The sequence below is a fragment of the Komagataeibacter sp. NFXK3 genome (assembly GCF_054182245.1).
This window is the reverse complement of record NZ_JAPIVJ010000004.1, coordinates 1-55,930: the sequence shown is the minus strand read 5'-3', so window position 1 is coordinate 55,930 and position 55,930 is coordinate 1. Positions and strand designations below refer to the sequence as shown.

General features: G+C 65.3%; 53 protein-coding genes (1 of these 53 cut by a window edge). 28 read left to right on the top strand and 25 right to left on the bottom strand.

The features are described from left to right. On the top strand, nt 1-250 hold the final stretch of the coding sequence (gene aspS / locus OQZ28_RS05855; RefSeq protein ID WP_130730130.1) for an aspartate--tRNA ligase. 1,547 nt of this gene lie to the left of the window's left edge; 250 of the gene's 1,797 nt are visible here — the last part of the coding sequence; the start codon falls outside the window, past its left edge; its stop codon occupies nt 248-250. Nucleotides 251-255: 5 nt separating this feature from the next. Then, nucleotides 256-1,146 (top strand): EipB family protein, encoded by an 891-nt coding sequence (locus tag OQZ28_RS05850; protein ID WP_458135460.1) that lies wholly within the window; start codon nt 256-258, stop codon nt 1,144-1,146. On the opposite strand, the gene OQZ28_RS05845 is transcribed toward OQZ28_RS05850, so the two are convergent. Together OQZ28_RS05845 and OQZ28_RS05840 are read right to left on the bottom strand one after the other, a co-directional pair. Continuing rightward, a complete protein-coding gene (locus OQZ28_RS05845; protein WP_458135459.1) occupies nt 1,121-1,906 on the bottom strand; it encodes an exodeoxyribonuclease III in 786 nt (261 codons plus the stop codon). The two genes, OQZ28_RS05850 and OQZ28_RS05845, sit on opposite strands and share 26 nt — an antisense overlap. Next, nucleotides 1,903-2,268, bottom strand: coding sequence for a HesB/IscA family protein (locus OQZ28_RS05840; protein ID WP_130730128.1), 366 nt, complete (start codon nt 2,266-2,268; stop codon nt 1,903-1,905). The genes OQZ28_RS05845 and OQZ28_RS05840 overlap by 4 nt, the downstream gene beginning before the upstream one ends. A 143-nt stretch (nt 2,269-2,411) precedes the next feature. Between OQZ28_RS05840 and OQZ28_RS05835 the strand changes: the two genes are divergently transcribed. The 8 genes from OQZ28_RS05835 (at nt 2,412) to serS (ending at nt 10,111) form a co-directional block, all read left to right on the top strand. Beyond that, nucleotides 2,412-2,930: a hypothetical protein gene (locus tag OQZ28_RS05835; RefSeq protein WP_458135458.1), complete on the top strand. Its 519-nt coding sequence runs from the start codon at nt 2,412-2,414 to the stop codon at nt 2,928-2,930. 111 nt (nt 2,931-3,041) lie between these two features. Next, nucleotides 3,042-4,847, top strand: coding sequence for an arginine--tRNA ligase (gene argS, locus OQZ28_RS05830; RefSeq protein WP_458135457.1), 1,806 nt, complete (start codon nt 3,042-3,044; stop codon nt 4,845-4,847). Beyond that, entirely contained in the window at nt 4,844-5,815 is a 972-nt protein-coding gene (locus OQZ28_RS05825) for an SPOR domain-containing protein (protein ID WP_130730125.1), read from the top strand. Before argS ends, OQZ28_RS05825 begins: the two co-directional genes overlap by 4 nt. Nucleotides 5,816-5,824: 9 nt before the next feature. Continuing rightward, nucleotides 5,825-6,685 (top strand): segregation and condensation protein A, encoded by an 861-nt coding sequence (locus OQZ28_RS05820; RefSeq protein ID WP_458135456.1) that lies wholly within the window; start codon nt 5,825-5,827, stop codon nt 6,683-6,685. After that, nucleotides 6,685-7,386, top strand: a complete 702-nt coding sequence (scpB, locus tag OQZ28_RS05815) for an SMC-Scp complex subunit ScpB (protein WP_458135455.1) — start codon at nt 6,685-6,687, stop codon at nt 7,384-7,386. The genes OQZ28_RS05820 and scpB overlap by 1 nt, the downstream gene beginning before the upstream one ends. A 79-nt stretch (nt 7,387-7,465) precedes the next feature. Beyond that, nucleotides 7,466-8,029, top strand: coding sequence for a Sec-independent protein translocase protein TatB (gene tatB / locus OQZ28_RS05810; protein ID WP_458135454.1), 564 nt, complete (start codon nt 7,466-7,468; stop codon nt 8,027-8,029). A 7-nt stretch (nt 8,030-8,036) separates the two neighbouring features. Beyond that, on the top strand, nt 8,037-8,846 hold the full coding sequence (gene tatC, locus OQZ28_RS05805) for a twin-arginine translocase subunit TatC (RefSeq protein WP_458135453.1): 810 nt from the start codon (nt 8,037-8,039) through the stop codon (nt 8,844-8,846). After that, complete coding sequence (gene serS / locus OQZ28_RS05800) at nt 8,846-10,111, top strand: serine--tRNA ligase (protein WP_130730123.1); 1,266 nt, start codon at nt 8,846-8,848, stop codon at nt 10,109-10,111. The genes tatC and serS overlap by 1 nt, the downstream gene beginning before the upstream one ends. A gap of 97 nt (nt 10,112-10,208) precedes the next feature. Here the strand turns inward: serS and OQZ28_RS05795 are convergent, their stop codons facing one another. Continuing rightward, nucleotides 10,209-12,677, bottom strand: coding sequence for a helicase-related protein (locus OQZ28_RS05795; RefSeq protein ID WP_458135452.1), 2,469 nt, complete (start codon nt 12,675-12,677; stop codon nt 10,209-10,211). A 293-nt stretch (nt 12,678-12,970) separates the two neighbouring features. Here OQZ28_RS05795 and OQZ28_RS05790 point away from each other — a divergent pair, with 293 nt between their 5' ends. Together OQZ28_RS05790 and gorA are read left to right on the top strand one after the other, a co-directional pair. Further along, nucleotides 12,971-13,849, top strand: a complete 879-nt coding sequence (locus OQZ28_RS05790; RefSeq protein WP_308720048.1) for a ferredoxin--NADP reductase — start codon at nt 12,971-12,973, stop codon at nt 13,847-13,849. 128 nt (nt 13,850-13,977) lie between these two features. Next, on the top strand, nt 13,978-15,378 hold the full coding sequence (gorA, locus tag OQZ28_RS05785; RefSeq protein ID WP_130730120.1) for a glutathione-disulfide reductase: 1,401 nt from the start codon (nt 13,978-13,980) through the stop codon (nt 15,376-15,378). Nucleotides 15,379-15,478: 100 nt separating this feature from the next. Here the strand turns inward: gorA and OQZ28_RS05780 are convergent, their stop codons facing one another. After that, nucleotides 15,479-15,823 carry a hypothetical protein gene (locus OQZ28_RS05780; protein WP_110566743.1) on the bottom strand — a complete coding sequence of 115 codons (345 nt, stop codon included), beginning with the start codon at nt 15,821-15,823 and terminating at the stop codon, nt 15,479-15,481. A gap of 309 nt (nt 15,824-16,132) precedes the next feature. On the opposite strand from OQZ28_RS05780, the gene OQZ28_RS05775 reads away from it, so the two are divergent. The 4 genes from OQZ28_RS05775 (at nt 16,133) to gltX (ending at nt 20,595) form a co-directional block, all read left to right on the top strand. Continuing rightward, nucleotides 16,133-17,536: a class II 3-deoxy-7-phosphoheptulonate synthase gene (locus tag OQZ28_RS05775; protein ID WP_130730119.1), complete on the top strand. Its 1,404-nt coding sequence runs from the start codon at nt 16,133-16,135 to the stop codon at nt 17,534-17,536. Nucleotides 17,537-17,565: 29 nt separating this feature from the next. Continuing rightward, the gene (locus OQZ28_RS05770; protein WP_458135451.1) at nt 17,566-18,735 is read left to right on the top strand and encodes a nicotinate phosphoribosyltransferase; all 1,170 of its coding nucleotides are present in this window, start codon (nt 17,566-17,568) and stop codon (nt 18,733-18,735) included. Between the two features lie 14 nt (nt 18,736-18,749). After that, entirely contained in the window at nt 18,750-19,115 is a 366-nt protein-coding gene (locus OQZ28_RS05765; protein ID WP_130730117.1) for a hypothetical protein, read from the top strand. Between the two features lie 142 nt (nt 19,116-19,257). Continuing rightward, on the top strand, nt 19,258-20,595 hold the full coding sequence (gltX, locus tag OQZ28_RS05760; protein WP_458135450.1) for a glutamate--tRNA ligase: 1,338 nt from the start codon (nt 19,258-19,260) through the stop codon (nt 20,593-20,595). Nucleotides 20,596-20,716: 121 nt separating this feature from the next. Here gltX and OQZ28_RS05755 read toward each other — a convergent pair whose 3' ends face one another. The 4 genes from OQZ28_RS05755 to rpsD form a co-directional block, all read right to left on the bottom strand. Continuing rightward, nucleotides 20,717-21,499, bottom strand: coding sequence for an RNA methyltransferase (locus OQZ28_RS05755; protein WP_207303389.1), 783 nt, complete (start codon nt 21,497-21,499; stop codon nt 20,717-20,719). Next, complete coding sequence (gene cysS, locus OQZ28_RS05750) at nt 21,496-22,863, bottom strand: cysteine--tRNA ligase (protein ID WP_130730114.1); 1,368 nt, start codon at nt 22,861-22,863, stop codon at nt 21,496-21,498. The genes OQZ28_RS05755 and cysS overlap by 4 nt, the downstream gene beginning before the upstream one ends. A 65-nt stretch (nt 22,864-22,928) precedes the next feature. Then, a complete protein-coding gene (locus tag OQZ28_RS05745; protein WP_078526555.1) occupies nt 22,929-24,491 on the bottom strand; it encodes a peptide chain release factor 3 in 1,563 nt (520 codons plus the stop codon). A gap of 118 nt (nt 24,492-24,609) precedes the next feature. Then, nucleotides 24,610-25,227 (bottom strand): 30S ribosomal protein S4, encoded by a 618-nt coding sequence (gene rpsD / locus OQZ28_RS05740; RefSeq protein ID WP_025437534.1) that lies wholly within the window; start codon nt 25,225-25,227, stop codon nt 24,610-24,612. Nucleotides 25,228-25,533: 306 nt separating this feature from the next. Here rpsD and OQZ28_RS05735 point away from each other — a divergent pair, with 306 nt between their 5' ends. After that, complete coding sequence (locus OQZ28_RS05735; protein ID WP_130730113.1) at nt 25,534-26,082, top strand: HdeD family acid-resistance protein; 549 nt, start codon at nt 25,534-25,536, stop codon at nt 26,080-26,082. Here OQZ28_RS05735 and OQZ28_RS05730 read toward each other — a convergent pair. After that, a complete protein-coding gene (locus OQZ28_RS05730) occupies nt 26,061-26,834 on the bottom strand; it encodes an NADPH-dependent F420 reductase (protein WP_458135449.1) in 774 nt (257 codons plus the stop codon). The two genes, OQZ28_RS05735 and OQZ28_RS05730, sit on opposite strands and share 22 nt — an antisense overlap. Nucleotides 26,835-26,956: 122 nt before the next feature. Between OQZ28_RS05730 and OQZ28_RS05725 the strand changes: the two genes are divergently transcribed. Then, on the top strand, nt 26,957-27,304 hold the full coding sequence (locus OQZ28_RS05725; RefSeq protein WP_458135448.1) for a hypothetical protein: 348 nt from the start codon (nt 26,957-26,959) through the stop codon (nt 27,302-27,304). 10 nt (nt 27,305-27,314) lie between these two features. Here OQZ28_RS05725 and OQZ28_RS05720 read toward each other — a convergent pair whose 3' ends face one another. From OQZ28_RS05720 to alaS, 3 genes are all read right to left on the bottom strand, one after another. Then, nucleotides 27,315-28,148: an endonuclease/exonuclease/phosphatase family protein gene (locus OQZ28_RS05720; RefSeq protein WP_458135571.1), complete on the bottom strand. Its 834-nt coding sequence runs from the start codon at nt 28,146-28,148 to the stop codon at nt 27,315-27,317. A gap of 40 nt (nt 28,149-28,188) precedes the next feature. Beyond that, the gene (locus tag OQZ28_RS05715) at nt 28,189-28,878 is read right to left on the bottom strand and encodes a carbonic anhydrase (RefSeq protein ID WP_130730110.1); all 690 of its coding nucleotides are present in this window, start codon (nt 28,876-28,878) and stop codon (nt 28,189-28,191) included. A 295-nt stretch (nt 28,879-29,173) separates the two neighbouring features. Further along, on the bottom strand, nt 29,174-31,825 hold the full coding sequence (alaS, locus tag OQZ28_RS05710; RefSeq protein ID WP_458135447.1) for an alanine--tRNA ligase: 2,652 nt from the start codon (nt 31,823-31,825) through the stop codon (nt 29,174-29,176). A 155-nt stretch (nt 31,826-31,980) separates the two neighbouring features. Between alaS and tenA the strand changes: the two genes are divergently transcribed. Then, nucleotides 31,981-32,685, top strand: coding sequence for a thiaminase II (gene tenA / locus OQZ28_RS05705; RefSeq protein WP_458135446.1), 705 nt, complete (start codon nt 31,981-31,983; stop codon nt 32,683-32,685). Here the strand turns inward: tenA and OQZ28_RS05700 are convergent. From OQZ28_RS05700 to aroB, 5 genes are all read right to left on the bottom strand, one after another. Next, the gene (locus OQZ28_RS05700) at nt 32,607-33,104 is read right to left on the bottom strand and encodes a GtrA family protein (RefSeq protein ID WP_458135445.1); all 498 of its coding nucleotides are present in this window, start codon (nt 33,102-33,104) and stop codon (nt 32,607-32,609) included. The two genes, tenA and OQZ28_RS05700, sit on opposite strands and share 79 nt — an antisense overlap. Before the next feature lie 174 nt (nt 33,105-33,278). Continuing rightward, nucleotides 33,279-34,394 carry an OmpA family protein gene (locus OQZ28_RS05695; protein ID WP_458135444.1) on the bottom strand — a complete coding sequence of 372 codons (1,116 nt, stop codon included), beginning with the start codon at nt 34,392-34,394 and terminating at the stop codon, nt 33,279-33,281. Nucleotides 34,395-34,756: 362 nt separating this feature from the next. Next, nucleotides 34,757-35,872, bottom strand: a complete 1,116-nt coding sequence (locus tag OQZ28_RS05690; RefSeq protein WP_458135443.1) for an OmpA family protein — start codon at nt 35,870-35,872, stop codon at nt 34,757-34,759. A gap of 404 nt (nt 35,873-36,276) precedes the next feature. Beyond that, nucleotides 36,277-37,497 (bottom strand): OmpA family protein, encoded by a 1,221-nt coding sequence (locus OQZ28_RS05685; protein ID WP_458135442.1) that lies wholly within the window; start codon nt 37,495-37,497, stop codon nt 36,277-36,279. A 287-nt stretch (nt 37,498-37,784) separates the two neighbouring features. Next, on the bottom strand, nt 37,785-39,518 hold the full coding sequence (gene aroB, locus OQZ28_RS05680) for a 3-dehydroquinate synthase (RefSeq protein ID WP_458135441.1): 1,734 nt from the start codon (nt 39,516-39,518) through the stop codon (nt 37,785-37,787). Nucleotides 39,519-39,633: 115 nt separating this feature from the next. Here aroB and OQZ28_RS05675 point away from each other — a divergent pair, with 115 nt between their 5' ends. The 3 genes from OQZ28_RS05675 (at nt 39,634) to OQZ28_RS05665 (ending at nt 41,985) form a co-directional block, all read left to right on the top strand. Continuing rightward, complete coding sequence (locus OQZ28_RS05675; RefSeq protein WP_130730104.1) at nt 39,634-39,837, top strand: hypothetical protein; 204 nt, start codon at nt 39,634-39,636, stop codon at nt 39,835-39,837. 16 nt (nt 39,838-39,853) lie between these two features. Further along, nucleotides 39,854-40,765, top strand: coding sequence for a tyrosine recombinase (locus tag OQZ28_RS05670; protein ID WP_458135440.1), 912 nt, complete (start codon nt 39,854-39,856; stop codon nt 40,763-40,765). Nucleotides 40,766-41,028: 263 nt separating this feature from the next. Beyond that, on the top strand, nt 41,029-41,985 hold the full coding sequence (locus OQZ28_RS05665; RefSeq protein ID WP_130730246.1) for an acetyl-CoA carboxylase carboxyltransferase subunit alpha: 957 nt from the start codon (nt 41,029-41,031) through the stop codon (nt 41,983-41,985). Nucleotides 41,986-42,093: 108 nt separating this feature from the next. Here OQZ28_RS05665 and OQZ28_RS05660 read toward each other — a convergent pair whose 3' ends face one another. Next, on the bottom strand, nt 42,094-42,852 hold the full coding sequence (locus tag OQZ28_RS05660; RefSeq protein WP_458135439.1) for a competence/damage-inducible protein A: 759 nt from the start codon (nt 42,850-42,852) through the stop codon (nt 42,094-42,096). Between the two features lie 82 nt (nt 42,853-42,934). Here OQZ28_RS05660 and OQZ28_RS05655 point away from each other — a divergent pair, with 82 nt between their 5' ends. Further along, the gene (locus OQZ28_RS05655; RefSeq protein ID WP_458135438.1) at nt 42,935-43,825 is read left to right on the top strand and encodes an SMP-30/gluconolactonase/LRE family protein; all 891 of its coding nucleotides are present in this window, start codon (nt 42,935-42,937) and stop codon (nt 43,823-43,825) included. 50 nt (nt 43,826-43,875) lie between these two features. Here the strand turns inward: OQZ28_RS05655 and OQZ28_RS05650 are convergent, their stop codons facing one another. From OQZ28_RS05650 to OQZ28_RS05640, 3 genes are all read right to left on the bottom strand, one after another. Beyond that, nucleotides 43,876-44,880 carry a GNAT family N-acetyltransferase gene (locus OQZ28_RS05650; protein ID WP_458135437.1) on the bottom strand — a complete coding sequence of 335 codons (1,005 nt, stop codon included), beginning with the start codon at nt 44,878-44,880 and terminating at the stop codon, nt 43,876-43,878. Next, entirely contained in the window at nt 44,877-45,998 is a 1,122-nt protein-coding gene (locus OQZ28_RS05645; protein WP_408884438.1) for a Rieske 2Fe-2S domain-containing protein, read from the bottom strand. The genes OQZ28_RS05650 and OQZ28_RS05645 overlap by 4 nt, the downstream gene beginning before the upstream one ends. Before the next feature lie 278 nt (nt 45,999-46,276). Beyond that, nucleotides 46,277-47,149, bottom strand: coding sequence for an ATP-binding protein (locus tag OQZ28_RS05640; RefSeq protein ID WP_458135570.1), 873 nt, complete (start codon nt 47,147-47,149; stop codon nt 46,277-46,279). Between the two features lie 171 nt (nt 47,150-47,320). On the opposite strand from OQZ28_RS05640, the gene yajC reads away from it, so the two are divergent. Next, complete coding sequence (gene yajC / locus OQZ28_RS05635) at nt 47,321-47,710, top strand: preprotein translocase subunit YajC (protein WP_130730099.1); 390 nt, start codon at nt 47,321-47,323, stop codon at nt 47,708-47,710. A 91-nt stretch (nt 47,711-47,801) separates the two neighbouring features. Continuing rightward, nucleotides 47,802-49,241, top strand: coding sequence for a sugar porter family MFS transporter (locus OQZ28_RS05630; RefSeq protein ID WP_458135436.1), 1,440 nt, complete (start codon nt 47,802-47,804; stop codon nt 49,239-49,241). Nucleotides 49,242-49,301: 60 nt separating this feature from the next. Here the strand turns inward: OQZ28_RS05630 and OQZ28_RS05625 are convergent, their stop codons facing one another. Continuing rightward, a complete protein-coding gene (locus OQZ28_RS05625) occupies nt 49,302-49,910 on the bottom strand; it encodes a superoxide dismutase (protein WP_110566925.1) in 609 nt (202 codons plus the stop codon). A gap of 129 nt (nt 49,911-50,039) precedes the next feature. Between OQZ28_RS05625 and OQZ28_RS05620 the strand changes: the two genes are divergently transcribed. Beyond that, nucleotides 50,040-50,897, top strand: a complete 858-nt coding sequence (locus tag OQZ28_RS05620; RefSeq protein WP_458135569.1) for a squalene/phytoene synthase family protein — start codon at nt 50,040-50,042, stop codon at nt 50,895-50,897. A gap of 68 nt (nt 50,898-50,965) precedes the next feature. Here the strand turns inward: OQZ28_RS05620 and OQZ28_RS05615 are convergent, their stop codons facing one another. Next, on the bottom strand, nt 50,966-51,841 hold the full coding sequence (locus OQZ28_RS05615; RefSeq protein ID WP_458135435.1) for an NAD(P)-dependent oxidoreductase: 876 nt from the start codon (nt 51,839-51,841) through the stop codon (nt 50,966-50,968). A 301-nt stretch (nt 51,842-52,142) separates the two neighbouring features. On the opposite strand from OQZ28_RS05615, the gene OQZ28_RS05610 reads away from it, so the two are divergent. Next, entirely contained in the window at nt 52,143-53,096 is a 954-nt protein-coding gene (locus OQZ28_RS05610; protein WP_458135434.1) for a bifunctional enoyl-CoA hydratase/phosphate acetyltransferase, read from the top strand. Here the strand turns inward: OQZ28_RS05610 and OQZ28_RS05605 are convergent. Next, entirely contained in the window at nt 53,084-53,383 is a 300-nt protein-coding gene (locus tag OQZ28_RS05605) for a hypothetical protein (protein ID WP_458135433.1), read from the bottom strand. The two genes, OQZ28_RS05610 and OQZ28_RS05605, sit on opposite strands and share 13 nt — an antisense overlap. Nucleotides 53,384-53,417: 34 nt before the next feature. Here OQZ28_RS05605 and OQZ28_RS05600 point away from each other — a divergent pair, with 34 nt between their 5' ends. Further along, entirely contained in the window at nt 53,418-54,911 is a 1,494-nt protein-coding gene (locus tag OQZ28_RS05600) for a malate:quinone oxidoreductase (RefSeq protein WP_130730095.1), read from the top strand. A 152-nt stretch (nt 54,912-55,063) separates the two neighbouring features. On the opposite strand, the gene OQZ28_RS05595 is transcribed toward OQZ28_RS05600, so the two are convergent. Next, complete coding sequence (locus OQZ28_RS05595) at nt 55,064-55,675, bottom strand: LabA-like NYN domain-containing protein (protein WP_061271569.1); 612 nt, start codon at nt 55,673-55,675, stop codon at nt 55,064-55,066. Between the last annotated feature and the right edge of the window lie 255 nt (nt 55,676-55,930).

Sequence of the window (55,930 nt, the reverse complement as noted above, 5' to 3'; positions counted from 1 at the left end):
CTTTGGCGGCATGCTCAACGCCTTCCGCTATGGCGCGCCGCCGCATGGTGGCTCGGCGCCGGGCGTGGACCGCATCGTGATGCTGCTGGCCGATGAGCCGAACATCCGCGAAGTCATCCTGTTCCCGCTCAACCAGCAGGGCGAGGACCTGATGATGGGCGCACCCGCCCCCGTCGAGCCGCAGCGGCTCAAGGAACTCTCGCTTGCCCTCGACCTGCCGCGCCCCAAGCCCGGCCAGAAGAAGGACTGAGCGCCATGCACGCCGTGATGGACCCCTCCCTCACGGCGCGCCGCATCAGGGTGCGGCGGGCGTTTCATCGCGGCATGATGGCGGGCATGGTGGCGGTGGGGCTGTGGCACGGCCAGGCGCTGGCCGCCCCGCCTGCGGGCATGGCCGCGCACCGGGCGGTGTATGACCTTGCGCTCTCCGCCGTGGGTAATGGCGATGTGGTGACGGCGGAGGGCAGGCTGACCTTCGTGCTGTCCGACATGTGCACGGCCTGGTCCACCCAGCAGCAGTTGCATGTGCGCACCGTGGGCCGGGGTGGTGATGAACATGACAGCGATTCCGATTACGCGGTGCTGGAGGACAAGGATGGCTCATCCCTCATCTTCCGCGCCGACCAGAGCGAAAACGGCCAGTCCAGCCCGCGCATAGCAGGCGAGGCCCATATGAGGCCCTCAGGCGGCAGGGTGCATTATACCGCGCCCAGCGTGCATGACGTGGCGCTGCCCGCGGGCACGCTGTTCCCCGTGGCGCACACCACCAGCGTGATTGCGGCAGGGCAGGCGGGCCGGACCGAAATCGCGCCGCCGCTGTTCGATGGCACGGTCGAGACCGGGGCGCTGAACACCTATGTGCTGCTGCTTGCGCGCGAGGCGCCGCCGGTGGCAACGCCTTTTGCAGCCCTCGCCCCCCTTGGGGCGCAGCGGGTGCATATCGCCTACTACAACCCCACCACGCGCGACATGGGGCCGATATTCGAGCAGGGCATGCGCTATTTCACCAACGGCGTGGCCGACCGGCTTGACCTTGATTTCGGGCAGTTCCGGCTGGCGGGCACGTTGCGCGAGTTCCGGCTGCTGCCGGTGCCCGACCACTGCCCGGCATCAGCCCCGCTCAGCCCGCAGCACCAGCCACTGTAACGGCCAGCGGCACGTGGTCCGATGGCTGGGCCTTGCCGCGTTCATCGCGCGCGGGCAGGGCGGTCAGCAGCCGTTCGGCCACGCGGGGCGAGAGCAGGGCATGGTCGATGCGCAGCCCGCTGTCACGCTGCCAGGCGGCGGCCTGGTAATCCCAGAACGTATAGAACCGCCCCGCCGGGTGTAGCGCGCGCAGCGCATCGGTCAGGCCCAGCCACAGCAGGCGGCGGAAGGCCGCACGGGTGGCCGGGCGCACCAGCGCATCATCCGGCGCGAGCGCGCCGGGCGCGCAGTCCTCATCGGTGGGGCAGACATTGTAGTCACCCAGCAGCACGAAGTCCTGCCCGGCCGCGAGCATGGCGTGGGCGTGCAGCGCAAGGGCCTCCATGAAGGCAAGCTTGGAATCGTAGCCCGCACTGCCGCCTGAATTGCCGTTGGGCAGGTACAGATTGCCAAAGATCAGCCCGCCTGCGCGAATTTCCACGTAGCGGGCCTGCGGCGGGTCGGTTTCCCAGCCGGGCAGGGCGGTGTGGGTGACCTCGTGGGGCAGGCGCGTGAGGATGGCCACGCCGTTATAGCTTTTCTGCCCCACCACGATGCTGTCATAGCCTGCCGCCCTGAACGCATCGGCGGGGAAGATCTCGGTGGCGCACTTGATCTCCTGCAGGGCCAGCACGTCGGGCTGCTCGCGGGCGAGGTAGTCAAGCACATGGTCGAGGCGCTGGCGGATGGAATTGACGTTCCAGGTAACGAATTTCATCATTCCACCGAGAAGCTGGTGCCACACCCGCACGAGGAGGCCGCATGCGGGTTGCGCACGGTGAAATGCGCGCCCATCAGGCTGTCATCAAAGTCGAGCACGGCACCGCTCAGCAGGTCCATGCTGGCAGGGTCAACGAGCACGCGGGCGGTGCCTGCGGCAATGACGATGTCATCGGGCCGGGTTTCAGGCTCGAGCGCGAATTTATACTGAAAGCCGTTGCAGCCCCCCGCCTCGACCGCAACCCGCAGCGCCGGTTCGCCCGTTGGGGTGGGGGGCTGTTCATCAAGGATCTCACGCAGGCGCTGTGCTGCCGAATCCGATACGCGGAACATCTCGGCCGGGGGGGAAGGGGGCGTGGACATCGGGTTTCACCATGATCTGTGCCCGCAGGCCGGGGCCACTTCATGTTGGCTGCGGGCTGCGGGCGGGTTATGGATGCACGGCGGTATGGTCTTTACCGTTTCATCCATGGCTTGGTCCTGATCCTATATGAGCACTGCACCCTATGCTGTCCAGACCGCTACGGCCCGTGGCAGGCTCCACCCCATGGCCGGTGCGCCCACCCGCCACCCCCGCGCATGATGCCGGCAATGCCGGCCCGTGCCTGCGCCACGAGGCGATCCGCCACGTCATCAACACGCTGGCCATGGACCTGATCGGTGCAGCGCGGCCCGACCTTGGCCGCATGGTGCCGTGCTGCGCCGATGGCATCCTCCATGCCGCCCGCCCCGTGGTGGCCAGCAGCCCGGCCATCCGCCACTTCCTGTATGCCCGGCCGTGCCGGCACTGGCGTGTCAACCGCATGGCGCGCAAGGCGCTGCTTAGGGTCGAATCGATCCTTGCCATCCCCGGCAGCGACATGACCCCGCTGCCCGATGCCACCAGCGCGCCTGCCCCTGCCCCCCGCGCGGGGGGTGATATGACTGGTGCGTGCCGGGTGGTGGCCGATTATAGTGCCGGGATGACCGATCGCTGCGCGATGGAGGCATATCGACGGTTGACGGACCTGTCCCCGCCGGGGTGAAACACGCGCAGCACGATCATCCGCCTGCCACCGCTCCTGCGCGATGCCGGCGGGCCATACCATGCCGGGCCACCGGGCCTGTTACCGTTATCTGTTGGGAAACCAAGCCGCATGTCAGACAGTCTGTTCGCCCGTTACCTCACCCATGTGCGCGATGCGCTGCGCACCATCATGCCCGACCTGCCCCCAGCAGCCCTTGAGCGCGTCGAGGTCACCCCCACCCGCGACCCCGCCCATGGCGACCTGGCCACCAATGCGGCGCTGGTCATCTCCAAGGCGGCCCGCCGCCGCCCTGCGGAGATTGCGGGTGAACTGGTCACGGCGCTGGCCTCCGTGCCCGGCATTGCGCAGGCCGAGGTGGCGGGCCCGGGCTTTGTCAACATGCGCCTTGCCCCCGCCGTGTGGCAGGCCGTGGCGCGTGACGTGCTGCGCACGGGCGAGGCCTACGGCACGAGCAGCGCGGGCCGGGGCGTGAAGGTGAATGTGGAATATGTCTCGGCCAACCCCACGGGGCCGATGCATGTGGGCCATTGCCGTGGCGCCGTGGTGGGTGACGTGCTGGCCAACCTGCTGGCCAAGGCGGGCTATGAAGTCACCAAGGAATATTACATCAACGATGCGGGCGCGCAGGTGATCGCGCTGGCCTGGGCCACGTACTGGCGCTACCTGCAGGCGCTGCACACCACCGTGACACAGGAGGAATTCGCAGCCGTGGTGCCCGGCGGCGCCATCCAGTACGGCGGCGACTATCTGGTGCCCGTGGGCGAGGCGCTGGCCCGTAAACATGGCGAAAGCCTCGCCGCTCCCGGCCTGAAGCCCGCCGACCCCGCCCTGTGGCTCGAGACCGTGAAGAAAGAGGCGGTCGATACCATGATGGGCATGATCCGCGAGGATCTGGCCGCCCTTGGCGTGCATCATGACGTGTTCACCAGCGAGGCGAAGATCCTGGCTGATGGCGAGACCGACCGCGCCATCAAAAAGCTTGAGGAAAAGGGCCTGATCTACGAAGGCGTGCTCGACCCCCCCAAGGGCAAGCTGCCCGATGACTGGGAAGCCCGCCCCCAGACCCTGTTCCGCTCGACCGAATTTGGCGATGATGTCGATCGCCCCCTGCGCAAGTCCGATGGCTCGAACACCTATTTCGCCAACGATATCGGCTACCATGCCGATAAGATCCGCCGGGGCGCTGACGTGCTGGTCGATGTATGGGGCGCGGATCATGGCGGCTACGTCACGCGCATGAAGGCTGCTGTTGCGGCGCTGGCCACCGATGGCCGCCCGGTGCTTGACGTGCTTTTGTGCCAGATCGTGCGCATCGTGCGCGATGGCCAGCCGGTGCGCATGTCCAAGCGCGCGGGCACGTTCGTGACCCTGCGCGACCTGATTGACGAGGTGGGGCGTGACGCGGTGCGCTTTACCATGCTCACCCGCAAGGCCGATGCGCAGATGGAATTCGACCTCGACCAGGTTGTGGCCCAGAGCCGCGACAACCCGGTGTTCTACGTGCAGTACGCCCATGCGCGCTGCTGCTCGGTGCTGCGGGCGGCGGCAGGCCTTGCCAATGCGGGCAAACTGCCCGGCGGCCTCACGCCTGCCGAACTTGCTACCGCCGACCTGTCGGGGCTGGGCTCGGATGCGGAACTGGCGCTTTTGCAGCGCATGGCGCAGTGGCCGCGCATGGTCGAGTCGGCCGCAAGCGCGCATGAGCCGCACCGCATTGCGTTCTATCTCAATGAACTGGCCTCCGATTTCCATGCATTGTGGAACCGGGGCAAGGATGACACGACCCTGCGCTTCGTGCAGGAAGATGACGTGGCCGCAACCCGTACGAAACTTGCCCTTGTCGAGGCGACGGCAACCGTGCTGCGTTCGGGCCTGAACGTGCTCGGCGTGCAGCCGGTCGAGGAGATGCGATGAGTCCTGACGATACGCCGCGTAATGGTGGTCCCGATGATCTTCGGAACAACCCCGCCGCACCCGATCCCTATGCCGAGCGCCCGACCGCGCGCGAGCGCATGGGCACGGATTCCAATCCCGACCTGAACGCGCGCGCGCCCATGGAGCCAGCCGATGACATCGGCCCGCGTGCCACGCCCCCCCGTGGCGGCAGGGGCGGCACCGATTTCAGGGCCCTGCTGGCGCGCTTTGCCGGCAGCAGCCTGCTGGGCGATGACCCGCTCACGCGCAAGCTGGTCTATGGCGCGGCGGGGCTTGGCGGCATTCTGGTCATCGCGATTGGCGGCTGGTCACTGTTTGGCCATCATGAAGGCGGCATCGCGGTGCTCGGCCCCCCGCCGGGGCCGGTGCGCGTCAAGCCCGCCGATCCGGGGGGCATGCAGATTCTGGGCGCGGGTGATGGCATGGCCGCCGATGGTGGCGTGATGCGTCTCTCGCCCCCGCCCGAGCAGCCCCAGCCCGATGCCATGGCCCGGCAGTATGCCCCGCCACCGGGTAGCGACAGCGCTGATGGCGGCAATGCTTCCCCGCCGCCTGCCACTGCCCCGGCTCCGGCTGAAACGCCCGCCCCGTCCGGCCCTGCCCCGCAGGAGCCCGCCCAGAAGCCCGCGGAACCGGCAAGGCAGGCCGAGGAATCGCCCGCCACCCTGCCGCCGCCGGTGCCGCGCGCGCTCAATGAGGGCAGTGGCGCCTACGGCGTGCAGCTGGCCGCCCTTGATTCGCAGGAGGCGGCACTCAAGAGCTGGAGCCAGCTGCTCAGCCGTTACCCCGGCGTGTTCGGTTCCTACCAGCCTGCCGTCATCAAGGCGGAGCGGGGCGGCAAGACGTTCTACCGCCTGCGCATCAAGGGGCTGAGCAAGGCGCAGGCCGCATCGGTGTGCGAGAAGGTCAAGGCCAAAAGCCTGCCGTGCGAACCGGTCCATTCCTGAGCGCATTCCATGACCCAGCCAGAGGAGGCAGGGTGGGCGGCTGGCACGCCCGCCCCCATGGCTGAAGGGCAGCCGACCTCGCCCATCGTGCATCTTGACGGGTTTGACGGGCCGATGGACCTGCTGCTTGAACTCGCCCGGGCGCAGAAGGTGGATCTGTGGCGCATTTCCATCCTGCAGCTTGTCGAGCAGTTCCTGGCGGTGGTCCGCGCCATTCCCGCCGTGCGGCTGGAGCAGGCGGCGGACTGGCTGGTCATGGCGGCATGGCTGGCATGGCTCAAGTCGCGCCTGCTGCTGCCCGAGGATGATGGCGCGGACACCGATGCCGAGGATGCGGCAGTCCTCCTGCACGAGCGCCTGCTCGAGCTTGAGCGCATGATGCAGCTTGGGCGGTGGCTTGGCGCGCGCGACCAGCTTGGCCATGAGGTGTTTGAACGCGGGCAGCCCGAAAGCCTCGTGGCCATCGACCGCTCGGGGCTGGCGGTGGATGTGCCGCAGCTCATGCGCGGTTACATGGCGGCCATGCGGCGGCGCGCGCGCAAGGCCACCTACCAGCCGCGCCCGCCACGGTTCTGGACCGTGCAGGACGCGCTGGCGCGGCTGCGGCGCATGCTGGGCACGCTCATGCCCGCGGGCTGGTGTGGGCTTGAGGCCTTCCTGCCCCCCGCCACGGCGGCGGACAGTGCCGGCCCCCAGGCCGAGACCGGCCGGAGGGCCGCCGTGGCGGGCACGCTGCTGGCCAGCCTGGAGATGGCGCGCAATGGCACGATCGAACTGCGGCAGGCGGAACAGTTTGGCCGCATCCTGCTGCGTGAGCGGATGGGGCAAGACCCCGCCGCCCCAATGCAACCTGAAGGGGAGAGGACCTGATGAACGACCCCGAGCAGCCTGACCTCATTGCGCCCGCGCCAGGGGCCATGGAAGACATTACGGTGCGGGACTTTTCGCTCCGCCTTGTCGAGGCGCTGATCTTCGCCCGGGCCGACCCGCTCAGTACCCGCGCCATTGCCGAGGTGCTCGGCGCGCAGGGCGGCATCCCGCATGATACCGCCGACCGCGATGCCTATGTGGCGGCAACGCTGGCCGCCCTTGGCGCGCAGTATGCCGGGCGCGGGGTGGAACTTGTGGAGGTGGCGGGGGGCTGGCAGTTCCGCACCGCTCCTGACCTTGCCCCGCGCCTGACCCGCGTCATGCCGCGCCCGCGCAGGCTGGCGCGCTCGACCATGGAAACGCTGGCCATCATCGCCTACCACCAGCCCTGCACGCGTGCCGAGATCGAGGACATTCGCGGCGTGAGCCTGAGCCAGCAGGTGCTCGACACCCTGCTCGAGGCCGAGCTCATCATGCCGCTGGGCCGCAAGGAAGTGCCGGGGCGGCCGATCCTGTGGGGCACGTCAAACGGCTTCCTGCGCCATTTTGGCCTCAAGGACCTGGGCGACCTGCCCCGGCGCGAGGAGCTGCTGGTGGATGTGCCCGATGCAGCTCCTGCGCCCGAACCGCCCGATGGCCTGCCCGTGACGGAGGGTAGGGATGATGCGCCGGATGAGGTTCCTGACGCGCCCGGGGCGTGATAGGTGTGCGGGGGCAGGATGATGGTGTACGGTCTTGCGCGGGCCGCAGGGAGCGGGCGCGGTAGGGAAGGAACGGCTGATGTTCGATTTCGCATGGTCTGAATTTGCCCTGATCGGGGTGGTGGGCCTGCTGCTGATCGGGCCGAAGGACATGCCCGTCGCCATCCGCACCGTAACCGGGCTGATCAAGAAGGCCCGCGGGCTAGCCACCGAGTTTCAGTCGCATGTGGATGAAATGGTGCGCGAGGCCGACCTGACCGAGGCCCGCGACCAGCTTGGCAAGCTCAAGCGCATGAACGTGCGCGACAAGATCATGAACGCGATTGACGGGGATGGCGCGCTGCGCCGCTCGCTTGATGATACGCATGAGGCCGCGCAGTCCGCTATGTCGGCAAGTGCGGCAATGCCTGCTGCATCGTCGCTGCCCGAGCAGGCCATCCCCTCGCGCCATTACATCCCCCCGCTTGTGGATGCCGGCCCTGCGGAGGTTGACGCACCCGATGCGCCCGATTTCCTGCCGCCGCGCACCGCCCGGCGCATCGCCGCCGAACTGCCGCGCCTTACCCCCCCCGCCTTCCTGCCGCCGGTGCGGGTCATTCATAATGGCCAGCGCGTTGGCGTGACCCATGCAGGGCAGGAATAGGAACACGATGGACGCCCAAGACGAAAACCCCAACCCGGACGCCATTGATGACCAGCCCATGCCGCTGCTCGAACACCTTGTTGAACTGCGGCGCAGGCTGCTGTGGTCGATGGTGTCGTTCGTGGCGTGCTTTGCGGTCTGCTACTACTATTCCGAGCAGATCTATTTCTTCCTCGCCAAGCCGCTTGGCGACATCATGCGCCAGAAGGGCGAGCAGCCGCACCTGATCTATACCGCGCTGTACGAGGCCTTCTTCACCTACATGAAGGTCGCCTTCTTTGGCGCGGCCTGCCTGTCGTTTCCCATGGTGGCGGTGCAGGCGTGGATCTTCATCGCACCCGGCCTGTACAAGAGCGAGAAGCGGGCTTTCGCGCCCTTCCTTGTCGCAACGCCCATCATGTTCGCGCTGGGGGCGGCGCTGGCCTACTACTTCATCTTCCCCGCCGCGTGGAAGTTCTTTCTGTCGTTCCAGACGGCGGACGGGCAGGACGGGCTGCAGATCGAACTCCAGGCCAAGGTGTCGGAATACCTGTCGCTGGTCATGAAGCTGATCCTGGCGTTCGGCATGGCGTTCGAGCTGCCGGTGGTGCTGACGCTGATGGCCCGCGTGGGGCTGGTCACATCAAAGGGACTGGCGAAGGTGCGGCGCTACGCCTATGTGGGCGCGTTCGTGGCCGCCGCCATCCTGACCCCGCCCGATGTCATTACCCAGACCGGCCTGGCCGTGCCGCTGATCGGGCTGTACGAAATTTCCATTTTCTGCGCCCGCCTTGTCGAGCCGCGCAGACCGCCTGAAGAAACCGAGGAGACCCCCTGATGCACGACCTGCGTGCCCTACGCGCCGACCCCGCAGGCTTTGATGCCGCCCTGAAACGGCGCGGGGCGCCCGCCGTGGCCGATGGCGTGCTGCTGCTGGACACGGAGCGCCGCGCCGCCGAGACCGAACTGCAGGAGCTTCAGGCCAGCCGCAAGAAGATCTCCAAGGAAATCGGGGGCCTGCGCAAATCCGGCGCGGATACCTCGGCGCTGGAAGAGCGCGTGGCCCACGGCAAGGCCCGGATGGAAGAACTCCAGACCCGCGTTGCCGAGCTCGATGGCCAGATCCGCGGCACGCTCGAGCGCCTGCCCAACCAGCTTGACGCCTCCGTGCCCGATGGGGCGGATGAAAGTGCCAACGTGGAAGTGCACCGCAACGGCGTGGTGCGCGAATTCAGCTTTACCCCGCGCGAGCATTTCGAGCTTGGCGAGGCGCTGGGCCTGATGGATTTCGAGACCGCCTCGCGCCTGTCGGGCGCGCGCTTCGTGGTGCTGCGCGGCGCACTGGCCCGCATGGAGCGTGCCCTTGGCCAGTTCATGCTCGACCTGCACACCACCGATAACGGCTATGAGGAAACCGCCGTGCCGGTGCTGGTCAATAACGAGGCCATGTACGGCACCGACAAGCTGCCCAAATTCGCGGACCAGTCCTTCCGCACCGAGGATGGCCGCTGGCTCATCCCCACCGCCGAGGTGCCGCTGACGGCCAGCGTCTCGGGCCAGATCCTGCCCGCCAATGTGCTGCCGCGTCGTCTGGTGGCCCTTTCCTCGTGCTTTCGCAGCGAGGCGGGGGCGGCGGGGCGCGATACGCGCGGCATGCTGCGCCAGCACCAGTTCCAGAAGGTGGAGATGGTCAGCATCACCACGCCCGAGGAGAGTGATGCCGAGCACGAGCGCATGACCCGGTGCGCGGAGATGGTGCTGGAGAAGCTGGGCATTCCCTATCGCCGCCTGCTGCTGTGCGCGGGTGACACAGGCTTTGGCGCGGCAAAAACTTTCGACCTCGAAGCCTGGCTGCCTGGCCAGAAGGCATGGCGCGAGATCTCGTCATGCTCCACCACGCGGGACTTCCAGGCCCGGCGCATGAATGCCCGCTATCGCGCGGCCGATGGCAAGCCTGCCTTCGTGCACACGCTCAACGGGTCCGGCCTTGCCGTGGGCCGCACCCTGATCGCGGTGATGGAAAACTACCAGAACGAGGATGGCAGCATCACCGTGCCGGAGGTGCTGCGACCCTATATGGGCGGAATTGAAGTCATCCGTTAAAAACAGGATAGAAGTTTCCGGGGGCCGCCTTTTTTCAAAAAGGCGGCGTTCTTCTGAAGCTTTTTGAAGAAAGCTTCACCAAAAACTTCTGTTCTGCTTACCGCCTCTTGCGGTGCGGGCGTTTGCCCTTGGGTGGCCCGCCATCGCGGTTGGCTCCCCTGCGGCCCGGTGGGTTGGCGCGGCTGTCGGGGCGGAAGGGGGAGGCGGACGTGGCCCGCGCGCGCACGCTCTGCTGGCGCAGCACGTCCTCGATCCAGTCATTGAGCCGTGCGGTGGTTTCCTCCGCGTCCTCGCGGTTGACGTAGGCCTCGGGGAAGCGCAGGGCCAGCCACCGCCATGCCACCAGCCGCTTGTGGCGCTTTTCGGCGCGTTCAAGTTCCGTGCGCTCGGCGCGTTCGGCAGGCGGCAGGCGGCCCGTGCCCGGTGGCGGCACGCTGTTGCCCGCGGCGTGGTCCGCCGCCCAGTGCACGAGGCGCTGGATGCCGTTGTCACGGTCATCAACCGGGCACATGGCATAGACCCAGCGCTGGGCCAGTGTCAGATCCGGCACGCCTTCGAGCGCTGTGGCGATGGCGAAGGCCTGCTCCATGTTGGCCAGCCGGTAATTGGGGTCATCGCGCCGCAGCACCGCACGGCGGATGCGCACCAGCACGCCGAACAGGCTGTCCGACCCGATCTCGGCAGCGACGGCCTGCACGATATCGGCATCAGGCTGCACCTGCGGGCGCATGTCCTCGATCGGCTGGGGGGGCGCTGCCAGCATGGCGTGGATGAAGGACGGGCTGCCCACGCCCTCCAGCACGGCCACGATTCCCTGCTCATGCTTGCCAAAGCGTCCGGCGCGGCCACCGATCTGCTTGACCTCCTGCGGGTTGAGGTCGCGGGTCTGGTTGCCGTCATATTTGCGCAGGGCTGCAAACACCACGCGGCGGATGGTCAGGTTGAGCCCCATGCCGATGGCGTCGGTCGCGATCAGGATATCGGCATCGCCATTATTGAAGCGCTGCGCCTCCGCCCGGCGCACCTCGGGGCTGAGCGCGCCATACACCACCGCCACCCGCTTGCCGTGGGCCAGCAGCAGGGCGCGCAGGTCGAGCACCTCGCGGCGCGAGAAGGCGATCAGCGCATCATGCTTCTGCAATTCAGGCAGGCTGACCGCGCGCTCGGCGGCGACCAGCGGGCTTTTGCGCTCAAGGCGGATTTCATCCACCGGGTCGCCGCACAGTTCGGCAATGCGCCGGACCATGGGGATGCAGTCCGGTGCGCCAAGAATGAACAGGTGCCGCGCGGGGGCGCCCATGATGGCCGCCGTCCACGCAGCGCCCCGGTCGGGGTCGGTGAGCATCTGGGCCTCGTCGATGATGGCGACATCGACAGGGTTGTTCAGCGGGCACATCTCCACGGTGGCGGCAAGATGGCGGCTGCCGGGCACGTCAATGCGTTCCTCGCCTGTGGCGAGCGAGGTCGGCACGCCGCGCGCGGTCAGCGACTCGCGAAACTCATGGGCCAGCAGCCGCAGTGGGGCCAGCGCCAGCCCGCTTTCGGCCCGCGCCAGCGCATCAAGCGCGGTGTGCGACTTGCCGCTATTGGTTGGCCCGGTCACCAGCGTGATGCGCCGGTTGAGCGCGCGCGCGGTGCGGAAGTGGGCTGCGTAGCGGTCAAGGGCAGCCACCTGCGCAATCACGGCATTGCCCACGCGCCTGTTGCCAAGGTCGGGGGCGAGGGGGGCGCGTTTATCGCTTTCCGGCCCTTCGCGCCGCCACTCAGGCAGGTTCTGGCGCAGGGCCATGAGTTCGGTGGGGTCGAACTCCCAGCGTTCCTGGCCGCCCGCCTGCGGCACGCGGCGGGCGACGGGCAGGCGGTTTTCCGCAATCCAGCGCAGGGCCTCGCGCTGCGAGCAGCGCAGCAGGCCGGGCACATCGCTGAAGGGCACGAGGCTCTTTTCCCAATCGCGCAGGCGCTGCACTTCCTCGCGCCGACGGGTCCGTGCGGTGTCTTCTATGCGGGCATCGCGGTCCTTGCGGCTGCTTTCCGCCGCATCGAGGCCTGCGGCAAAGGCGGCCGGGTCGGGCAGGGCGAACGCATCGGCCACGGCCAGGGCCAGGGTGTGCAGTTCACCGGGCGAGAGCATGCGCCCGGTGCCATCAAACAGGTCGGAGCGGATGTTCTCCACCGCCATTTGCGGGGTCTCGCCCTGGGCGCGCAGTTTTTCGTGCAGCACTGGGCTGAGGGCTGCGAGCAGGGTGGCGTCATCGGGTTCGGGGGTCTCGACCGTTCTGGCGGCAGCCTCCGTATCCGCGCGGGTGACCCAGACCTGGCCTGCCCGGCGGGTCAGGTCCATCAGGCGCGAGCCCCACGGCTTGCGGCGCACGGTGCACAATGCTGCGCGGAAGGTGGCGTCATCCACCCGGTCGGCGCCGGGGGCCAGCTTGCGGGCGATCACGCGCTCGAGCTTGGGGCGCTCGCGGGTTTCAACATGCAGGCCGGTGGCGGCGATGGCCGCATCAAGCGCCAGCGCGGCAGGGGCTGCGGTGGACGCGTCGCGATCGGAAAATTCTGAACTCATGCTTCCTATGTGCGTCATCCATGCGGCGGGGACAATGGACTCCGGCTTGCATCGGCATGGGAAATCATTGAATAGAAGCGCGCATTGTACATGTGTGACGTGACAGGCGCGCCCCGGAATGGGCCTCATGCGGCGAATTCTGCCACCCATGGTGCGTGATATGTTTGTTTTGTGCTGGAAATCCACGTTGTGGATGGCCTAAACATGCCCGCCTTAGCCATATCGTTGTGGGCGGCGCATGTTTCAGGAAATCCTGTGTCTGCGTCATATCCAGCCGGGAGAGTGATAACCAGATGTCCGATACGTTGATTATGCCAACCAGTGAGACCATGCTCACCGGCCTCGCCCCGGTCGAGGGGCAGCCCGGCGTGTTCCACCTTGCCGAACCCACCAAGGAATACGGCCACCTGAATGCCGAGACCGTGCTGTCCGTGCATCACTGGACCGACCGGCTGTTCACCTTCACCACCACGCGCGACCCCGCGCTGCGCTTCGAGAACGGCCAGTTCACGATGATCGGCATCGAGGTCGAGGGCAAGCCGCTGCTGCGCGCCTACAGCATTGCCAGCGCCAATTACGAGGACCACCTCGAATTCCTGTCCATCGCCGTGCCCGATGGCCCGCTGACATCGCGCCTGCGCCACGTCAAGGTGGGTGACAAGGTGCTGATCGGCCGCAAGCCCGTGGGCACGCTGCTGCTTGATAACCTGCGCCCGGGCCGCAACCTGTATTTCCTGTCCACCGGCACGGGGCTTGCGCCCTTCATGAGCCTGATCAAGGACCCGGAATGCTACGAGCGTTACGAGCACGTGATCCTGAGCCATACGGTGCGCATCTCGGGTGAGCTGGCCTATTCCAACCACATCCGCCACGAACTGCCCGAGCATGAATTCCTGGGCGAGGACGTTAAGGGCAAGCTGCTGTACTACCCGGCCGTGACCCGTGAGGAATTTGCCGTAACCGACCGCATCACCAAGCTGATCGAGACCGGCAAGATCTTCACCGACCTCAACATCCCCGCACTCGACCCCGAGCATGACCGCGTGATGATCTGCGGTTCGCCCGAGATGCTGGCCGATACCGAGAAGATGCTCCAGGAGCGTGGCTTCGACGAGGGCAACAACTCCCACCCCGGCGCCTATGTGGTGGAAAAAGCGTTCGCCGAGCGCTGATCCCGCCCACGCCCCCGGCCATTCACCATGGCCGGGGTTTTTTATTGGCCCCGCCGCGCGCATGGCGGGTCAGTGCCGGAAGGCGGCGTGCTGTGTCCCGTCCGGCCGAGACAGGATGCACAACCGGCATGAGTTATGATTTTGATCTGTTCGTTATTGGCGCGGGCTCCGGCGGCGTGCGCTGCGCGCGCGTGGCCGCCAGCCACGGGGCGAAGGTTGCCGTAGCCGAAAGCCGCCACTGGGGTGGCACCTGCGTCAATCTGGGCTGCGTGCCCAAGAAGCTGATGGTGCAGGCCAGCGACTATGGCGACTGGGTGGATGACAGCCACGGCTTTGGCTGGAACACGCAGCGCGGCCAAAATGACTGGGCCGCCCTGATCGCCGCCAAGGACCGTGAGATTGCCCGGCTGAACGGCATTTATGTCTCGATGCTGGAAAAGGCTAGTGTGGCCCTGTTCACCGGCCATGCCACCATCGAGGATGCGCATACCCTGCGCATCGATCCCTCGCCACTCGCCCCGCATGAGGCCCCGCGCCGCGTGACTGCCGCGCGCATTGTCATTGCGGTCGGCTCCACGCCCACCCTGCCCAAATTGCCGGGCGTGGAATATGCCATCTCGTCCGACCAGGCCTTCCACCTTGAAGAGCGCCCCGCCCGCGTGTGCCTGGTGGGGGGTGGTTATATTGGCGTGGAGTTCGCCGGTATCTTCCGTGGGTTGGGCTCATCGGTTGATCTGGTCTACCGCCAGAACCTGCCGCTGCGTGGTTTTGATGCCGACCTGCGCCACGCCCTGCATGATGCGATCGACCTGCGTGGCATCCGCCAGCACGTCGCGGCCTCGCCTACCGCCATTGAAAAACAGGCTGATGGCAGCTTTATCGTCAATCTTGATAACGGCACCCGCATCGAGACCGACTGCGTGTTCTTCGCCACCGGCCGCCACCCCAAGGTGACCGGGCTGGGGCTGACGCAGCTTGGCGTGGCGATGGAGGAGAACGGGCGCATCATCGTTGATGACAATAGCGAGACGACGGTGCCCGGCATTTACGCCATAGGCGACGTGACCAACCGCCTCAACCTGACCCCCGTGGCCATTGCCGAGGGCCATAACCTGGCCGACCGCCTGTTTGGCAAGGCGCCGCCGCGGCAGTGGTGCTACGCCACTACGCCCAAGGCGGTGTTCTTCACGCCCACGCTGTCCAGCGTTGGCCTGACCGAGGCGGAGGCCGCGAAGGAAGGGGATGTGGATGTGTATGTCAGCCGCTTCCGCCCCATGCGCAACACGCTGAGCGGGCGCGAGCAGCGCACGTTGATGAAGCTGGTGGTCGATCAGGCCAGCCAGGTGGTGGTCGGTGCCCACATGCTGGGCGATGATGCACCCGAGATCATGCAGGGGCTGGCCGTGGCCGTGACGGCCAGGCTGAAAAAGACCGACTGGGACCGCACGATCGGCATCCACCCCACGGCTGCGGAGGAATTCGTAACCATGCGCACCCGCACGCGGGTCACGCCGCGCAGCGCGGGTTAAAAATAATAAAAGTTTCCGGGTGCCGCCTTTTTTCAAAAAGGCGGCGTCTGGTGAAGCTTTTTGAGAAAAGCTTCACCAAAAACGTTTATCTGTATTCCGGTTAGCGCGGGGCCACCCAGCCATTGCCGGTGGAATCGCCAAGCTGCCCATCGCCGTTGATGCCGCTGCTCTGGTAGGCCGTGCCGAAGCGCGACAGGTCCGTGCCCGTGACCGAATCCCGATGCACATGCTCCAGATGGTCGGGGTCCGGGCCGTGGTTGAGTTCCATCGACGGCGCTTCCTCATAGCCGGGCGGCAGGTGGCCGCGCTGGCCGTGAACGGTCATCCGGTCCTGGTCGGAGCTGCTGGTGTCGTCCTGGCTGGCCGGCGCGGCCATGGCCGTCACGCTCAACAGGCACAGCCCGGCCGAGAGGGCGGTTATGAGTTTCCCACGTGAGGTGGCCATGATCCGTAATCCTTTTACCTGAGGGAGCAGCATGCCAAGGCTTTCTTGCCAAGGGAAGCAGGGCCGTGGCAGGCCAACCATGCCTCTTTTACATATGGGCCGCCCTGCCGCGCAATACGACCCCCAGAGGGCCGCGCGCAAGCCGGGTTGTGGCCGCCATGCAACATTTATGGGGCCTGGCTGGCCACCCATATCACAAAGCGCCGCGAACAGGCTTTGCCATATGCCGGTTTTTTCGACATAAAGGCGGCCCTTCCGCCCGTGGGCGGAAAGGAGTGTCTTGTATCAAGAGGAATTAGGATCCGACCCATGAGTGCGACGCACAGCCACAACAGTTCTTCCCGGCAGGCCTGGACGCCGGAGAGCTGGCGGTCGTTTCCCGCGCGGCAGATGCCGCGATACCCCGACGAGACAGCCCTGGGCGGCGTGGAAGCGCGCCTGCGCCGCTACCCGCCGCTGGTCTTCGCCGGTGAGGCCCGCCGCCTGCGCGCCCACCTGGCCAAGGCGGCCACGGGGCAGGCCTTCGTGCTGCAGGGCGGCGCGTGCGCCGAGAGCTTCAGCGAATTCACCGCCGATATCGTGCGCGACACCTTCCGCGTGCTGTTGCAGATGGCGGTGGTGCTGACCTTTGGCGCCAAGGTGCCGGTCATCAAGATCGGGCGCATGGCCGGCCAGTACGCCAAGCCGCGCTCATCGGATACCGAGACCAAGGACGGCGTGACCCTGCCATCCTATCGCGGCGACATCATCAACGGCTCCGACTTCACCGAGGCCGCGCGCATTCCCGACCCCAGGCGCATGGAAACCGGCTACTTCCAGTCGGTCGGCACCATGAACCTGCTGCGCGCCTTCGCCAGCGGCGGTTATGCCAACCTGCATGAGGTGCATCGCTGGAACCTCGGCTTTGTCGAGCGCTCGCCGCTGGCACAGCGTTATGGCGAACTGGCCGGGCGCATTGGCGAGACGCTGGACTTCATGGCGGCGTGCGGCCTGAACGCCACCACCACGCCCCAGATCGACGAGACCGAGTTCTACACCTCGCACGAGGCGCTGCTGCTGCCTTACGAGCAGGCGCTGACCCGCATCGATTCGACATCGGGCGAATGGTATGACTGCTCGGCCCATTTCGTATGGATCGGTGACCGCACCCGCCAGCCCGATGGCGCGCATGTCGAGTTCCTGCGCGGCGTGCGCAACCCCATCGGCATCAAGGTTGGCCCTTCCACCACCATCGGGGACCTCGAGCAGCTGCTCGACATTCTCAACCCCACCGATGAGGCCGGGCGCATCTCGCTCATCTCGCGCATGGGGGCAGGCAAGGTGCGCGACCACCTGCCGCCGCTGCTTGAGAAAGTGATGGCCACGGGCCGCACGGTCACGTGGCTGTGCGACCCCATGCACGGCAACACCAGCTCGACCTCGACGGGTGTGAAGACCCGCTCGTTCGATGCCATCCTCTCCGAGATCCATGGTTTCTTTGATGTGTTCGAGGCCGCGGGCGCCAGCCCCGGTGGCGTGCATTTTGAAATGACGGGCCAGAACGTGACCGAATGCATCGGTGGCGCCCATCGCCTGACGGAAGATGATCTGGGCGAGCGGTATGAAACCTTTTGCGATCCGCGCCTGAATGCGGAACAGTCGCTGGAGATGGCATTCCGTCTGGCCGAGGAACTGAAGACGCGGATGCACCGGATGGCTGGCGGGGCACGCTGACCCCGCCGGGAAGCGGGAAGGGAGGGGAAATGACCCAGGGTGACCCGGCGGCCCGTGACAGGCTGGCCAGTGCAGCGGATGACATGATCGCAGCCCGCACGGATGCGTATTTCAACCGCACGCGCGCCATCGTGGAGCATTTCGGCGACAGGAAGGTGACCTATGCCGTCTTCCTCCGCCGCCCGGCCATTTCCGCCCCCCGGCTCATGACCGAGTGGCTGCGCGCGGTCGGCAGCGCGCGTGGCATCGCCATTGACACCACGCTCATCTACCCCGAGGGCACATGGGTGGGGGCGGGCGAGCCGCTGGCTTACATATCCGGCTCGTTCGCAGCCCTTGCCCCGCTCGAGACGCTGTTGCTCCAGCGCCTCGGCCCGGCCTGCGTCGCGGCCCATAATGCCTACCAGATGGCCATGGCACTGCCCCATGTGCGTTTTCTGGCCATGGAGGCCCGCCATTGCGCGGGCTTTGGCATGCAGGAGCAGATGGCCTATGCCGCCTCCGTCGGCAGCCATGCCGCCCAGAAGGAAGGGGCGCATGGCTTCATTGGCGGCGCGAATGACGCCACGGCGCATTATTTCGGCACCACCCACGGCCTGGGCACCATGCCGCATGCGCTGGTGGGCTATGCGGGCTCGACCCTGCGGGCAGCCGAGATGTTCCATGAGGTCTATCCCGCAATGGACCTGGTGGTGCTGGTTGACTATTTTGGCCGCGAGGTGACGGATGCGCTGGAAGTGTGCCGGCACTTTCCCGAGCTTGCGGCGCAGGGGCGGCTGGCCGTGCGGCTCGACACGCATGGCGGCCGCTTCCTTGAAGGGCTGGACCCACAATCCTCCTATGACGTGCTGGAGCGCTACACGCCGGGCACCATCCGGCGCTACCGCTCGGACAAGGAACTCAGCCACCTTGTCGGCACCGGGGTCTCGGCTGCGGCCATCTGGCGCATGCGCGAGGTGCTGGACGAGGCGGGATTCCCGCATGTGCGCATTATCGCCTCATCGGGTTTCAGCGTTGAGAAATGCCTGAGCATGGCCGATGCCCATGCCCCGGTGGATGTGATCGGCACGGGCTCGTTCATCCCTGACCGCTGGTCCGAGACTTACGCCACGGCGGATATCGTGGCGTATGACGACGTGCCCCGGGTCAAGGTGGGGCGGGAGTTCCTGCTGCGCCGCGCGCCCCCTGCCCCCGAATAACGAAAGGCTTCATCTTGTCAGAAAACATCTTTGCCCCCGAGGGCGGCTGGCGCGTGCGCATCATCGACCTGTCCGGCGGCGCCGAGGACAATATCGTCGAGGAGGTGGGCGGCTTTCCCGACCTGATCCAGGCCAACGCCTTTGCGCGCGCCTATGTGCGCGACAGCATCGAGCGTTGCCGCATGGCTGGCCTTTCGGCAGCCGACATCCTCAAGGCCTGGTTCGCGTTTGGCGAGGATGCGGAGGTGCTTGAAGCGGGCGAGCAGGGCTGGCGTTCGGCCAATGAACTCGATGATTTCGCAGCCCACGCCGCCACCCCCATGGAGCGCGACTGGCGTGCCTTCGACCCCCGCCGGGGCGATGATGAGGAAGAGGCCTGAAAGCCCAGCAGGGCAGAGAAAAATTTCTGGTGAAGCTTTTTTCAGAAAGCTTCAGGGAACGCCGCCTTCCTGAAAAAAGGCGACACCCGTTTCATGCATGTGTTCTCTGGCGTTCGGGGCGTAATCGCCGCATATAAGGGGCATGAAACTCCGTTTTGCGCCTAGCCCGACCGGGCTGATCCATGTTGGCAATGCGCGTCAGGCCATTGCCAATGCCCTGTTCGCCCGCCGCCACAAGGCCCGCTTCCTGCTGCGGATTGACGATACCGATCGTGCCCGCTCGAAGGAGGAATACGTGCAGGCCCTACAGGACGACCTGCACTGGCTGGGCATGGAGTGGGATGAATTCGTGCGCCAGTCCGACCGGCTGGACCGCTACGCGCTGGCCATCGAGGCGCTCAAGGCCAGCGGGCGGCTTTACCCGTGTTTCGAGAGCGAGCAGGAGCTGGCCTCAAAGCGCGAGGCGCGCATCCGCATGCGCAAGCCGCCGGTCTATGACCGCGCCATGCTGCGCATGACCCCCGCGCAGCGCGCGCAGGCCGAGGCCAATGGCAAGGTGCCGTACTGGCGCTTCAAGCTGTCCGATCACCGCACGGTGGAGTGGAACGACCTTGTTATGGGGTCTTGCCGGGTCAAGCTGCCCGCCATTTCCGACCCCGTTCTGGTGCGGGCCGATGGCACGGTGCTGTACACGCTGGCCTCGGTGGTGGATGACATGGAGCTGGGCATCACCCACATCATCCGTGGCGAGGACCATGTGACCAATACCGGCGTGCAGATCGACATTGCCGAGGCGCTGGGGGCCAAGCGCAACCGCTTCACCTTCGCGCACCTGCCGCTGCTGCTTGATGAGGGCGGCGGCAAGCTGTCCAAGCGGTTCGACGGGCTGTCGATTCGCGCATTGCGGCAGGATGGGGTCGAGCCTTCGGCCATCGTCTCCTACCTTGCCCGGCTGGGCAGCGCGGATGACCCGGCGCCACTTTCGTTTGATGAACTGGCCAGGACCTATGACCCCGGGCGTGTTTCCCGTTCAGCGGCGCGGTTTGACATGCGGCAGCTGCTGGGGCTGAACCGGCGCATCATGCACGCCATGCCGTTTGAGGAAATCCGCTCCCGCCTGCCCGAAGGGGCGACCGAAGCCTTCTGGCTGGCCGTGCGGGGCAATGTGGATATGGCGGGCGAACTGCGCCAGTGGTGGGATGTGGTGGCAGGCGACATCGTGCCGCCGGTGATCGAGGAGGCGGACCGCCCCTTCTTGCTGCACGCACTCGAGTCGCTGCCTGCCGAGCCGTGGGATGAAACCACGTGGAAGACATGGACCGCCGCGGTGAAAGAGAGCACGGGCCGCACGGGGCGGGGCCTGTTCCACCCCCTGCGCCTGGCGCTGACGGGTGAAGACAGCGGGCCGGAAATGCGCGACCTGTTACCGCTGATGGGCCGCGCCCGGGTGGCCGACCGGCTCCAGATCGCCGCACGCTGATACGAAAAAGGCCCGGCATGAAAACCGGGCCTTTTTGGATTGAAAGTTTTTGGTGAAGCTTTTTTCAAAAAGCTTCGGGAAACGCCGCCTTTTTGAAAAAAGGCGGCCCCGGAAAGGTTTGTTATTTCCTGTCCTGCCGCGCCTTGCGCCCGCGTGAAAGCTCGGTCACCACGCCATGCAGCGTGCGCAGTTCCTGCTCGGTGACCTCACCGCGCAGGAAGAAGTGCCGCAGGTTGCGCACCATGCCTGCCCGCTTCTGCTCATTGCGCAGGAAGCCGCATTCATCAAGGTCGCCAATCAGGTGGCGCATGAAGTTGTCGAGCTCGCCCCGGGTGGCCACATGCGTTTCGTTGGTCATGAGCGTGCGCGGCGGGGTATCATCCTTCGCCATCCACCACTCATAGGCCATGATCATCACCGCCTGTGCCAGGTTGAGCGACATGAAGGCGGGGTTGAGCGGGTAACGGATCAGCGCATCGGCGCGGGCCATGTCCTCGTTATCCAGCCCCGCGCGTTCGGGGCCGAACATCAACCCTACCTTCAGACCGCGATCGGTCATCTCGCGCAATTCGGCGGCCCCCCCGCGTGCCGTCAGCACGGGCTTTACGATGTGGCGCGGGCGCGGGCAGGTGGCAAATACGTGGTGCAGGTCGGCCACCGCGTCATCCACGGTTTCAAACACCTGGGCGGATTCAAGGATGCGGTCGGCGCCGGAGGCGCTGCGCCATGCGCGCTCCAGCGGCCAGCCATCGCGCGGGGCGACGAGGCGCATGTGGAACAGCCCGCCATTGGCCATGGCGCGCGCGGTGGTGCCAATGTTCTCGGCCATCTGGGGCCGGACAAGGATCACGACAGGGCTGTTGCCAATGGGGCCGATATCCGCCCCGCCATCACGGCCGGTCATGCCTGCCTCCATGTCGTGCCCTGCGGGCCATCTTCAAGCACGATGCCCTGTGCCGCGAGGGTGTTGCGGATTTCATCCGCGCGGGCGAAGTCTCGCGCCTTGCGCGCGGCCAGCCGCTCGGCAATCAGCCGCTCGATTTCCGCCGGGTCGACGTTCGCTGCGCCACGGAACCACGCCTCCGGCGTGTCATGCAGCAGGCCGATCAGGTTGCCCGCTGCCTTGAGCTGCGCTGCGGCCATGCTGTCACCCGCCACGGCCCTGTCGGCCAGCGCGTGCATCTCGGCCAGCGCGCGGGGCGTGTTCAGGTCATCGCACAGAACGCTCACCACGCTCTCGGGCGGTGCTACAGGCTCCTGCGCAGGGTCAAGGGCCTCGAGCGCGCGGTAGAAGCGGTCGAGCATCTGCCTGGCCTCGCCCAGCCCTTCTTGCGTAAAGTTCAGCACCGAACGGTACTGCGCACGTAGCAGCAGAAGGCGCAGGGCCTCGGCGGGAGTGTCGCGCAGCACGTCGCGCACGGTCAGGAAGTTGCCGAGCGATTTCGACATCTTCTCCCCGTTCACCAGCAGCATGGCGTTGTGCACCCAGTGATTGGCGAAGTGCCCGTGCGGGTGGCAGCACATGCTCTGGGCGCGTTCGTTCTCGTGGTGCGGGAACAACAGGTCCGAGCCGCCGCCATGGATGTCAAAGCTCTCGCCCAGGTAGCGGTGCGACATGGCCGAGCATTCGATATGCCAGCCCGGACGGCCCCGGCCCCACGGGCTGTCCCAGCCCGGGGTTTCGGCATCGGATGGTTTCCACAGCACGAAGTCACCGGCATTGCGCTTGTAGGGGGCGACTTCGACGCGGGCGCCGGCAATCAGGTCATCAGGGCTGCGGCCTGACAGCGCGCCGTAGGAGGCGTAGGTGTCCACTGCAAACAGCACATGGCCCTCGGCCTCATAGGCATGGCCGCTTTCGATCAGGCGGGCGATCATGTCCTGCATCTCGCCAATATGGTGCGTGGCGCGGGGTTCGATATCGGGCGGCAGGATGCTGACGGCGGCCAGATCCTCATGGAAATCATGGATCGTGCGCGCGGTCAGGTCGGCAATCGACTCATTGTTGGCATGGGCACGGGCGTTGATCTTGTCATCCACGTCGGTGATGTTGCGCACGTAGGTGACGTGCGGATACAGGTGGCGCAGCAGGCGCACCAGCACATCGGCGGTCAGCATGGCGCGCAGGTTGCCGATATGCGCCAGGTCATAGACCGTGGGGCCGCAGTAATAGACCCGCACGTTATCAGGGGCGAGCGGCGTGAAGGGAACGGTGCTGCGCGTCCTGCTATCGTGCAGGTGCAGGCGGGGCTGTGTGGTGTCGGACATGATGCGCCTAGATGGGGCAGACAGGCAGGGATAGGCAAGACCCCATAAGGGCCTCGCCCGCGCGGTCAGCCGATTTCCTGGCCGATCTGCTTGATGTCGTGGAAGGTCAGCTCCGGGTTGCCCTCAGCCGTGCGCTTCATCATGAACGCCGATGAGGCGAGGAAGACCGGGTCACCATCAATATCATCCGCCATGGCCGTGCGGTTGGCCATGCAGAAGGCTTCCAGCCGTTCACGCGGGCCGGTGACCCAGCGGGCAAGGTTGTAGGGCGTCGACTCGAAGCCGATGGCCACCCCGTATTCGCCCTTCAGGCGTGATTGCAGCACATCAAGCTGCAGCGTGCCGACCACGCCCACGATCGGCGGTGCACCATCCTGTGGGCGGAAGAGCTGGACCACGCCTTCCTCCGCCAGTTCAGTCAGGGCCTGGCGCAGCTTCTTGGCCTTCATCGCATCATCAAGCCGCACGCGACGCAGGATTTCGGGCGCGAAATAGGGCACGCCGGTAAAGCGCAGGTCCTCGCCCTCGGTCAGCGTGTCGCCAATGCGCAGCGTGCCGTGGTTGGGAATGCCCACCACGTCGCCCGCGAATGCTTCCTCGGCCAGTTGCCGGTCGCGGGCGAAGAAGAACTGCGGCGTGTGCAGCGCGAACTGCTTGCCAATGCGCACATGCTTGAGCCGCATGCCGCGCTGCAGCTTGCCCGAGCAGATGCGCGCGAAGGCCATGCGGTCGCGGTGGTTGGGGTCCATGTTGGCCTGGATCTTGAACACCAGGGCGGTGAGTGCCGGTTCATCAGCGCGCACGTTGCGTGTTTCGGTAGCCTGATCGCGCGGGGGCGGGCCGAAGGCGGCCAGCGCGTCGAGCAGGTCGGTCACACCGATTTCCTTCATCGCACTGCCGAAGAACACCGGGGTCAGGTGGCCCGCATTGAAGCTTTCAAGATCGAATTCCGGCAGGGCGGCCTCAACGAGTTCCAGTTCCTCGCCCAGCTGCACCATGCGCGGGTCGCTTTGGTCCAGCTCCTCGGTCACATGCAGTTCGCGCTTGTGGATATCGTAGGTGCCGACAAACTTGGCGGCACGGCCCACCGGCCATGTGGCGGGCGAGACATCAAGTGCCAGCGAGGACGAGATTTCATCAAGCAGGGCAAACGGATCCTGCGATTCGCGGTCCATCTTGTTGATGAAGGTGACGATGGGAATGTCGCGCAGGCGGCAGATCTCGAACAGCTTGCGCGTGCGGGCCTCGATGCCCTTGGCGGCGTCGATCACCATCACGGCGGCGTCCACTGCCGTCAGCGTGCGGTAGGTATCTTCCGAGAAGTCTTCATGGCCCGGCGTATCGAGCAGGTTGAAGATGCAGCCGCCATACTCGAACGTCATGACCGAGGTCACGACCGAAATGCCGCGGTCGCGCTCGATTCCCATCCAGTCCGAGCGCGTGCGCCGCCGCTCGCCCTTGGCCCGCACGTTGCCTGCCATCTGGATCGCGCCGCCCGCGCGCAGGATGCGCTCGGTCAGCGTGGTCTTGCCCGCATCAGGGTGCGAGATGATGGCGAATGTGCGCCGGCGGGTAATTTCGGCGGCAAGCGGGGTTTCGGCGGCGGTGGCGGTCACGGTCTTGTCCATTCCTGCGGCTGGCCTGGCGGAAGGGAGGCGGAAGCGGGCAGGGGCCAGAAACGCGGACGCCGGACGCAGGGAAAAATCCCCACGCCCGGCGTCACGCCTGCCCGGTTCCGGGACTTGATCAGCGAGAGTAGAATTCGATGACCAGGTTCGGTTCCATCTGCACTGGATAGGGCACATCCGACAGCTTGGGGCTGCGCAGGAAGGAGCCCTTCATCTGGCGGTGGTCCACTTCCATGTATTCCGGCACGTCACGCTCGCCGCTCTGGGCGGCATCGAGCACGATGGCGAGCTGCTTGGACTTCTCGCGCACTTCGATCACGTCGCCATCACGCACCAGGAAGGAGGGGATGTTGACCTTGCGGCCATTGACCGTGATGTGGCCGTGGCTGATGAACTGACGCGCGGCAAACGGGGTGATCGCGAACTTCAGGCGGTACACCACCGCATCCAGCCGGCGCTCGAGCAGGTCGATCAGGTTCTCCGAGGTATCACCCTTGCGGCGCACGGCCTCATCGTAATACTTGCGGAACTGCTTCTCGCCGATGTTGCCGTAGTAGCCCTTGAGCTTCTGCTTGGCCATCAGCTGCACGGAGAAGTCAGAAGGCTTCTGCTTGCGGCGCTGGCCGTGCTGGCCGGGGCCATACTCGCGCTTGTTGACCGGCGACTTGGCGCGGCCCCACAGGTTTACGCCAAGGCGGCGGTTGATTTTATACTTGCTCTCAAGGCGCTTGCTCATGGTGCGCTCTCTTCTCTTCAATCTGCATGGCCTGCGGCGTGAGCCTGAGGCCATGGTGTGGCACCGGTAGGCCCTGTTCCCCATGAACAGGGCGGGCGCGATCCGTATTACCGGCACCGGGGAGCAATCACCCATGGGCACCAGCCGTATCGTCCACGTTCCCGGCAGTCGGGCGCGTATAGAAGTACCGGGGGGTGCGTGTCAATCATTGCCACAAAGCCTGTATCGCATATGGGGCGCGGCCTGTTATGAAACGGGCAGCATGCGGATGAACCACATCCATCAACAGACACGGGGATTCACTCAATGGATACGTCACTGACGCAGCGCTGGCCGCTCTTTGTGGGGCTGGGCGCGATCTCGTTCGGGCTGGGCATCATGGCATGGGTGGATGCGCTGGCCGTATCACTTGCCAGCACCATCCTGTTTGGCGTGCTCCTGTTCGTGGCGGGCACGGTGCAGCTTGTGCACGCCTTCGTGGTGCGCGACTGGAGCGGGCGGCTCATGTCGATTGCGGGCGGTGCGCTCTATATCCTTGCAGGCACGATGATGATGGAGGAGCCGAGCACCGGCTCCATGGTCATCACCCTCTTCATTTCCGCCTGCCTGGTGGTGTCGGGCATCGCGCGCATCATCATGGCGTTCCAGCAGCGCGGGCTGCAGGGGTGGTGGTTCATCCTGCTTGGCGGGCTGATCAGCCTGCTGGTGGGGGTGTGCCTGTATGTGACCCTGCCGTGGTCGGGGCTGTGGCTGATCGGCACGTTCATTGCCGTCGAGCTGATTGCGGCGGGCATTGGCTGGGTGCAGTTCGGCTTCGCGCTACGGCAGGCGAATTACATCCCGCCCGCGAACTGAGTGGCAAGCGCGCGGTCAACGGGGTTGTTGGCCGTAACACCGAGCAGGTGGCGCAGGTCGGTGGCGTTCATCTGCGCCTCGAACGCCGGGCCGCCGGGCTGGAACAGGCTGGCCGTTGAAAGCGGGCCCGCCATGACCGGGTCGAACCCCGCATCATGGATCAGCCAGCCCGCCACGTACAGCGCCTGGATCACGTCGCCTGCCATGGGCAGGGCCAGGCGCGGCGGCGGCCGCCAGGTCTGGGCGGCAAGCGTGGTCATGTCCTCGGAGTTGAAGGCCCGCACCACGGATGCGGCAGGGAAGAGCGACTGCGTGGTAATACCCGCCCCGTTGCGCAGCGCCAGCCGCCCGATCTTGCCATCGCGCCAGCCATAGGGGTTGGTCACGTCAATCAGCGGCTTCGCGCCCACGATGGAGCCAATGGTGTGGCCAAGCTGGGGCAGGGCGCCATAGGGCACGGCCAGCACCACGGCATCGCCAAACTTCGCGGCCTCCTGCACCGTGCCCGCGCGAGCGAGGGGATAGAACTCCGATGCCCGTTTTTCCGCCTCCTTGTGCTCGAGCGCGCTGAACATGACCTGATGGCCCGCCCGCGTCCATAACCGCCCCAGCGTGGTGCCGACATGCCCCGCCCCGATCATGCCGATGCGCAGCGGCCTGCCCGCATGGGCCATGCCGGGCACGGCCAGGGGCAGCAGGCTGGCAGCCAGGGCTGCGAGGCACTCCCGGCGGGTCGGTTTCAGGGCTGGCATGCGTCTCTCCTGTTCATGGGGCATGTGGCAGTATGGCACGGGATGTCCTATCGTGTGCCCTCGTTACCGTGCCGGGCTGCTATATATGGCACAGACTTGGCGAAAGCAGGAGTACAGCGTCGATGACCGATACCCCCGATCAGGATCCGGCCGTGGTGGCGCAGTCCGCTGTGCCCGTAGGGGTGGAACACCCGGTTGAGGCCCTGCATGAAGCCGTGCAGGAAGATGAAGCGGCCATGGCCGCGAGCACGACCCCCGATCCCGGCCCCGTGCCCGAGGCGCAGACGCAGGTTGTCGCCACCCCGCATGATGCCGTGGCCACCACGCAGGCGGCGGTTGATGCGGCGGGAGCCCCGCCACTCATGCCCTATAAGGAACTGTTCCAGCTCATGGGGGCGGTGGTGTTCGTGATGATCGTGGTGATGGTGGGGTGGAGCGCCCTGCACGCCTCGGGCATCTGGCCCGAATAAGGCCCGCCCCTCAGGGAAGCGAAAGCCGCACCGAGACCGGGCAGTGATCGGACAGGTGGGCGGTGCCGTCGACCGCCCGGTCACGATAGAGCATCACGCGCAGGCTGCCCGGCTGCAGCCAGTCGCGCGCAGCACCCCCCATGATGATATGGTCTATGAAGTAGGTTCCCGCCCCGCACGGGCTGGCGTGCCCGGCCGTGGCCAGCGTGAGGGGACCATTTTCGCCTAAAATGTGCAGCATCGGGTCATCGGGGGCGAACAGGCGGTTGAAATCGCCCATTACGGCGAAGGGCTCGCCTTCATCCTGCCGCTCCATGATCCAGTCCTCCACCACGGCCACCTGCCGCCGCAGGGTGGCGCAGGCGGGCCTGCGGTCGGTGGGGCTGGAATCGCGGCATCCGGCCTTGAGGTGCACCACCAGCACGCGCAGGCTGTCAGCACCCGTGCCTATGGTCAGGTCCAGCCCCGCGCGCAGGTGGCGCGGCGCATCGGTGGCATAGACATCGAGCGCCGTGACATCGGGGTGGCGCACCACGGTCAGGTCGGCCCGCACGGCGGCGGCGACCCGCTGCACCACGGAATCTCCGGTTATGAAGAGATGATAGGCAGGTGCCGGGAAGAGGCTGGCGGCAAGGGCCGGGTCGTCCACTTCCTCAAGGGCTACGATATCGGGGGCAAGGTGGCTGGCATAATGCGCCAGCCGCGCCATGTCGGTGGGCGTGCGGGGCCTCACATCGGGCGGCAGGGCGGGATCACCCTGCGCGCGCGTGGTCAGCCATTCCAGGTTCCATGTCGCAACCTTCAGGCTGCCTGCCGCCCATGCGGGGCAGGCAGCCCACATCATGGCCAGCCCGGCCAGGGCTGCGGCGGCCCTGGGCCGCAGGTTACGCCGTGGCGCTGTCAGCCTGCTGGGCGCGCAGCTTGGCAATGGCTTCATCGACATGGATGAAGGTGCGCGAGGTTTCATCGAGCACCACCACTTCCCCGCTGGCAATATCATAGAACCATCCCTGCAATGTCAGGGTGCCGCGGGCAAGCCCCGCCGCCACGGCAGGGTGGGTGCGCAGATGCGCGATCTGGAGCTGCACGTTCTGCTCCGACAGGCTGCGCACGGTGGCGGGCCCGGCATCGGTGGCCTCGAGCACGGCGCGCGCGGCCTCGGCATTGCGCAGCCAGCTTGCCACGGTGGGCATCTTGTCGAGGTGGCTGGCCTGCGGGTCGAGCAGAGCCTTCATCGCGCCGCAGTTGGAATGCCCGCAGACGATGATGTGCGACACCTTGAGCGCGCTGACCGCGTATTCGATGGCCGATGACACGCCGCCCAGCATCTCGCCATAGGCGGGCACGATGTTGCCGATATTACGCAGCACGAACAGGTCGCCCGGCTGGGTCTGGGTGATCATGCTGGGGTTCACCCGGCTGTCGGCGCAGGCAATGAACAGCGTATCGGGGGACTGGCTCTCGGCCAGGCTGGCGAAGAGGTCGCGGTTCTGGGGAAAGACTTCGGTATTGAAACGCTCCACCCCGTGCAGCAGTTCGATGAGGGTTTCCCGGGCAGTATTGGTATGGGCCATTGTAATATCCTGTCACCTGAATGTCCGGACCGGTGTGAAGTCATGTCCTGTCGTGGCATCAAGGGGCTATGCACCGGTCGGAGGCATGTCCCGCTTCATCTATATCATGGAAACATCTGGCAGTCCCATTTGTTTCGCTATGAAGTTATACGGAAATACTATGTTATCATAATATAGTTAATGAATATTAACTTTATGCATTGAAGTATTTCTGTCTTGCGGCAAGTGCCGTACAGCACAACGGCGCACCGAGATGCGCCGTTGCATTGATATATGAAAACGCCGGATGGCCCGTTCAGGCGCCAGCCGCCTGTGCCAGGGCGGCACGCACCGCCTCAAGGGCGGCATCGGCCTTGCTGATGTCGGGGCCGCCCGCCTGCGCCATGTCACGCCGGCCGCCGCCGCCCTTGCCATCCATGGCGGCACTGGCCGCGCGCACCAGGGTGACGGCATCGACCTTCTCGGCAAGGTCGGGTGTTGCGGCAACGACGATGCTGCCCTTGCCATCGGCGGTCGAGACGAGCACAATCACGCCCGAGCCGATTTCCTTGCGCAGCGAATCCGCCAGCGGCTTGAGTTCCTTGGGTGGCAGTTCGCCCACATTGCGGGCATCGAGCCTGATACCGCCGATCTCGGCAATGGTGGCCGCCGCCTGGCTGCCCGAGGCCAGCTTGCGCTGCAGGTCGGAAATCTGGCGCTCCATCGCCTTGCGTTCTTCCAGCACCACGGCCAGGCGCTCGGGTGCCTCGGCTGCAGGCACGCGCAGCATGGCGGCGATCTGGTTCAGGCGTTCCTCGGTGGCCAGTGTCGCGTTCTGCGCGGCAAGCCCGGTCACGGCCTCGATGCGGCGCACGCCGGAGGATACACCACTTTCGGACGTGATGCGGAACAGCCCGATATCGCCCGTGCGGCGCACATGCGTGCCACCACACAGTTCGATCGACCAGCCCGCGCGGCCTTCTTCCGGCCCGCCCATGGAAACAACGCGGACCTCATCGCCATATTTCTCGCCGAACAGGGCCATCGCACCCTGCTCGATGGCTTCTTCCGGCGTCATGCTCCGTGTGGTCACATCCGTGTTCTCGCGGATGCGGGCATTCACCTCGGCCTCGATCTCGGCCAGTTCCTCGGGCGTGATCGGGCGGGGCTGGCTTACGTCAAAGCGCAGGCGGTCGGGCGCGTTCAGGCTGCCCTTCTGGGTTACATGCGCGCCAAGCCTGCGGCGCAGGGCCTCGTGCAGCAGGTGCGTTGCCGAATGGTGGGCGCGGATGGCGCTGCGGCGGTCGTGATCCACCTGCGCGGTCACGGCCATGCCGGGCTTGACCGTGCCTTCGATGACGGTGCCGTAATGCACCAGCAGGTCGCCCAGCTTCTTCTGGGTATCGGTTACGGCAATGTGCAGGCCGGGTGCCGTGATGGTGCCGGTATCGCCCACCTGGCCGCCGCTCTCGCCATAAAACGGGGTCTGGTTGAGCAGCAGGGCCACCTTGGTGCCGGGGCCTGCGGCTTCGACCTGCGCGTTATCCACCACCACGGTCTGCACCTCAGCATCCGAGGTCTCGGTGGTGTAGCCCAGGAACTCGGTTGCACCGAAGGTGTCGCGCGCCTCGAACCACACGGTCTCGGTCGCGCTGTCGCCCGAGCCGCTCCAGGCGGCGCGGGCGCGCTTGCGCTGCACGTCCATCGCCTCGTTGAAGCCTTCCACGTCCACGCCGTGGCTGGTGCCGCGCAGGGCGTCCTGTGTCAGGTCAAGCGGGAAGCCGAAGGTGTCATACAGCTTGAAGGCCACATCGCCGGGGAGCGGCGCGCCATCGCCCAGGCGCTCGGTCTCGTCGGCCAGCAGCGACAGGCCACGGTCGAGCATCGCCTTGAAGCGCAGTTCCTCGCCCTTCATCGTCTCCTCGATCAGGGCGCGGGCGTGGATCAGTTCGGGATAGGCCTCGCCCATCTGCCGGATCAGCGCGGGGACCAGCCGGTAGAACGTCGGCTCCGTCGTGCCCATAAGGTGCAGGTGGCGCATGGCGCGGCGCATGATGCGGCGCAGCACGTAGCCACGACCGTCTTTGGATGGCAGCACGCCATCGGCAATCAGGAACGAGGTCGAGCGCAGGTGGTCGGCCACCACGCGGTGGCTGGCGTTGAACGGGCCATCGGGGTCCTGCCCCGTGACCTCGGCCGAGGCCAGGATCAGCGCGCGGAAGGTGTCGGTATCATAATTGTCGCGCTTGCCCTGCAGGATGGCGGCAAAGCGCTCCAGCCCCAGCCCGGTGTCAATCGAGGGGCGCGGCAGCGGCGAGCGCGTGCCGGGCGGGTTCTCGAAATACTGCATGAACACGAGGTTCCAGATCTCGGTAAACCGGTCGCCGTCCTCATCAGGCGAGCCGGGAGGGCCGCCCGCCACTTCGGGGCCGTGGTCGTAGAAGATTTCCGAGCACGGGCCGCAGGGGCCGGTATCGCCCATGCGCCAGAAATTGTCGGAGGTGGGGATGCGGATGATGCGGTCATCGGACAGGCCGGCGATCTTGCGCCACAGGCTGGCGGCTTCCTCGTCATCGGCATAGACGGTGGTCAGCAGCTTTTCCTTGGGCAGGCCGAAGGTGCCGGTGACCAGCTTCCAGGCCAGTTCAATGGCTTCCGCCTTGAAATAGTCCCCGAACGAGAAATTCCCCATCATCTCGAAGAAGGTATGATGGCGGGCGGTGTAGCCCACATTGTCCAGGTCGTTGTGCTTGCCGCCTGCGCGCACGACCTTCTGGGCTGTGGTGGCGCGGGAATAGGGGCGCGTTTCCTGCCCGGTGAACACGTTCTTGAACTGCACCATACCCGCATTGGTAAAGAGCAGTGTCGGATCGTTATGCGGCACCAGTGACGAGGACGGCACGATCTGATGCCCGTTCCCGGCAAAATAGTCGAGGAAGGTGGCACGAATGTCGTTTGTTGTGGGCATGGCGGGAAACAGACGATCCTGTATTGAAAGATATAGATGTAAAACCGGATTCATTCACCTAGCGCACGTAGCACCAGACCGGAAGTGCCAACATGCGCGTAAACCCCAGATGGCGAATGCGTGACATGCACGCTCCAGCACAAAAGGACACAACCATGGATGATGAATGGCAGGCCGAACGCGACTGGCCCCTGCTGACCACGGGGCTTGCCGGCCGCCTGCGGCGTGACTGCATGGCGCAGTGGCTGGGCTTCGTGCGCCACCCCTTCGTGCGCGGTATTGCGGATGGCACATTACCGCCCGAGGCGTTTCGCAATTTCCTGATTCAGGACTACCTGTACCTCATCCAGTATGCCCGCGCCTGCGCGCTGGCGGTGTACAAGGCCGATACGGTGGCCAGCATGCGCCATGCGGCAGGGCTGATGGCGGGCATACTCGATACGGAACTGGCCATGCATGTGGGTTATTGTCGCCAGTGGGGCATAGAAGAAACGACACTGGGAAACGCCGAGGAATCGCTCGAATTACTTGCCTATAGTCGCTTTATACTTGATCGCGCCCAGACGGGCGACCTGCTTGACCTGATGGTGACCATGGCCCCATGCCTGATCGGCTATGCGGAAGTCGGCGCACGGCTGCATGCCAGTCCGCTGACCGTGCGGGAGGGCAATCCATACTGGTCATGGATCACGCTTTATGGGGGTGCTGAGTATACACAACTGGTAGAGGACGGCATTCGCCAGCTTGATGCGCTGGCCACCCCTTATGGGGCGCAGGCGCGTTACCCGACCTTGTTGCGTGTGTTCACCACGGCGGTGCGGCTCGAGACCGCTTTCTGGGGCACGGGGCGCTCGGGCTGAAAGGGCACGATTTCCGCCGTTTTCAGTTCCGGTGCGGGGTGTTCCTTATGGAAGACCAGCTTACGGCTGATATGGAAGTTCGACATCATGCCGGCTAACGCACCGGCCGCGAGCGCCAGCACCGGATAGGCCTTGAACACGGGCGATGTGTGGAACAGCATGAACACGCAGCCGCGGTTCAGGAAAAAGCCCAGGGAGTTCGCCGCAAGAAAGCGGAGCCACTGGATAATGAAATGATGCTGGTTGCCCGCATTGCGGAAGGTCCAGAGCCGGTTGATCAGCCAGTTGATGGAGGCTGCGATGAAATACGCGGCAATGGTTGCGGTTGTCAGGCCGACAAAGGGGCGCAGCGAGTAAACGGTTGTCGTGTCCCACACCAGCCCCAATGCACCAACAATCCCGAATTTAAGGAATTGCATGATTTTTTGAGAGGAAGGTCTGGACAAAAGATAATCCTTATTCCCGAGTATGGGATGGTGCCAGGGCGCGCGACGGGCCTGTCATTAAGGTGAAGTGGTCATGTCATAGAATAGGTAGAGTAAGAATAAAAGTAAAAAAGGAAGCCTGTGCAGGCTTCCTTTTTTGAGTCGGGATCAGTGCAGGATGATCTCGACGCGACGGTTCTGGGGCTCACGGGTATCGGGACCGGTGGGCACCAGCGGGTGGGCTTCGCCGTAGCCATGGATGTCGATGGCGTTGGCGGGCACGCCGTCACGGATCAGTTCAGCCTTCACGCTGTCGGCACGACGCATGGACAGGCCAAGGTTGTACTTCTCACCGCGCGGACCCGGATGGGCGGAAGTGTTGTCGGTGTAGCCGTTGACCTCGATGCGCGTGGTCTGGACGTGGGTGGAAGCCTGTGCGGCTTCGGCCACGATCTCACGCGAGCGGCCGGTGAGGGCTGCGCCGTCCCAGTCGAAGAACACCAGGTAGGTGCGCGCTGCGGTCGGTGCGGGCGGCACGACGGCGGGAGCCGGCGGCGGCGGCGGCGGCGCGTTGTTGAACGCGTAGCGGACGCCTACGATGAACTGGTGGTTGAAGCGGTGGTCGAAGCGCACGCCGCCGCTACCGCTGCCATCGGTCGCCTCACCCTTGATGTAGCCCATGCCGAAGGACTCGACCTGGCCAACCATGCGGTATTCGGTGGTCATCTGCAGGCCGGGTACGCCCGGAATGTCATAGGCTGCACCGACGATACCCTGGTAGGCGAAGCTGCCATTGGTGCCGTGCAGGCGGGCGTTCGGGCTGCTTGCGCCACCCATGGCCACCATGGTGTTGCTGTTCACGTTCTCCCAGAGGTAACCGGCACCAACACCGACGAACGGCGTGACGGGCACATCAATGTTGAACAGGCGCTTCAGGTCGATGTCATACAGCACGTTGATGAAACCGCCATAGGAGCGGTCGCTGCCCTTGTCGCTACCGCTCTTGCGGTAGATTTCCGACCAGTTATACGCGCCTTCGACTTCAGCGCGCAGGCCGTTGCCAAAGCCCCAGCCAACCGAGCCGAAGCCGGTCCAGCCATGACGGTGGCCAACGCGGCCCATGCCCTCGCCATCATCCGTGCCGCCGGGGCGCATGTGCTGGGTCTGGGTCAGGTTGTAGCCGCCGCCGATATCGACATACGGGCCGGTGATGGTCGTGGCCTTGGCTGCGAACGGTGTCGCTGCCAGCAGGCTGGTTGCCAGCAGGGCAGAGCGGAGACGCATCTGGTAGTCCTTCCTCATGTTATTACTTCTTTGTAAACGACATCATTGCCATGATGCGATGATTAATCGATCTCGTCACTTAAACACGATGCCAGACATGTGGTTCCGCGCTGCCCGCTGTTCCAGGCGTGCATAAAAGTAACATGCTGTGCAGGCTAATGCATGATTGATGTTTTTTCATTTTGAAACAACGACTTGCGCAATATTTCAATTGTTGCAACCAATCTTGTGCCAGAAGATTTTGCAGATTTTGTGGCGCAGATGACACAGTCTGGCTGACACGCAGGCAATATTAAACAAAGTTTCAAAAACAAAAAAAGGGAGCCCGGAGGCTCCCTTTCCTTTGACCAATCTGGTCGGGATCAGTGCAGGATGATCTCGACGCGACGGTTCTGGGGCTCACGGGTATCGGGACCGGTGGGCACCAGCGGGTGGGCTTCGCCGTAGCCATGGATGTCGATGGCGTTGGCGGGCACGCCGTCACGGATCAGTTCAGCCTTCACGCTGTCGGCACGACGCATGGACAGGCCAAGGTTGTACTTCTCACCGCGCGGACCCGGATGGGCGGAAGTGTTGTCGGTGTAGCCGTTGACCTCGATGCGCGTGGTCTGGACGTGGGTGGAAGCCTGTGCGGCTTCGGCCACGATCTCACGCGAGCGGCCGGTGAGGGCTGCGCCGTCCCAGTCGAAGAACACCAGGTAGGTGCGCGCTGCGGTCGGTGCGGGCGGCACGACGGCGGGAGCCGGCGGCGGCGGCGGCGGCGCGTTGTTGAACGCGTAGCGGACGCCTACGATGAACTGGTGGTTGAAGCGGTGGTCGAAGCGCACGCCGCCGCTACCGCTGCCATCGGTCGCCTCACCCTTGATGTAGCCCATGCCGAAGGACTCGACCTGGCCAACCATGCGGTATTCGGTGGTCATCTGCAGGCCGGGTACGCCCGGAATGTCATAGGCTGCACCGACGATACCCTGGTAGGCGAAGCTGCCATTGGTGCCGTGCAGGCGGGCGTTCGGGCTGCTTGCGCCACCCATGGCCACCATGGTGTTGCTGTTCACGTTCTCCCAGAGGTAACCGGCACCAACACCGACGAACGGCGTGACGGGCACATCAATGTTGAACAGGCGCTTCAGGTCGATGTCATACAGCACGTTGATGAAACCGCCATAGGAGCGGTCGCTGCCCTTGTCGCTACCGCTCTTGCGGTAGATTTCCGACCAGTTATACGCGCCTTCGACTTCAGCGCGCAGGCCGTTGCCAAAGCCCCAGCCAACCGAGCCGAAGCCGGTCCAGCCATGACGGTGGCCAACGCGGCCCATGCCCTCGCCATCATCCGTGCCGCCGGGGCGCATGTGCTGGGTCTGGGTCAGGTTGTAGCCGCCGCCGATATCGACATACGGGCCGGTGATGGTCGTGGCCTTGGCTGCGAACGGTGTCGCTGCCAGCAGGCTGGTTGCCAGTAACGCTGCGCGAAGACGCATGTTTCAGTCCTTAATCTGTTGTTGCAGGGCAGAGCCCCGTCTTGTGATCGGGCAATGGATTTGCCCCGAGACAGGGCAGCCTGAGATTACCCGCAAGCTATGAAGCGGGGATTAGCCTGTCTGGCCCGGCTTGAGAATGGGCAAAATGCGCCATCCGGAACAGGTGTGGCAAAAAAAACACATATCTTTCAGTCCTCTTTGCGGCAGTCTATAAAAAACCCTGATTTTATAAGGATTTTTTTGAACCGCTTTTCCAGCCCCCCTCATTTTGCATAGGACAATGGTGTAAACGGAAGGTCTTTTTCAACCCGTTTCGGGGCCGGAAACGGATTCTCCGGCACGGGGTGCTGGCTAATGCGCACCGTGCCGGATTCTCCATTTCTTTCAGTATATTGCAGCCATGCCTAGTGCAGGATGATTTCCACCCTGCGGTTCTGCGGCTCGCGCGTGTCCGGGCCGGTGGGCACGAGGGGGCGGGCCTCGCCATAGCCATGAATGTCGATGGCGCTGGCCGCCACGCCATCACGGATCAGCTCCGCCTTCACGCTGTTCGCCCGGTGCAGGGACAGGCCAAGGTTGTATTTCTCGCCACGCGGGCCGGGATGGGCGGCGGAGTTATCGGTATAACCGTTAACTTCAAGCCGCGTGGTCTGCACATGGCTGGAGGCCTGCGCCGCCTGCGCCACGATGGCGCGGGCGCGCGGAGTCAGGGCCGCGCCATCCCAGTCGAAGAACACCAGATAGGTACGGGCGGCGACGGGCGCGGGCGGTACGATGGCGGGCGCAGGTGGGGGAGGCGGCGGCGCGGTATTGAACGCATAGCGCACGCCCACAATGAACTGGTGGTTGAAGCGCTGGTCATAACGGATGGAATTGTGGTCGGTTACCGGTTGGTTGTTGGGGTTGATCACCGTCTGGCCGAGATTGCCGTTGTTGAAGGACTCCACCTGACCGATCATGCGGTATTCGGTGGTCATCTGCAGGCCCGGCACGCCGGGAATGTCATAGGCCGCGCCGACAATGCCCTGATAGGCAAAGCTGCCATTGGTGCCGTTATGGCGCACGTTCATGATGCTGTTCGCGATGGGCGTTTCATCATTCACGGTCTGCCACAGATAGCCCGCGCCCACGCCGATGAAGGGCGTTACCGGCACATCGATGCCGAACAGGCGCTTGAGGTCGATGTCATACAGCACGTTGACAAAGCCGCCATAGGAACGGTCGGCGCCATCGGTCTTGCCATGGCCGCCACCATAGGATGTGGTGGTGTAGCGGGTGGTTTCCGACCAGTTATAAGCCCCTTCCACTTCCGCGCGCAGACCGTTGCCAAAGCCCCAGCCGAAGGAGGCGAATCCGGTCCAGCCCGCGCCATGATGCATGGTCTCGCGGGAGTGGGTTGCCGGAGATACTGCAGAGTCGAGGAACTTTGCTTCTTCAGGAGGCAGATTGAGGTTCTTGTTGAACTCGCTTACGCCCTGCCCATCATAGGCATGCATGTGCTGTGTCTGGGTCAGGTCATAGCCACCGCCGATATCGACGTAAGGCCCGGTGATGGTCGTGGCCATGGCGGCCATGACAGGTGTTGTTGTCAATGCAGTCGCCAGCAGTGCCGCGCGAAGACGCATGGTCCCGTCCTTGATGCTTGATCAGACGCCTTCTTTATTTGGTGGAGATGGGGGCATGTTCCACACTGGCCTGATACGGGTTGATCCGGGCGGCGCATGCGCCGCCATTCCAGTGCCAGCGGGATGTCAGGGGAGTGCGAAGCTGCGTTCATCCGCATCAATCCATGGCAGGATCGTTTTGCGGGGCAAGCGTTGAAATAAGGTAAATGTGGCAGCGCGCCCTATCGGCGCGGGCGGGGCTGTGACCGGAATATCACAGGCCCCGGCAGGGCATCAGGCGGGGCGCGTCAGGGCGTGCAGCCATCCGCGCGCAGAACTTCAAGCACGGCCTCATCAGGCACGTCGCGGCAGGTAAAGGCCCGGCCAATGCCGCGCACCAGCACGAAGGACAGGCGGCCATCGCGCATCTTCTTGTCGCGCTGCATGTTGCGCACGAGCTGGGCTGCGGAGAAATTGCGCCCCGTGTCGCCTATGCGCGCGGGCATGGACAGGCGTTCGAGATGATGGGTGACGCGGTCGAGATCCTCGGCCGGGCAGTAGCCGAGCCGGACCGACAGCATGAAGGCCAGCCGCAGTCCGATTGATACCGCCTCGCCATGCAGCAGGCTGCCGTCATAACCCATCTCGGCTTCCAGCGCGTGGCCGAAGGTGTGGCCAAGGTTGAGCAGGGCCCGGCCATCGGTCTTGCGCTCCTCGCGCTCATCGGCCACCACCACGCGGGCCTTGAAGGCGCAGGCAAGGCGGATGGCCTCGGCCTGCATGGCCGGATCGCCCGCCAGCACCGCGGCGCCATGGCGTTCGCACCAGTCAAACAGCCCTGCATCGCCCAGCAGGCCGGATTTCACGATCTCGGCGTAACCGGCCTTGAGTTCCCGCACGGGCAGGGTGGCCAGCGTGGAGGTATCGGCCAGCACCGCGATGGGCTGGTGAAACGCGCCAAGCAGGTTCTTGCCAAAGGGCGTGTTGATGCCGGTCTTGCCACCCACCGACGAATCCACCTGCGAGAGCAGCGTGGTCGGGATCTGCACAAACGGCAGGCCGCGCAGCGTGGTGGCCGCACAGAACCCCGAAAGGTCGCCCACCACGCCGCCGCCAAGGGCTACGACCGTGGTGCCGCGCTCGACATGCGCCTCGAGCAGGGCATTGGTCACGCGCTCGTACTGGCTGATGCTCTTTGAACCCTCGCCAGGCGGGATGGTGATGGTCTCGGCGCGGATGCCGGTCTCGGCCAGGGCTTCAAGCAAACGGGGCAGGTGCAGGGGCGATACGGTGGCGTCGGTAATCACCATCACGCGCTTCTGTGGCAGCACGGGGGCGAGCAGCGCGCCCGCGCGGCGGATCACGTCGGGGCCGATCAGCACCTCGTAGCTGGCGCGGTCGAGCCGCACGGGCACGCGCAGGGGCTGCTGGTTGCGCTGCAGGGCGTGCAGCACATGGTCGGCGCTGTGTTCCACGTTGTCATCTCCACAATCAACGATAATGTCCGCTTCCGCATAGACCGGATGGCGCAGGCGCATAAGGTCGGCCAGCACGGCATGCGGTGTGGCGTTGTTGAGCAGCGGGCGGTGCGAGCGGTCGGCCACGCGCTGCACCAGCACGTCAAGCGGGCAGCGCAGCCAGATCGAGACGGCATGCTCGCGCACGCTCGCGCGCGTGCGCCCGTCCATGAAGGCCCCGCCACCCGTGGCCAGCACCACCGGCGGGCCGGACAGCAGGCGGCGGATGACCAGCCGCTCGCCCCGGCGGAACTCGGCCTCGCCATAGCGCTGGAACAGGTCGGCGATGGTGCAGCCGGCAGCGCGCTCGATTTCCTCATCCGAATCGACAAAGGGCACGCCCAGGCGCGTGGCCAGAAGGCGGCCGATCGTGGTCTTGCCCGCGCCCATCAGCCCGACCAGCACGATGGTGCGCCCGCTGCCCGGCTGCCGGGGGCTGGCGGGGCCAACGGCGTTCAGGTCAAGGGGGATGGCAAGGGATGCGGGCTCCGGCTGGGGCCGAATGGGGGGAATCTGGCGTGACATGCCGCGCAACCTAACATACAGCAGGACAGGACCGGTAGAGTCCGTGGGCGGGGCAGCACGCCTGTGCGCGCCTGGCTCCGGGCCGCCGGGGTTCGCAGCATAGGAAAGCGGTTGAATGATCCGTATTGTTATTGCCCTGGCCAGTGTTCTGGCCCTGTGCGTGATCGGGGGCTTTTTCGCGCTCGGGGCCTTTCCGCCCGCGCTGGTGCAGGAGGACGTGCACAAGGATGTGCCCTTCGCCGCCCCGCCCGCGCCAGCCGCCCTGCCGCCACTCGGCGCGCCTGCCCCGCTGCCGGTAGCCCCATTGGCGCCGGGCTGAACGGGCGAAGCGCACGGTGAGCGCAAGCGGCGTTGACGCCTTTCTTGAAATGCAGGCCGCCGAGCGCGGGGCAGCGCTGAACACCATCCGCGCCTATACCCGTGACCTTGCGGATATGGATGCCGCCTTGCACGCCCGTGGCGTGACCCCGCTCACGGCGGGCGAAAGTGACCTGCGCGACTACCTTTCGGGCCTTGCGCGGCAGGGTCTGGCTGCGCGTACGCAGGCGCGCAGGCTGTCATGCCTCAAGCAGTATTTCCTGTTCCTGGCCCGCGAGGGTATGCGGCCCGACAACCCCGCCGCCCTGCTTGAAGCCCCCCGGCTCGATGCGCCGCTGCCGCGATTCCTGTCCGAGCCCGAGGTCACGGAACTGCTGGCCGCCTGCGTGCCCGAGCCCGATGCCACACCCGCGCGCAGGCGCAGGCTCATGGTGGCAAGGGCTGCCCTTGAGATGCTGTATGCCTCGGGCCTGCGTATATCGGAACTGCTGTCGCTGCCCCGGCGCGCGCTGGATGCGGCGCCGGGCATGATGCTGGTGCGCGGCAAGGGCGGGCGTGAGCGAATGGTGCCCATGTCAGCCCGGGCGCGTGAGGCGGCGCGCGCGCTGATGGCGCTCGATGCCGGGCGTGAAAGCCCGTACCTGTTCCCGGGCCGGAGTGCCCGCCAGCCCATGACCCGGCAGGGATTCGACCGCATCCTGCACGATGTGGCCCTGCGCGCGGGGCTGGACCCGCAGCGCCTGTCGCCGCATGTGCTGCGCCATTCCTTTGCCACCCATCTGCTGGCCCACGGGGCGGACCTGCGCGCGTTGCAGGTGCTGCTTGGCCATGCGGACATCGCCACCACGCAGATCTATACCCACGTCATGCTCGACCGCCTGCGTGATGCCGTGGCCCAGCACCACCCGCTGGCGCAGCAGCAGGACTGATAAGACCGCCAGATATGAAGACGTTTCTGGTGAAGTCTTTTTCAAAAAAGCTTCGAACAATGCTGCCTTTATTAAAAAAGACCGTTCTCGCCCCTGCTTTTGCCGGCAATTGAAAACCGGCCTGCCGCCAGGACACGATGCGCGTGGGATGGGTGCATGGCACGCCAGCGCCCGGCAGAGCCGGACGGACAAAAATGCATGGCAGGCGGAATTCCATGCGCGAAAATGTTTGGCTCGCGCACAGGCTGTGCTATCGGCAGCGCATGCGCCAGTTTCTAGATTTCGAAAAGTCGGTCGCCGAGCTTGAGAACAAGATCGACGAACTTCGCAGGATGTCCGGTCCGGACGGGATCAACATCGCGGAAGAGATCACCCGGTTGAGCGAAAAAGCCGACCGGCAGCTGCGTACGGCCTACGCCAAGCTGACCCCGTGGCAGAAGGTGCAGGTGGCCCGCCATGCCCAGCGCCCGCACACGGTCGATTACATCGATGCGCTGATTACCGAGTTCTCGCCGCTTGCGGGTGACCGGCTGTTTGGCGATGACAAGGCCATCATTGGCGGCGTGGGCCGGTTCAATGACCAGCCCGTCGTCGTGATCGGCACCGAGCGCGGCGCCGAGATCGAGACCCGCCTCAAGCACAATTTCGGCATGGCCCGGCCCGAGGGCTACCGCAAGGCCCAGCGCCTGATGAAGCTGGCGGGGCGATTCGGCCTGCCGGTCCTGACCTTTATCGACACATCGGGCGCGTGGCCCGGCATCGATGCCGAAGCCCGTGGCCAGGCGGAAGCCATTGCCCGCTCCATCGAGACCTGCCTGAACGTGCCGGTGCCCGTCATCGCCACCGTGATTGGCGAGGGTGGCTCCGGCGGCGCCGTGGCCCTTGGCGCGGGTGACCGGGTGATGATGCTCGAGCACGCCATCTATTCCGTCATCTCGCCCGAGGCGTGTGCCTCCATCCTGTGGCGCGACCCCAAGCAGGCCGCCACTGCGGCCGATGCGCTCAAGATCACCGCGCAGGACCTGCTCCAGCTGCGGCTGATCGACCGGATCATTCCCGAGCCGCTTGGCGGCGCGCAGCGCGACCCCAGGGCAGCCATCCGCGCGGTGGGCGACGCCATTGCTGCCGAACTGCCCGGCCTGCTGGCCAAGGACCCGGTGCTGCTCAAGGCGCAGCGCCGCGAGAAATTCCTCGCCATGGGTCGTGAAGCCGTCGCCTGACGACTTCGGCTAGCAAAAGTTTTTGGTGAAGCTTTTTTCAAAAAGCTTCAAGAAACGCCGCCTTTTTGTAAAAAGGCGGCGCCCAAAAACTTTTATTTTTTAATAAATTCAGGCTTTTGCCGGTTCACCGGGCAGCGGCGTAAAACCAAGGCGTGCAATCAGGTCGCGCACGGCGGTGGCGGCGGCGCTGACGGCCTGCGTATCCGTGCCCTTGCACAGCAGGCACACGCCGCGCTGGCTTTCATCAAGCCGGTAGGGGTAGGAGCCGATATCTATGGCCGGGTAGCGCTCCTGTATCGCCTCGAGCGGGGCGGCGAGCGTGCCTTCATACAGGCCATTGGCGTGCCAGGCCTGTGAGGTGACGGGCGTGCCGTGGGGCAGGGTGGGCAGCACTTCCTCGAACATCGCGCGCATGATGCGGGGCACGCCCGCCATCACATGCACGTTGCCCATGGTGAAGCCGGGTGCAACCGAAACCGAATTACGGATGGGCGTGGCCCCCTGCGGCATGGTGGCCATGCGCTGGCGGGCGGCATTGAACTCACCGGGCGGGAAATGGGCTTCGAGCAGGCTGAAGGTCTCGGGGTGGTGCACCCACGGCACGCCAAACGATTCCGCAACGCAGGCGGAGGTGATGTCATCATGCGTCGGCCCGATGCCGCCGGTGGTGAACACATTGTCATATGCCGCCCGCGCCTCGGTCACGTTACGGACAATGACGGCGCGGATATCGGGAATGATGCGCACCTCGCTGAGCGTGATGCCGGTTTCCGACAGGCGGCGGGCAATATACTGCACGTTTACGTCCTGTGTCCGGCCGGACAGGATTTCGTTGCCAATGACCAGCAGGCAGGCGGTGGGGTTCATGATCGGCATTCCACTAGGTTGCGGGCAGGGGCATTCTGGCCCCACCCTGTAACACCCACAAGCTTACCCCAAAGGAGACTGCATGAACACGCCAGCGATGCCACACCCGCAATGCGTATGGGATATCAGGGCGCAACTTGGCGAAGGGCCGGTGTGGTCCGCGCGCGAGCAGGCGCTTTATTTTGTCGATATCGTGGGCCAGGCCATCCACCGGCTTGATCCCGCCAGCGAGGCCAGGACGTCATGGCAGGCCCCGGCGCGGCCCGGCTTTGTCGTGCCGGCCAGTGATGGCACGCTGGTCTGCGGGCTGAAGGATGGCCTGTACCGGCTTGATCCGCGCACCGGCGCGTTCGACCGCATGCTGGCGGTGGAGCCGGAGCATCCGGGCAACCGCATCAATGATGGCTGCGTCGATTCAAAAGGCCGGTTGTGGTTCGGCACCATGGATGATGAAGAAGGCACGCCCTCCGGCGCGTTGTATTCCGTCACCCGCTCCGCGCGCGGGCTGGACGTGCTGCGGCATGATGAAGGGTATGTCGTGACCAACGGCCCCGGCATCTCGCCCGATGGCACGCGGCTCTACCACAACCATTCGCCCGCGGGCGTGATTTACGTGTTTGACCTCGCCGCTGATGGCAGCCTGTCGAACCGGCGGGTCTTTGCCCGCGTGGATAATGGCTACCCCGATGGCGTGGTGGTGGATAGTGCGGGCATGCTGTGGGTAGGGGTGTGGAATGGCGGGCGCATCGAGCGTTTCCAGCCTGATGGCACGCGGCTCGAGCCCGTGGCCATGCCCGCGCTCAACGTGACCAAGGTGGCCTTTGGCGGGGCGGACCTGCGCACGCTGTACGTGACCACGGCACGCAAGAACACGCCTGATGACATGCTGGCCCGCTACCCGCAGGCAGGCAGCCTGTTCAGCCTGCGCGTGGACGTGCCGGGACAGGAACCACACGTTTTTCCCGCGGTCTGATCCGGGGCCGTCTTTTATTTTTTACGAGAGGCAGATTTTCAAACAATCTCTTACAGCAGGTCCTGCAGAAGCGGGATCAGCGGGCGGTCGGCATCGGGCATGGGGTAGTCGCGCAGTCTGGCGGTGGGCACCCATTCCAGTTTCTGCCCCTCGCGCGGGGTGGGCGTGTTCTTCCACCGATGGCAGACATAAACGGGCATGAGCAGGTGGAAATGCCCGTAATCGTGCGAGACGAAGGTGAAGGGCGCGAGGCATGAGCGGGCCACGTCCAGCCCCAGTTCCTCATCAAGTTCGCGGATCAGGGCGGCCTCGGGCGTTTCGCCCGCTTCCACCTTGCCGCCGGGGAACTCCCACAGCCCGGCCATGGACTTGCCTTCGGGCCTGCGGGCCAGCAGCACGCGGGCATCCGAATCCACCAGGGCTACGGCGGCCACCAGCACGATCCGGCGCGTATCGTCTGCTTCGGTCCCTTCCATCATCTCCTCGCCCGACAGGTCGGCATGCCGTGCTTCGAACAGGCGCACCGGGTATTCCCCCCCGCGTGAGACGAATTCCTGCGTGCCTGTGCCATGTTCCCGAAAGCCGATGCGCCTGAGCACCGCGATCGAGGCGTGGTTGTCGTGTGCGGCCGATGCGGTGAGCCGGTCCACCGGCAGGTTGGCCAGCGCCCAGCGCGCAAGCCTGCCCGCCGTGGTGCTGGCCACCTTGCGGTTCCAGTGCGCGCGGCCCACCCAGTAGCCCAGCGAGCATGAGCGGTCGGCCGCGTTGATGCGCAGCCCGATGCAGCCGATCAGGGCATCGGGCTGGTCGGATTGCGGGCAGGTGATGGCGAAGTGATAGGCCTCGCCATGCTGCGACTGTTCGATGGTGGAGGCGATCCAGTCCTCGGTCATGGCCAGCGAATAGGGGAAGGGAACGCGGCTGAGCATCCGCACCACGCTCCAGTCATTGATCAGCCTGTGCATCGTGCCCGCATCAGATGTGCGGACTTCACGCAGGCGATATTCGCCGGCCTCGAGCAAGGTGGCCGAACCATGTCCCCCCTGATCCATCATGCCGATGCCGCACCCCGTGCAACCGGCGCGGGCGTATCATCCTGCGCGGGCAGGCCGCATTCAGCCAGCAGCGAGCGCAGGTTGTTGATGACCGGGAAGATTTCCTGGTTGCGGTCGCCGCCCTGCTCGTACCAGGCGTTCTGCTCGAGCTCCACGATCTCGCGGTCCTCGCGGAAGATCCGCTCGGTAAACGCGGTCAGGAACGGCCAGGCCAGGTCCAGCACGCCGGGAATGCCGGGCCGCTTGATGGAAAGCAGGCCAAACACGCGGTTGGTCAGTTCCGCCTCGTCCTGCGGCACGTAGGCAATCCACAGGTCCATGACCGGCGGGCTGTCGCCTGTCTGGATATGCAGGGTCTGGTAGGGGTAGGTGGTGCGGATGGTCATGACATCGCGATGGGCGAATTTCTCGCTGTTGTCGCGCTTCTGGCCAAAGATCAGCGCCTCGCCAATCGGCTGCTTGCCGCTGGTGCGCGCAAAGCTGTAGCGCGCCTCCACCAGGCCTGGGCCACGTTCCTGGCCCAGGAAGCGCGGCTTCATCTGACCCATCTGCTTCATGTGCATGAACTGATGGTTCATATCCATCAGGTTCTCATGCATGAAGCTGTAGTGGCAATGCACAAGCTGGCCAAAGCGGCGGGTCTTGTAGGCGGGGTTCGCCACCTCCGCCAGGCGCGGGAAGGGCGTTGCCTCCGCCTTGTCCGGATCACCGGGAAAAACGAAGATCAGCCCGTCAACCTCGCGCACGGGGTAGGTGCGCACGCCGTTGGGCAGCTTGCCCTTGCCCAGATAGGGCACGTCGATGCACCGGCCCGAGCGGCCATAGGCCCAGCCGTGATAGCAGCACTGCACGGAGTCGCCCTTGACCGTGCCCTTGCTCAGGGGCACCTGCCGGTGGGCGCAGCGGTCTTCAAGCGCGAAGACGCTGCCCCCTTCCTTCGGGCGGACGAGGGCAATGGGCTGGCCCGCATAGCGGGTGCCAATGGTTTTGCCGGGCTTCAGTTCCCGTGACCAGGCAACGGGATACCAGAAATCGGGGTTGGCACGGATTCGGCGCAGATCCCGCCCGCTGGCCGGGGCGGAGGACTGCATGCTGTCAGGCGGTAACGTCTGATCCATTGTCTCTCTTGACTGTTAACAGGGCATGGCAGCCGGATGTGCCATGGCAGGACGTCGGGTACAAAAGGCATTGCGACGCATTCTGAACGATATCCTGCCGCCATGGCGATATTAAGGATGTTTTTTACGGTCAGGGCAAATGGTTCAGTGCCGTCATGTTTTGTAATGCAGGGCGGCATCCTTTCGCATCGGGCCTTTTCTGGCCTGAGGTGGCTCATGGGGAAGAACTGAACCGCTCCAGCATGCCAGCACCCGCATGGATCAATCCTTGTTATGGATCATGGCTGGGCGGAAAGTTCCGCGCTCAGGTCTTCAATGAACTGGAAGGCCACGCGCCCTGAACGCCCCCCGCGTGAGAGCGACCACGCATTGGCGCGGCGCACGAGGTCCTTATCGCCAATCGGCAGGCTGCGTTCCTTCGCATAGGCGCGGACCATGTCCATGAAGGTATCCTGCGCGCAGTTGTGAAAGCCGATCCATAGCCCGAAACGGTCGGAAAGCGAGACCTTTTCCTCCGTTGCCTCGGATGTGTTGATGGCGCTCGAGCTTTCGTTCTCGATCATCTCGCGCGGCATGAGGTGGCGGCGGTTCGATGTGGCATAGAACAGAACGTTGTGCGGCCGCCCGGCAATGCCGCCGTCGAGCACGGATTTCAGCGCCTTGTAGTCCGCATCCTCGCGCTCGAACGACAGGTCATCGCAGAACACGATGAACCGGCGCGGGCTTTCACGCAGCAGGGCGAGCAGGTCGGGCAGGGTGGAAAGATCCTCGCGCTGGATCTCGACAAGCACCAGCCGCCCCTTGCCCTGGGCCGCGGGTCTGCCATCAACCAGGTTGGCCTGGGCATGGGCGGCCTTGACGAGCGAGGACTTGCCCATGCCGCGCGCGCCCCACAGCATGGCGTTGTTGGCGGGCAGGCCGTGCGCGAAGTGCAGCGTGTTGTCGAGCAGCATCTGGCGCTGGCGGTCAATGCCCTGCAACAGCCCCATCTCCACATGCGCCACGTGGGCCACGGGGGTGAGGCGGCCAAGGCCAGGGTGCCAGATGAAGGCATCCGCCTGCTCCAGCCCGGCCAGCGAGGGGGCGGGGGGCGAGAGGCGCTCGAGGGCCGCGGCAATGCGTTCGAGAACGGGAAGGGTGGTCTGGTCCATCGTCGGTCCTGATTCGGTCATGACAGGGCGGTGGCGCATGCCACCGGGCGATCCGGAGCGCGTTGGCTGACACGGGCCAGGCGAACGCCTTGACGGGAAACAGGCGAAAACTATGGTCCGCATGGCAAACCCGCAACCCGTTCAACCCTTCATTCTGCCGGAAAGATTGCAATGGCCTCTATTTTCAATGATTTACTGACCACGCCCGCCCATGCCCAGGCTGCTGGCGGCGGCCTGCTGAGCGGCGATGGCATCATGGCGGTGCTGCCCTATGTGGCCATGTTCGGCATTTTCTATTTCCTGCTCATCCGCCCGCAGCAGGTCAAGCAGAAGCAGCTGCGCAACCAGCTTTCCACGCTGCGCCGGGGTGACCGGGTGCTGACGGCGGGCGGCATCATCGGGGTGGTGCAGAAGGTCTCGGCGGAGTCGAATGAGGTCGAGGTCGAGATCGCGCAGGGCGTGCGCGTGAGCGTGCTGCGCGACACCATCAGCTCGGTCATTACCAGCGCTGCCACCCCCGCCAATGACACCACGCCTGAAAAGGCGGCCAAAAAGGGCTGATCGCGCCCCACGCGCGCATGTTCGCCCCGGATCGGGGCGAACTTCCCCCCCGGCTGCATCGTTGCTGCTGTCAACAGCAGGAGCAGGCAGAATGCAAACGCAGCCCGGTATCGCGCAGACAGGCCAGCCTGCAGGCCCCCACCACCCGCCAGCCATACGCGGTCGCGCCGGGCTGGTAGGCAGCCTGGCAGCCCTTTCGGGCATCCTGTTCGGGCTGGATACGGGGGTCATGTCCGGCGCGCTCGACCTGATCGCGCAGGAATTCACCCTGTCGGACCTGCAGCGCGAATCGATCGTGGCCATCATGCTGCTCGGTGCGGCCCTTGGCGTGATCGCCGCCGCATGGCTTTCACACACATGGGGGCGCAAGCGCACGCTGGTGCTCACGGCGGGGCTGTTCGTCATCGGCCCGCTGCTGTGCGCCGAGGCTTCCTCATTCGGCATGCTCCTGTTCGCCCGCCTGCTGCTGGGCGTGGCGACCGGCGCCACCACGTTCACTACCCCGCTCTATATTGCCGAGATTGCCGATTCAGGCCGCCGGGGCGCCATGATCCTGGGCTATCAGCTCATGATCTCGTGCGGGTTGCTCGCGGCCTACGTGTCGGATGGGCTGTTCTCCTATTTCGGCGTGTGGCGGTGGATGCTGGGCATCGTGGGGTTTCCGGGCCTTGTGTTCATGATGGGGGTCATGTTCCTGCCGCCCAGCCCGCGCTGGCTGCTCGCCCAGGGGCGCGAGCGTGACGCGCGGCGCGTGCTGATCGAACTGCGTGGCCTGCCCCGGCTGGTCATGGCCGAGCGCAACGCCATCATGGCCCGGCTGGCGGCGCGCAAGGATGGCATCGGCAATTTCATGAACGACGCCAACTGCCGCCGCGCCATGTGGCTGGCGGTGGGCCTGCAGGTGGCGCAGCAGTTCTCGGGCATCAACGCGGTGCTGTACTATGCGCCCTACATCATCGGGCTGGTGGGCTACAGCCATTACGTGCAGGTGTGGGGGCCGGTGGGGGTGGGGGTGATCAACCTGCTTTCCACCTGTGTCGCCACGTTCTGGGTGGACCGGATCGGGCGCAGGCCCATGCTGGTGGGCGGATTCGCGGTCATGGCGCTGGCCATGGCGGGGCAGGCCATGATCCTGGCAGGCGGCGTGCCGCCCATGCCGGGGCTGCGGCTGCTCATGGGGGTGTGCATGCTGGTGTTTGTCGCGGCCTTCGCGTTTTCGGCCGGGCCGCTGGCGTGGCTGCTCTGCGCCGAGATCCTGCCGCTGCGCGGGCGCGAGTTCGGCATGGCGTGCTCAACCTGCGCAAACTGGATCGCCAACATGGTGGTCAGCGCCACGTTCCTCACCGGGCTTGAGGTGCTGGGTGCAGGGCGGGTGCTGTGGGTCTATGCGGCGCTCAACGTGGTGTTCATGGCCATGGTGGCGCTGCGCGTGCCCGAGACGCGGGGCATGACGCTGGAGCAGATCGAGGCGGAACTCATGCGCGGCACGAAGCTGCGCGCGCTGGGCGGCAACGCCCCGCCTGAAAAGTGATAGATGCAGAAAACCCGGCGCGAAGCCGGGTTTTCCGTAGTCAGAACGCCAGATGCGTGATCAGGCGGACTGGAGCTGTGCCTCGGCAAACTCGTAGTTGGCGAGCTGGTCGAGGTAGTTGACGATGTAGTCGGGGCGACGGTTGCGGAAGTCGAGGTAGTAGGAGTGCTCCCACACATCGAGGCCGAGCAGCACCTTGCCCTGGCCTTCGGCCAGCGGGTTGGAGCCGTTGGCGGTCTTGGTCACCTTCAGCTTGCCGTCGGAACCCAGGACCAGCCATGCCCAGCCCGAGCCGAACTGCGAGGCGGCGGCGGCCTTGAAGTCGGCCTTGAACTTCTCGATGCTGCCCAGATCCTCAACGATCTTCTTGCTCAGGGAATCGGGAATCACCCCGCCCTTGGGCGCCAGGTTCTGCCAGAACAGGATGTGGTTCCAGTGCTGTCCCGCATTGTTGAACACGGGGGCGAGGTCGGGCTTGCCCTTGACCATGAGGATGATTTCCTCAAGCGACTTGCCCTGCAGTTCCGGCTTGGATTCGACAAACCCGTTCAGCGCCGTCACATAGGCCTGGTGGTGCTTGTCATGATGGAGTTCCAGCGTTTCCTGGCACATGCCACGGTTGGCAAGGGCATTGTAGGCGAAGGGAAGGGACGGCAATTCGAAAGCCATGAACATTCTCCTGGGAATTGCAAGGGGCGGCACGTGGCCGCCATACCAAGATTGCTATGGGGGCGGGCCCGGTGCGTCAAGTGACGGACATATGAACGCGCGCCTCCCATGCCTTCGGAACCAAACGCCATGACCGGCCCGATGGATGCATCGCCTGTCGCGCACGATGGCGTGTCCATGCTGCACGCCGCCCGCGCGGCGGACCCGGACCGCTTTTTCTGCGCGCTGTTCCTGCCTGCCGCGGCACGGGCGGCGGCAATGGCGCTGATCGCCTTCAATCATGAATGCGTGCGCGCCGTGGCCACGCCTGCCTCATGGGCGGTGGCCGGGCCGATGGCGGGGCTGATCCGCCTGCAGTGGTGGCGCGACGTGGTGGAAAGCGGCAATGCCCAGCGCCACGAGACCGCCCGCGCCCTGCTGGGCCTGCTGGCGCGGGGGCGGGTGCGGCGCGATACGGTCGAGGCCATTATCACGGCCCGCGAGGATGAACTTGATGGCTTGCCTGACCGCGAACACTGGCAGGCCGCCATGCTGGCGGGCGCGGGTGGCCTGCAGGTGGCCATGGCCATGGAAGCCGGCATTGACGATGGCCCGGCGCTGGAGCGGGTGCGCCTGTATGGCGGGGTGTATGGTGTGGGCGCGCTGGTGCGCTACCTGCCAGCCGTATTGGCCGCAGGCCGCTGCCCGCTGCCTGATGACATGCTGGCCGGGGCGAACCTTACGCGTGAGGGGCTGCGCACCGGCCACGCTGCTCCCGGCCAGATCGCGGCCCTGCGCGGGGAACTGCGCCAGCAGGGGCAGGCATGGCTGGCGCAGGCACGTGTGGGGAGCCGCCTGCCGCGCCCGGCGCTTGCCGCAAGCCTGCCCGCAGTGCTCGGCCTGCGCGACATGAAAGCCCGCGTCGTGCCCGCCGCCAGCCCCCCGCCGCCGCGTGGCGTGGGCGACAGGCTGGCGGTCATGGCCGCGATGGTGCGCGGGCGGATCTGACACCCGTATAGTGATGCAAACCAAGGGCTTCTGGCGCTCTCTCCGTTCAGGAAAAGGCTGCCTTATCCTCAGGGCGTATTGGCCACCATGGATTCCATTACCGCAAACAGGGCGGAATAATCCTCGTTGGGGTACCGCCTGCGGGTGAGCGACAGGCTCTGGGTGGCGGCGGCCATGGCGGGGAGCGGGGCCATCTGCCGGGCGCCATCGGTCAGCAGCAGGCGCATATCCTTCTGCATGAGGCGGGTGGGGAATTGCGGGCTGAAATCACCTGCCTTCGCGGCCTTGAGCTTGCGCTTGTGATGCGGCGAGATGACCGGCACGGCATCGAGCGCATCATACAGCATGTCGCGCTCCAGCCCTGCTGCCAGACCATAGGTCACGCCTTCGGCCACCACGGCCAGCGTGGCCCCCATGATGCCGTTGATGACAAGCTTGAGCTTGGAGCCGCTGCCAGCGGGGCCTGCGTGGATGGTCAGGCGGCCAATGGCGTCAAACACCGGCTGGGCGCGGCTGATCTCTTCTGCCGTGCCACCGGCGAGCACGACCAGATTGCCCGATTCCGCTTCCGGCGTGCTGCCTGCCACCGGTGCGTCGATTACGGTTAGCCCCAGCGCCTTACCCTGCTCGGCCAGGGCTACGGAGGTCTCGGGGGCGACGGTGCTGGTATTGATGAGCAGGCCGCCGGGCTTCATGCCCGCCAGCGCGCCATCGGGCCCCTGCAGCGAGGCTTCGAGCGCCTCGTCATCAGGCACGCACACGATCACGATATCCGCCTCCTGCGCCAGCGCGCGCGGCGTGGGCACGAAGCGCGTGCCGCCATCGCCCCCCTTGCCCGAAGGGGTATAGGCCACGAGCCTGTGGCCCGCCTTGCTCAGGTTAGCCCCCATGCGCGACGCCATGGCGCCAAAGCCTATAAATCCGATCAGGGAAGCGGTGGACATGGATATTCTCCTTGTAATGGTGGGCACCGTTCAGGCCCGTGCCCGTCCTGCGCCGCAGCATGCATGAGGGGCGTGGGGCCTGTCACGGGGGCATCGGTCGCACTGCTGCGCGGGTGATATGGCCCGTGAGCCTTAACGGTGGCGCATGCCGGGGCGTGCCTGCAAACCGGGGCGGCCCGTGGTCACATCTGTGTCATGCGGGGCGGGTTCCGGTTGCGCCCTCGCATAAAGATGATGGCGGGCGGATACGGGGGGCTGTGGCATCAGGGGGGCAGGCCCTGCCCGCAACCCGAAAGAAGGCATGATGCGTAGCTTGCGTTTTTTTGATGATCTGGCCCACACCCTGTCCGGCCATGCCCCCATGCGGCTGGGCGTGGTCTATCCGTGCAGCCTGCCCGCCATCGAGGCCGCCGCCGAGGTGGCGCGTAACGCCCTGGCCCAGCCGGTGCTGATCGGCCCGGAGGCGCGGATCCGGCAACTGGCCACGGCATCGGGCGTGTCGCTGGCCGGCTGCACCTTCATTGACCTGCCCACGGCGGAGGAGGCGGCCCGTCATGGCGTGCGCATGGCGCGTGATGGCGCGGTGGCGGCGTTGATGAAGGGCTCGCTGCATTCACGCATCTTTTTGCACGAACTCGGCCACCACGAGGGCGGGCTGCGCACGGCCCGGCGCATGAGCCATGTCTATGTGCTCGATGCCCCGCAGGCCCCGCGCGTGCTGCTGGTGAGCGATGGCGCGGTCAATATCGCGCCCGATCTCGAATCCCGCCGCGACATCGTGCAGAACAGCATCGACCTCGCGCACATGCTGGGCATGACGCAGCCGAAGGTGGCGCTGCTCTCGGCGGTGGAGATGGTCAACCCGGCACTTCCTTCCACGCTCGATGCGGCGGTGCTGTGCAAGATGGCCGAACGCGGGCAGATCACGGGGGCGGTGGTGGACGGGCCGCTCGCCCTTGATAACGCCGTCAGCCCCGAGGCCGCGCGCTGCAAGGGCGTGGTCTCGCCCGTGGCAGGGCAGGCGGATATTCTGGTGGTGCCCGACCTCGAGGCGGGCAATATCCTGGCCAAGCAGATGACCTTCATCGGGCAGGCGCGGGCGGCGGGCATTGTCATGGGCATGCGCGTGCCGGTCATCCTGACCAGCCGGGCCGACCCGGTGGCGGTGCGCGTGCTGTCGTGCATGGTGGCGGCGGTGATGATCCGCCACGGCTATGGCAGGACTCCGGCCACCTGCATGGATCAGTGCGGATGACGCCGCGCCGCGATGCGTGTAGGGAAGGCCACCCCCTGCGCGCGGGCCGGTTTTTCGGCCGCGCGCAGGAGGTGGGGCGGGGGCCATTGGGGCATGAATATGGCGTCCTCGCGTAGAGATGATGCAGCGCCCTGGCGCACATGGTGGCAAGGAAAGGGCTGACAGTCCGGTTGCCCATGGCGCATGGGGCCGGCGCGCCGGGTGCCACCGGCGCCAACATGAATGTAATCAGGCCGGGTGTCCCGCGCCGCCGGGCGTGCTGCCCGGTCCAGCCGATGAACAGTCACGCAGCGGGTTTCCGATGCCGATCCGGAGAATGCCATGACCTCGAATCCCTCATCCGCCACCACGTATGATGTGGTCCTGATTGGTGGCGGAATCATGAGTGCAACGCTCGGCGCCCTGCTGCGCCAGCTTGAGCCCGGCCTGTCCATCGCCCTGTTCGGGCGGCTTGATGACGTGGCGCTGGAAAGCTCGAATGGCTGGAACAACGCGGGCACCGGCCATTCGGCCCTGTGCGAGCTGAACTACACCCCCCTGCGCCCCGATGGCACGGTGGATATTTCCAAGGCCGTGAACGTCAACGAGGCCTTTCAGGTTTCACGCCAGTTCTGGTCCTACCTTGTCGAGACCGGGCAGATCGCCTCCCCGCGTGATTTCCTCAACCCCATCCCGCATATGAGCTTTGTGTGGGGGGCGGAGAATGTCGATTTCCTGCGCCGCCGTTACGCCGCCCTGCAGCAGCATCCGCTGTTCGAGGGCATGTCGTTCACCACCGATGAAGGCCAGATGCGGCAGTGGATGCCGCTGGTCATGCAGGACCGCGCGCCCGGCCAGCCCCTGGCCGCAACGTGGCACCCGGCTGGCACGGACGTGAATTTTGGCGCGCTGACGCACCGGTTGATCGACCTGCTGGCCAGCAAGCCCGGCTTTGACCTCAACCTCGCCCATGAGGTCGAGGATCTTACCCCCACGGGTGACGGGCAGTGGGATGTCGCGGTCCGCGCCCAGCATGGCGGGGGCGAGCGCAAGGTGCGCGCCAGGTTCGTGTTTGTTGGCGCAGGCGGCGGTGCGCTGCACCTGCTCCAGAAAAGCGGCATCCCCGAAGCCCGTGGCATTGGCGGCTTTCCCGTCAGTGGGCAGTTCCTGCGCTGCACCAACCCCGATGTAGTGGCCCAGCACCATGCCAAGGTGTATGGCAAGGCCTCGGTCGGGGCGCCGCCCATGTCGGTGCCGCATCTTGATACCCGCGTGATCGATGGGAGGCAGGGCCTGCTGTTCGGCCCCTATGCCGGGTTCTCGACCAAGTTCCTCAAGCATGGGTCGTGGCTGGACCTGCCACGCTCCATCCGCATGGACAATATCGGGGCGATGATGGCGGTTGCGCGTGACAACATGCCGCTGACCAAATACCTGATCCAGCAGGTCATGCAGTCCAACGAGGACCGGCTCAAGGCGCTGCGCGATTTCGTGCCCACCGCCCGCAAGGAAGACTGGGAGCTGATTACCGCGGGCCAGCGCGTGCAGGTGATCAAGAAGGACGCCAAGAAGGGCGGCGTGCTCCAGTTCGGCACGGAGGTCGTGACCGGTGGCAGCGGTTCCATCGCTGGCCTGCTCGGGGCTTCGCCCGGCGCCTCCACCGCAGCGCCCATCATGCTCACCGTGCTGCAGCGCTGCTTTGCCGACCGCCTGCCGCAATGGGAGGCGCGGCTGCGCGAGATGGTGCCTTCCTACGGCAAGAAGCTGGGGCAGGATGCGGCTTTGTGCGCGCAGGTGCGCGAGCGCACCCGCAATGCCCTGCAGCTTGATGGCTGAGGGCATGTCATGTGCTGAAATGATGAAAGTTTCTGGTGAAGCTTCTTTCAAAAAGCTTTGAAAAGCGACACCCAAAAACTTTTATTCTTTATTTATCAATGATCTGTGTTGAAAAACCCGCCCGGGCCAAGGTCCAGGCGGGTTTTTTCGTATCAGTCGCCGTCCTGTTCGCTCATCTGGTCCGCCGGGTGGCGCACCGGCGGGGGGGCGTTGTGGCGGGGCGGGCGGTTTTCAAGGTGGCGGCGCATGAAGTGGGTGGCGATGTCGGCCAGTTCAACGAACTGGTCGGCCTGGCGGCGCAGTTCATCGCCAATCAGCGGCGGCGTGGTCTTGATCGAGCCGACCACGGTGGTGCGCACGCCCTGGCGCTGCACGGATTCGAGAAGGCGGCGGAAATCGGAATCACCGCTGAAGAGCACGGCGTGGTCGATGCGCGGCGCCATTTCCATCATGTCCACCGCGAGTTCCACATCCATGTTGCCGCGCACGCGGCGGCGGCCGTTATGATCGATGAACTCGCGCGCGTTCTTGGTCACGAGGGAATAGCCGTTATAGACGAGCCAGTCCGTCAGTGGCTTGAGGGGGGAGTATTCCTCGGTATCGAGCACGGCGGAATAATAATAGGCCCGCAATACGTTTGACTTCGAACGGAAGAATTGCAGCAGCTTGCGGTAATCGACCTCAAAACCAAGGTTGCGTGATGCGGAATACAGGCTGGTGCCATCAATAAAAAGGCAGAGCCGTTCCTCGGGTTGAAAAAACATTTGTGTTCAGTCCCTGAAACAAGAAAGTGAATATGTTGCGATCGTGTTAAATTTCGACTGGCATGTATTTTATTACGATGGGGAAGTTGTGCGGTGGCAATCGGTCCAGTTATATAGAAGCGGATATCCTTCTGTGGTTGCCGTCCGTTATGCAAGAGTTTTCTGACCCATATTGACGTGTGATCGTGTGCGGTCTTCTGTAAGGCCTGTTGATGTGGCCTTTCAGAAGCCACTGGCCAGTATGGTGATCAGCGG

Bases quoted from the DNA above. Each gene is read 5' to 3' on its own strand.
- OQZ28_RS05850 (WP_458135460.1), top strand. From the start codon at position 256: ATGCACGCCGTGATGGACCCCTCCCTCACGGCGCGCCGCATCAGGGTG.
- OQZ28_RS05845 (WP_458135459.1), bottom strand. From the start codon at position 1,906: ATGATGAAATTCGTTACCTGGAACGTCAATTCCATCCGCCAGCGCCTC.
- OQZ28_RS05840 (WP_130730128.1), bottom strand. From the start codon at position 2,268: ATGTCCACGCCCCCTTCCCCCCCGGCCGAGATGTTCCGCGTATCGGAT.
- OQZ28_RS05835 (WP_458135458.1), top strand. From the start codon at position 2,412: ATGCTGTCCAGACCGCTACGGCCCGTGGCAGGCTCCACCCCATGGCCG.
- argS (WP_458135457.1), top strand. From the start codon at position 3,042: ATGTCAGACAGTCTGTTCGCCCGTTACCTCACCCATGTGCGCGATGCG.
- OQZ28_RS05825 (WP_130730125.1), top strand. From the start codon at position 4,844: ATGAGTCCTGACGATACGCCGCGTAATGGTGGTCCCGATGATCTTCGG.
- OQZ28_RS05820 (WP_458135456.1), top strand. From the start codon at position 5,825: ATGACCCAGCCAGAGGAGGCAGGGTGGGCGGCTGGCACGCCCGCCCCC.
- scpB (WP_458135455.1), top strand. From the start codon at position 6,685: ATGAACGACCCCGAGCAGCCTGACCTCATTGCGCCCGCGCCAGGGGCC.
- tatB (WP_458135454.1), top strand. From the start codon at position 7,466: ATGTTCGATTTCGCATGGTCTGAATTTGCCCTGATCGGGGTGGTGGGC.
- tatC (WP_458135453.1), top strand. From the start codon at position 8,037: ATGGACGCCCAAGACGAAAACCCCAACCCGGACGCCATTGATGACCAG.
- serS (WP_130730123.1), top strand. From the start codon at position 8,846: ATGCACGACCTGCGTGCCCTACGCGCCGACCCCGCAGGCTTTGATGCC.
- OQZ28_RS05795 (WP_458135452.1), bottom strand. From the start codon at position 12,677: ATGAGTTCAGAATTTTCCGATCGCGACGCGTCCACCGCAGCCCCTGCC.
- OQZ28_RS05790 (WP_308720048.1), top strand. From the start codon at position 12,971: ATGTCCGATACGTTGATTATGCCAACCAGTGAGACCATGCTCACCGGC.
- gorA (WP_130730120.1), top strand. From the start codon at position 13,978: ATGAGTTATGATTTTGATCTGTTCGTTATTGGCGCGGGCTCCGGCGGC.
- OQZ28_RS05780 (WP_110566743.1), bottom strand. From the start codon at position 15,823: ATGGCCACCTCACGTGGGAAACTCATAACCGCCCTCTCGGCCGGGCTG.
- OQZ28_RS05775 (WP_130730119.1), top strand. From the start codon at position 16,133: ATGAGTGCGACGCACAGCCACAACAGTTCTTCCCGGCAGGCCTGGACG.
- OQZ28_RS05770 (WP_458135451.1), top strand. From the start codon at position 17,566: ATGACCCAGGGTGACCCGGCGGCCCGTGACAGGCTGGCCAGTGCAGCG.
- gltX (WP_458135450.1), top strand. From the start codon at position 19,258: ATGAAACTCCGTTTTGCGCCTAGCCCGACCGGGCTGATCCATGTTGGC.
- OQZ28_RS05755 (WP_207303389.1), bottom strand. From the start codon at position 21,499: ATGACCGGCCGTGATGGCGGGGCGGATATCGGCCCCATTGGCAACAGC.
- cysS (WP_130730114.1), bottom strand. From the start codon at position 22,863: ATGTCCGACACCACACAGCCCCGCCTGCACCTGCACGATAGCAGGACG.
- OQZ28_RS05745 (WP_078526555.1), bottom strand. From the start codon at position 24,491: ATGGACAAGACCGTGACCGCCACCGCCGCCGAAACCCCGCTTGCCGCC.
- rpsD (WP_025437534.1), bottom strand. From the start codon at position 25,227: ATGAGCAAGCGCCTTGAGAGCAAGTATAAAATCAACCGCCGCCTTGGC.
- OQZ28_RS05735 (WP_130730113.1), top strand. From the start codon at position 25,534: ATGGATACGTCACTGACGCAGCGCTGGCCGCTCTTTGTGGGGCTGGGC.
- OQZ28_RS05730 (WP_458135449.1), bottom strand. From the start codon at position 26,834: ATGCCAGCCCTGAAACCGACCCGCCGGGAGTGCCTCGCAGCCCTGGCT.
- OQZ28_RS05725 (WP_458135448.1), top strand. From the start codon at position 26,957: ATGACCGATACCCCCGATCAGGATCCGGCCGTGGTGGCGCAGTCCGCT.
- OQZ28_RS05720 (WP_458135571.1), bottom strand. From the start codon at position 28,148: ATGATGTGGGCTGCCTGCCCCGCATGGGCGGCAGGCAGCCTGAAGGTT.
- OQZ28_RS05715 (WP_130730110.1), bottom strand. From the start codon at position 28,878: ATGGCCCATACCAATACTGCCCGGGAAACCCTCATCGAACTGCTGCAC.
- alaS (WP_458135447.1), bottom strand. From the start codon at position 31,825: ATGCCCACAACAAACGACATTCGTGCCACCTTCCTCGACTATTTTGCC.
- tenA (WP_458135446.1), top strand. From the start codon at position 31,981: ATGGATGATGAATGGCAGGCCGAACGCGACTGGCCCCTGCTGACCACG.
- OQZ28_RS05700 (WP_458135445.1), bottom strand. From the start codon at position 33,104: ATGCAATTCCTTAAATTCGGGATTGTTGGTGCATTGGGGCTGGTGTGG.
- OQZ28_RS05695 (WP_458135444.1), bottom strand. From the start codon at position 34,394: ATGCGTCTCCGCTCTGCCCTGCTGGCAACCAGCCTGCTGGCAGCGACA.
- OQZ28_RS05690 (WP_458135443.1), bottom strand. From the start codon at position 35,872: ATGCGTCTTCGCGCAGCGTTACTGGCAACCAGCCTGCTGGCAGCGACA.
- OQZ28_RS05685 (WP_458135442.1), bottom strand. From the start codon at position 37,497: ATGCGTCTTCGCGCGGCACTGCTGGCGACTGCATTGACAACAACACCT.
- aroB (WP_458135441.1), bottom strand. From the start codon at position 39,518: ATGTCACGCCAGATTCCCCCCATTCGGCCCCAGCCGGAGCCCGCATCC.
- OQZ28_RS05675 (WP_130730104.1), top strand. From the start codon at position 39,634: ATGATCCGTATTGTTATTGCCCTGGCCAGTGTTCTGGCCCTGTGCGTG.
- OQZ28_RS05665 (WP_130730246.1), top strand. From the start codon at position 41,029: ATGCGCCAGTTTCTAGATTTCGAAAAGTCGGTCGCCGAGCTTGAGAAC.
- OQZ28_RS05660 (WP_458135439.1), bottom strand. From the start codon at position 42,852: ATGAACCCCACCGCCTGCCTGCTGGTCATTGGCAACGAAATCCTGTCC.
- OQZ28_RS05655 (WP_458135438.1), top strand. From the start codon at position 42,935: ATGAACACGCCAGCGATGCCACACCCGCAATGCGTATGGGATATCAGG.
- OQZ28_RS05650 (WP_458135437.1), bottom strand. From the start codon at position 44,880: ATGATGGATCAGGGGGGACATGGTTCGGCCACCTTGCTCGAGGCCGGC.
- OQZ28_RS05645 (WP_408884438.1), bottom strand. From the start codon at position 45,998: ATGGATCAGACGTTACCGCCTGACAGCATGCAGTCCTCCGCCCCGGCC.
- OQZ28_RS05640 (WP_458135570.1), bottom strand. From the start codon at position 47,149: ATGGACCAGACCACCCTTCCCGTTCTCGAACGCATTGCCGCGGCCCTC.
- yajC (WP_130730099.1), top strand. From the start codon at position 47,321: ATGGCCTCTATTTTCAATGATTTACTGACCACGCCCGCCCATGCCCAG.
- OQZ28_RS05630 (WP_458135436.1), top strand. From the start codon at position 47,802: ATGCAAACGCAGCCCGGTATCGCGCAGACAGGCCAGCCTGCAGGCCCC.
- OQZ28_RS05625 (WP_110566925.1), bottom strand. From the start codon at position 49,910: ATGGCTTTCGAATTGCCGTCCCTTCCCTTCGCCTACAATGCCCTTGCC.
- OQZ28_RS05620 (WP_458135569.1), top strand. From the start codon at position 50,040: ATGACCGGCCCGATGGATGCATCGCCTGTCGCGCACGATGGCGTGTCC.
- OQZ28_RS05615 (WP_458135435.1), bottom strand. From the start codon at position 51,841: ATGTCCACCGCTTCCCTGATCGGATTTATAGGCTTTGGCGCCATGGCG.
- OQZ28_RS05610 (WP_458135434.1), top strand. From the start codon at position 52,143: ATGATGCGTAGCTTGCGTTTTTTTGATGATCTGGCCCACACCCTGTCC.
- OQZ28_RS05600 (WP_130730095.1), top strand. From the start codon at position 53,418: ATGACCTCGAATCCCTCATCCGCCACCACGTATGATGTGGTCCTGATT.
- OQZ28_RS05595 (WP_061271569.1), bottom strand. From the start codon at position 55,675: ATGTTTTTTCAACCCGAGGAACGGCTCTGCCTTTTTATTGATGGCACC.